Here is a 56,337-nt window from a genome sequence, read left to right as displayed (position 1 = left end):
TGGCAGGCGAACGCGACGCCCTGGGCGTGGTTGCCGGCGCTGGCACAGACGACGCCGGCGAGACGGTCGGCCTCGGGCAGCTGCGCGATGAGGTTGTAGGCGCCGCGGATCTTGTACGAACGGACCGGCTGCAGGTCCTCGCGCTTGACCCAGACCTCGCCGCCGAGCGCGTCGGACAGGCGGGGGTTGAGCTGCAGCGGGGTCGGGCCGATGACGGCGCGGAGCCGGGCCGCCGCGTCGTCGACGTCCCGGGCGCTCACAGAGGGGGTCACGGTCGACCAGGGTGTCATGACCCCCGGCCGGGGCCGCCGCTCACCCCAGGCGCAGGGTGACCCGCTCGGACTCCGCGCGGCGGTCGAGGACCGCCGGGTCCCCGGCGGCGTTCACGGTCTGGACCAGCGAGGCCCCCGCCGCGAGGACGGCGAGCAGCCCGTCGCGCAGGCCGTCCGCGCTGTCCCAGCCGGTGCTCGACAACACCCGGGCGCCCGCGGTGATGCCGAGTGCGTCCGCACGCTTCCGGGCCGCGGCCAGGACCTGCTCGCCGCTCGCGCCGTCCCAGGCCGGGGCCGCGCCGTCCACCGGGTCCCACGGGACGAACTCGTCGCCGTGCACGCGCACCTCGGTCGCGAAGTCGACGGTGCCGCCGGGGAGGTCGCCCAGGCCGCGGCCGAAGAAGTCCAGCGAGAACGCGACGACCGTGCCCGCCCCGGCCGCGAGCGCCACGTCGAGCCGCGCCGCGTCGGCGAGCACGACGTCCGCGCCCGCCGGGTCGCCGACGAGCTCCGCGCCGCAGGACCACACGGCCAGCAGCGCGGCGACGGTCTGCCAGTGCGCGGGCAGCAGCGCCGCGACCCGGGTGCCCGGCTCGACGTCGACCTCGTCGCGCAGCAGGTTCGCCGCCTTCGCGGTCCAGTTCGCGGTGGTCGTGCCGGACAGCTCGGTCCGCTCGCCGGTCGCGTCGTCGTAGTGGGTGACCAGCGGTCGCGGGGCGGCGGCGCCGAGCGCCGGGCCGAGCAGCGCGTCGGTGAGGAACAGGCCGGAGCCGAAGACGGTGTCCATCACGCCGGAACGCTACGTCAGTCGATGCAGGGGACCCCGCCCGCGGTGATCGGCGGGGTCGAGGGAGCCGGGGCCGCGGCGGGCGCGGCCGCCGCGGAGGTCGACCGGCCGCCGTTCGCGCGGTCGGTGCCGAGCAGCACCTGGACCCGGCCCTGGGCGACGGCGTCGGACTGCTCGACGCCGATGCCGCCCAGCGCCTCGGCGACCCGGCGGGCGGCGGCGTCGCCGTCGGCCTGGCTGTAGCGGACCACCGAGGTGGTGCGGTCCGGGGCGTTGCCGACCTCGCCGGGGGTGAACCCGTTGCGGCCCAGGGTGTCGGCGACCTGTGCGGCCAGCCCGGTCACCCCGGACCCGTTCGCCACGTCGGCCACGACCGGCGCCGCCGCCTCCGTGGAGGTCGCGGCCGCCTCCTCGGGCTCGGGGTCGGTGTGGTGGGCGACGAAGTCGCGGACCTCGGCGGGGTCGACGAGCAGCACGTCCTTGCCCCGGGTGGTCTCCGGGCCGCCGGTGGGGATGGTCAGGAAGTCCATCCTCCCGGCCGCGATCGACGACGCCTCGCGGGCGAAGCCGAGCAGGTCCCAGCCGCTGTCGATGACGACCGACTGCTGGATCACCTCGATGAGCGCGCCGAGCTTGGTCGGGTCGGTGAGCGTGCCCGAGGACAGGACCTTGTTGGCGACCGCGGCGAGGAACACCTGCTGACGGTTGATACGCGACAGGTCCCCGCCGGCGAGCCCGTGCCGCTGCCGGACGAATGCGAGCGCGTCGGCACCGGAGATCGTCTGCGGGCCCGCGGGGAAGTCGGCGCCGGAGAACTCGTCCCTGGCCGGGGCCTTGAGACAGACGTCGACGCCGCCGACGGCGTTGGTGAGGTTGTAGAAGCCGAGCAGGTTGACCTCGGCGAAGTGGTCGATGGCCAGCCCGGTGAGGTCCTGCACGGTGTCGATCAGGGCCTGCCGGCCGGCCTGCGACGAGTCCTGGTCGATCTGCCGGGGGTCGCGCACACCCTCGGCGACCAACCGGGACGCGGTCTGCGCCTTCGTCTGCGGGTAGGCGGCGTTGATCTTGTTGCGGCCGATCCCGGGGATCGACACCTCGGAGTCGCGCGGGATGGAGAACGCGGTCGCGCTGCCGCCGTCGGCGGGCAGGTGCACGACGATGATCGTGTCGGAGTTGAGGACGCCGGACTCGGCGCCGCTGCGCAGCTGGGCCAGGACGTCGGCCGGCAGCGGGTTGCCCTGCGCGTCGGTACGGCTGTCCACGCCGACCAGCAGGATGTTCTGCTCGCCGCCCGCGGAGCCGCCGAACAGCAGGTTCGTCGTGGTGATGCCGCCGGTGACGTCGCGGTAGAGGGTCCACACGGCGCCGGTGAGCAGCACCGTCAGCGCCGACAGCACGGCGACGGCGAGCCGCAGCCGGGCCAGCAGCCCGCGGCCCCGGGGCGGTCGTCCGCCGGTGCGCCCGCCCCGCGCCGGGTACGGCGGGTGCTCGTCGGGGCCGGTCGCGGTCCCCGCCCGGCTCCAGCCGGCGGAGCCCGCGGGGCGGCCGCGTGCGGCGCCGGTGTCCGGGCGGACCCGGGGCGAGCGCCACCGGTCGTCGGGGGCGGCGGGGCGGCCGGACCGTCGCGCGGCGGCGCGCTCGGCGGCCGACGGGCGGGAGCGGTCCCGGTAGCCCTCGCCCATGCTCGCTCCCCTCGGGGTCCGTCTCGTCCGCGCCGCCGCGTCTCACCCGGACGGGGGAGTCCGGTGAACCGGAGCGCGGCCCGTGCGTCTCTGGGACCGGACACCCCGGTCGGGGACCAGGGTGCAGCATCCGGGCCCGCGCCGTGGGTCGTACGGGCCTGCGTGTCGGGTTGCTCGCCCGGTCGTCGTAGGGGGTCCGGACTTGAGGGTGACGCACGGGTACGACGCGTCGTTGCTGCTCGGGGGCGGTCCGAACGTTGGAGTGAGGGTATCGCAATCATGGTCGCGGTGACGGAGTGTGATCTTCACGGGCGCGAACGGGCGGTGCCGGACGGAGCCGCCGGGCACGGGCGTGCCCGTGCTGACTAGGTTGCGGGACATGCGCGGGGTGGACGAAAAGGACGGGGAGGCCACGTGACCGACGACGCACGGTCCTACGGCGACGGGGTCGCCGTCGTCACGGTGACCTACTCGCCGGGCGCGCTGCTGGACACCTTCCTCGACTCGCTGCGGGGCGCGACGGCCCGCACGGACGTGCCGGTCGTCCTGGCCGACAACGGATCCGTCGACGGCGTCCCCGAGCGCGCGGCCCGCGAGCGCGACCACGTGACGTTCCTGCCGATCGGGGAGAACGTCGGCTACGGCGCCGCCGCCAACCGTGGCGTGGCCTCGCTGCCCGACGCATACGGCTGGGTCGTCGTCGCCAACCCGGACCTGGAGTGGGGCGCCGGGTCGCTGGACACCCTGCTCGACGCCGGCCGTCGCCACCCCCGGGCCGGGTCGCTCGGCCCGCTGATCCGCGAACCGTCCGGCGAGGTCTACCCCTCGGCGCGCGAGGTGCCGTCGCTGACGGCCGGGGCGGCGCACGCCGTGCTGGCCCCGGTCTGGCCGGGCAATCCCTGGACGGCGGCCTACCGGCGCAGCCGGGAGGACCTGACGGAACGCGCGGCCGGCTGGCTGTCCGGGTCGTGCCTGCTCCTGCGGCGCACCGCGTTCGACTCCGTCGACGGTTTCGACCCGCGCTACTTCATGTACTTCGAGGACGTCGACCTGGGGATGCGGCTGGGTCTCGCCGGATGGCGAAACGTGTACGTCCCCGGTGCCGATGTCGTACACGTGGGCGGAGCGTCCACGGGCAAACCGGAGGTGTCGGCACGGATGCTCGCCGAGCACCACCGCAGCGCCTACCGCTACCTGGCCGACCGCCACCGCGGTCCGGTGCACGCTCCGCTGCGTGCGGCCCTGCGCGCCGGCCTGGCCGTGCGCTCGGGTCTGCTGCGGCGGACCGGCTGAGCGCGAACGAGAAGAAAGAACCTGAGGGGGAACCTGCATTGCAGGACGTCGAGGCGGTCGTGCTGGTCGGGGGCAAGGGCACCCGGCTGCGGCCACTGACCCTGTCGGCGCCCAAGCCGATGCTGCCGACGGCGGGGGTGCCGTTCCTGGCGCACCTGCTGTCGCGGATCCGCGAGGCGGGCATACGGCGGGCGGTGCTGGGCACGAGCTACCTGGCCGAGACCTTCGAGGAGCACTTCGGCGACGGCTCGTCGCTGGGGCTGGACCTCACCTACGTCACCGAGACCGAGCCGCTGGGCACCGGCGGGGGCATCCGCAACGTGGCCGGCAAGCTCTCCGCCGAGCACGTCATGATCTTCAACGGCGACGTGCTGGCGGGCACCGACCTGACCGCCGTCGCCGACACCCACCGCAGCACCGGTGCCGACGTCACGCTGCACCTGGTGCGGGTGCAGAACCCGCGGGCCTTCGGCTGCGTCCCCACCGACCCGACCGGCCGGGTGCTGGAGTTCCTCGAGAAGACCGAGGACCCGCCGACCGACCAGATCAACGCCGGTTGCTACGTCTTCCGCCGCGAGGTCATCGACACCATCCCCGAGGGCAGGCCGGTGTCGGTGGAGCGCGAGACGTTCCCCGACCTGCTCGCCTCCGGGGCGCACGTGCAGGGCCACGTCGACGTCGCCTACTGGCGCGACATGGGCACCCCCGGCGACCTGGTGCACGGCTCGGCGGACCTGGTCCGCGGGGTCGCGCCCTCGGCGGCGCTGCCCGGGCCGACCGGCGAGTCGATGGTGCTGGAGGGGGCCGAGGTGGCCTCCGACGCGTTCGTGTTCGGCGGGACGACCGTCGGCCGCGGCGCCCGGATCGGCTCCGGCGCCCGGGTCGAGGGCTCCATGCTGTTCGACGGCGCGGTGGTGCAGGCGGGCGCGGTCGTCGAGAACTCGGTGATCGGGGCCGGGGCGGTCGTCGAGGAGGGCGCGAGCGTCCGCGACACCGTGGTCGGCGACCGGGCCGTGGTCGGCGCGCACTGCGAGCTGCGGCACAACATGCGGGTGTGGCCGGACGTCACGCTGCCGCCCCACGGGGTCCGGTTCTCGCCCGACGTGTGACCATCGGGGGCGTGGACACGGCCGCCGTGGTGGTGGACCGGGAATGGCGGCCGCCGTTCCCGCTCGACCTGTACGGCGTCCTCGCCCCGCTGCGCCGCGGCCGCGGCGACCCCACCTGGCGCACCGCCGTCGACGGCGCCGTGATCTGGCGGGTCTCGACGACGCCGGCCGGCCCCGCCACCGTCGCGATCCGCCGCCGCGCCGACGGCGGCCCGCACGGCACCGTGCGCGCGACCGGCTGGGGGCCGGGCGCGGCCTGGGAGGTCGACCGGCTGCCGTCGCTGCTGGGGGCCGACGACGACCCGTCGGCGTTCGTGGCGCACCACCCGCTCGTCGCCGACGCGCACCGGCGCCGTCCCGGGCTGCGGCTGGGCTCCACCGGCCGGGTGTGGGACGCGCTGCTGCCCGCGGTGCTGGAGCAGAAGGTCACCGGCACCGAGGCGCACCGCTCGTTCCGGGAGCTCGCCCGGCGGTTCGGCTCGCCCGCACCGGGCCCGGCCGGGGTGGTGCCCGCCGGGATGCGGGTGCCGCCGACGCCCGGGCAGATCCGCGCGGTGCCGGAGTGGGAGTGGCACCGGGCCGGCGTCGACCACGCGCGGCGGACGGCGATCCTGCACGCCGCCGTCGTCGCCCACCGGCTGGAGCGGGCCGCCGAGCTGGGCGGGGAGCAGGGCCGGGTGCTGCTGCGCCGGGTCCGTGGCATCGGGGTGTGGACGGCCGCGGAGATCGCCCAGCGTGCCTGGGGCGACCCGGACGCGGTCAGCTTCGGCGACTTCCACGTGCCCAACACCGTCGGCTGGGCGCTGCTCGGGCACGACCTCGACGACGCGGGGATGCTCGAGGTGCTCGCCCCCTACGTGCCGCAGCGCCAGCGCGCGGTCCGCTACATCGAGGCGTCCGGGTTCCGCCGTCCCCGGTTCGGGCCCCGGTTCTCCCCGCGCGACTACCGCTCGTTCTGACCGACGTAGGGTCGCCGTGTGAAGGTCACCGTTCTGGTCGGCGGCGTCGGCGGAGCCCGCTTCCTGCAAGGCGTGAAGCACGCGCTCGGACTGCCCCCCGTGGGGTCGGGCGAGTCCGCGCACGAGGTCACCGCCGTGGTCAACGTCGGCGACGACATCTGGCTGCACGGGCTGCGGGTCTGTCCGGACCTCGACACCGTCATGTACACCCTCGGCGGCGGCATCGACGTCGAGAAGGGCTGGGGCCGCTCGGACGAGACGTGGTCGGTCAAGGCCGAGCTGGAGGCCTACGGCGCCGAGGCGGGCTGGTTCGGGCTGGGCGACCGCGACGTCGCCACCCACCTCGTCCGCACCCGGATGCTGCGTGCCGGCTACCCGCTGTCCCAGGTCACCGAGGCGCTCTGCCACCGCTGGCAGCCCGGGGTGCGGCTGCTGCCCGCCTCCGACGACCGCGTCGAGACCCACGTCGTGATCGACAACCCGGACCCGGCCGCGGTCGAGGAGACCCCGCAGGTCGCGATCCACTTCCAGGAGTGGTGGATCCGGTACCGGGCCGCCCCGAAGGCGTACCGCTTCGCCTCGGTCGGCGCCGACCAGGCCGCGATCCTGCCCGACGCCCGGGCCGCGATCGCCGGGGCCGACGTCGTGCTCGTCGCCCCGTCCAACCCGGTGGTGTCGATCGGCACGATCGTCTCGGTCCCCGGGATGGCCCAGGCCCTCGCGGCGACGCCCGCGAAGGTCGTGGGGCTGTCCCCGATCGTGGGCGGGGCGCCGGTGCGGGGCATGGCCGACGCGTGCCTGACCGCGATCGGTGTCGAGACCAGCGCCGAGGGCGTGGGCCGGCACTACGGCGGCCGCGGCGAGGGCGGCCTGCTCGACGGCTACCTGGTGCACACCGGCGACACCGCGACCGTGCCCGGCGCGACCGTGCGCGAGGTGCCGCTGCTGATGACCGACCACGACGCGACCGCCGCCATGGCCCGCGCCGCGTTCGAGCTGGCGGGCGTCGGTGTCTGAGGGTTTCCCCGACCACGCGGCGCAGCGGCTGGAGATCATCGGGGTCCCGGGACTGCCGGAGTTCCGCCCCGGCGACGACCTCACCGCCGCGCTGGCCGAGCGGATGACCTGGCTGCGCGACGGCGACGTCGTGGTGGTCACCAGCAAGGTGTTCTCCAAGGTCGAGGGCAGGCTGGTGCCGGCCCCCGCCGACGAGGAGGAGCGCGACGCGCTGCGCCGCAGGCTGGTCGACCAGGAGACCGAGCGGGTGGTGGCCCGCAAGGGCCGCACGCTGATCGTGGCCGGGAAGCTCGGCATCGTGCAGGCCGCCGCGGGCATCGACGGCTCCAACGTCCGCCGCGACGAGCTCGCCCTGCTGCCCGCCGACCCGGACGCCAGCGCGGCCGGGCTGCGCGCCGGGCTGCGGGAGCGGCTCGGGGTCGAGGTCGGCGTCGTCGTCACCGACACCCTGGGGCGCAGCTGGCGGGTCGGCCAGACCGACATCGCGATCGGCTCGGCCGGGCTGCCGGTGCTGCACGGCTACTCCGGCGCCGTCGACGGCCAGGGCAACGACCTGGTCGTCACCGAGATCGCCGTCGCCGACGAGATCGCCGCGGCCGCGGACCTGGTGAAGGGCAAGCTCGGCGGGCTGCCGGTCGCGGTGCTGCGCGGCGCGGCCCTGCCCGACGACGGCTCGACCGCCCGTGACCTGATCCGGCCGATCTCCGAGGACCTGTTCTGGCTGGGCACCGAGGAGGCGATCGCGCGCGGGCGCGGCGAGGCGGTCCTGCTGCGTCGCAGCACCCGGGACTTCGCCGACGAGCCGGTCGACGCCGACGCCGTGCGCCGCGCCGTGGGCGTCGCGCTGACCGCGCCCGCGCCGCACCACAGCACCCCGTTCCGGTTCGTGTGGCTGCGTGACGCGGCGCGGCGCACCGCGGTGCTCGACGCGCTGCGCGAGCGCTGGCGCGCCGACCTGGTCGCCGACGGGCGCCCGGCCGACGAGGTGGAGCGTCGCCTCGCCCGCGGGGATCTGCTGCGCCGCGCCCCGGAGCTGGTCCTGGCGTTCCGGTCCACCGCGGGGATGCACGGCTACCCGGACACGGCCCGGGCCGCCGCCGAGCGGGACATGTTCACCGTCGCCGGCGGGGCGGCGGTGCAGTCCCTGCTGGTCGCGCTGGCCGCGGAGGGGCTGGCGTCCTGCTGGGTCGGCTCGACGATCTTCGCCGCGGACGTCGCCCGCCGGGTCCTGGACCTGCCCGACGACTGGGCGGCGCTCGGTGCGGTCGCCGTCGGCGTGCCGGTCGAGCCGATCGCCCCGCGCGCGCCCCGGCCGGCCGGCGACGGCCTGCTGGAGCTGTGAGCCGTGGTGGCCACGGCGACGGCCGCCCGCGAGCTGGGCGCCTGGACACCGCGCGACCCCGGCCAGCGGGCCCTGCAGCACGCGCTGCTGGCCTTCCTCGACGCGCGCCCCGACGACGCCTGCGACCGCTCCTGCGTGCCCGGGCACCTCACCGCGTCGGCGCTGCTGCTCGACGCGGGCGGGGACCACACGCTGCTGACCCTGCACCCGCGGGTGGGCCGCTGGATCCAGCTGGGCGGGCACTGCGAGCCGGGCGACGACTCGCTGCGCGCCGCGGCGCTGCGCGAGGCCACCGAGGAGTCCGGGATCGACGGCCTGGAGATCGACGAGCACCCGCTGCACGTCGACGTCCACCCCGTCACCTGCTCGCTGGGGGTCCCGACCCGTCACCTGGACGTGCGTTACCTGGTGCGCGCCCCCGCGGGCGCGACGCCGCGGATCAGCGACGAGTCGCTGGACCTGCGGTGGTGGCCGGTGGACGCGCTGCCCGCCGACGACGACACCGTCGCGACGATGGTCGCCGCCGCCCGCTGAGCCGGGCTCAGAGGTTGCGCCAGAAGAACATCGCGGAGTAGCCGAGCCGGAACAGCTCCTGGTCCCCGCCGGCGGCGCCGAACAGCAGCTGGGTGGCGGCGAAGAACAGCGCGCTCACCCCGGGCACGAACAGCAGCAGGGCGAGCAGCACGAACGGTGCCCAGGGCCGGACCCGCTCGCCGAGGCGCCGCGCCGGCGCGGACAGGTACGGCTCCAGCGCCCCCCAGCCGTCGAGGCCGGGCACGGGCAGCATGTTCAGCACGAACGCGATGATCTGGAAGTACGCGAGCGCGGACAGCCCGGCCGCCACCGGCAGCGGCATCCCCGGGAACGCGGCCACCGTGATGATCAACACGATGCCGAGGGCCAGGTTCGCCGCGGGGCCCGCAAGCGAGACCGCGCTGCGCCGGGCCCGCGACCGCAGCGCCCACTGGTTGATCCACACCGCTCCGCCGGGCAGCGGCAGCCCGCCGATCAGCAGGATGATCAGCGGCAGCACCAGGGACAGGCCGGGGTCGGCGTAGCGCCGCACGTCGAGGGTCAGGTAGCCCTTCGCCGCGACCGAGGTGTCCCCGCCGCGATAGGCGGTGACGGCGTGCCCGTACTCGTGCAGGCACAGCGACACCACCCAGCCGCCGAGCACCAGGACGAAGATGCCGGAGGTCGCCAGGACCCCCGATCGGGTGGGGACGGCGGCGGCGGCGAGGACACCACCGAGAAGGGTGACGCCGAGGATCAGCAGGAACCAGGGGCTGATGCGGCGTGTCAGGGACGGCACGTACCCATACTCCATGTCGGAGGAAACGCCCGCGCGCGACCCTTCACTCAATCGGCAGAGCCGGCTTGCACAGAGCGAGTGTCAGCGCTGTACTTACAGCGGTGTCATTCGCCGGTGCGTTGCGGGGAGGTGGGCGAGTGGACGACGTCGAGGGGTTCATGCGGATGCTGCGGCCGGTGGGGGCCGAGCCGATGGGCACGGTCGAACGGCCCGATCACGAGATGGCCGACTACGACCAGGTCGCCCAGATCCTGGACCTGAAGGGCCTGCTGGACGACGGTTCCTCCGAGGAGGTGCCGGACTGGCAGGAGCGTGCGCTCTGCGCGCAGACCGACCCGGAGGCGTTCTTCCCCGAGAAGGGCGGCTCCACCCGTGAGGCCAAGCGCATCTGCTCCGGCTGCGAGGTCCGGGCCGAGTGCCTGGAGTACGCGCTGGCCCAGGACGAGCGTTTCGGCATCTGGGGCGGGCTGAGCGAGCGGGAGCGCCGTCGCCTCCGCCGCGCCGCCGTCTGAGACTCCGCGGGGGAACAGGAACACGAGGGCCGGTCGCCGTTCACGGTGACCGGCCCGTCGTCGTCCCCGGGCCGTGTCGTGCCGCGGGGGCCTCAGCCGCCGTCGACGGCGTCGGGCTCGATGTTGAGGTACTCCGCGACCTGCTCGACGAGCACCTCGTGCACGAGGTCGGCGAGGTCCTCGCCGTTGCGCGCCCTGGCCTCGAGCGGGCGGCGGTAGAGCACGATCCGCGCCCGGGTCGGCATCCCGGCGGAGTCGACCCCGGCCGGCACGAGGTGGGCCAGCGGGACGCCGACGTCGGCCAGCACCCCGGTGCCCCACACGATCTCGTCGGGCGAGGTGCGGTCGACCGAGGGCACGTCGTCGACGGCGAGGTCGAGGTCGACCAGCTCCGGGCCCCAGCGCGCCTCGATCGGTTCGAGCGCCTCCAGCACCTTCGCGTCGAAGCGTTCGGCGCGGGTGCGGAAGGCCGGCGTCGACACCGGGTACATCAGGCCGCGCAGGCCGCGTCCTCGCCGGTCCCGCCGGCGCGGGCTGCGCGGCGACCGGCGGTCGTTCTGGGGACGAGCGGTGGGCACCAGGGCATTCTAGGACCCCCGCGCCCCACCCGGGGGTGACCCGCGACCGCGGCGGGCGGACCGTCCGCCGAGCGGGGTGCGCGTCGCAGTACGGCGGCGGGCCCGTGACGGGCTATCGTCGGCGACGTGTTGAGTGTGCGGAGATGTTCACGGACGGGCTGCACCGAGCTCGCCGTCGCCACGCTCACCTACGTCTACGCCGACTCGACCGCCGTCGTCGGCCCGCTGGCCACGCAGGCCGAGCCGCACTCCTACGACCTCTGCACCGGGCACGCGCACAACCTCACCGCCCCCCGCGGGTGGGAGGTCGTCCGGTTCGAGGGCGAGTTCGCCCAGCCCCAGCACAGCGGCGAGGACCTCACCGCGCTCGCCGACGCCGTGCGCGAGGCGGGCCGGGTGGACCGGCCGGTCGAGGTGGTCGCACGGCCCGGTGGTACGGGGCGGCGCGGCCACCTGCGGGTGCTCCCGAAGCCCGAGGACGGCTGAGCCGCCCCACGGGGTGAGGAGACCTGCGCGGACGGGTGACACGGCTGCGCTAGGGTCGTGCGTCGTGCCCGACCTCTCGGCGATCGTGAAGGCCTACGACATCCGCGGTGTCGTCGGCGACCAACTGGACGAGTCCACCGCGCGCGCACTGGGTGCGGCGACGGCGCGGCTCGTGGCGGGCGACGACCCGGCGCCGTCGGCGGTGGTCGTCGGGCGGGACATGCGGGACAGCTCGCCCGCGCTCGCGGCGGCGTTCGCCGACGGGGTGACCGGGCAGGGGCTCGACGTCGTCGACATCGGGCTCGCGAGCACCGACATGCTCTACTACGCCTCCGGCACGCTGGACCTGCCCGGCGCGATGTTCACCGCGAGCCACAACCCGGCCGCCTACAACGGCATCAAGCTGTGCCGCGCCGGCGCCGTCCCGGTCGGCCAGGACTCCGGCCTCGCGACGATCCGCGACGAGGCGGGCCGCTTCCTCGACTCCGGGGTCCCTGAGGTCCCGTCGCCGGGTGCCGTGCGCACCGAGGACATGCTCACCGGCTACGCGCGCTACCTGCGCGGCCTGGTCGACCTGACCTCGCTGGACGCCTCCCCGGAGCTGACCGTCGTCGTCGACGCCGGGAACGGGATGGGCGGGCACACCGTCCCGACCGTGTTCGACGGCCTGAACGTGCGCGTCGTGCCGCTGTACTTCGAGCTCGACGGGAACTTCCCGAACCACGAGGCGAACCCGCTGGACCCGGCGAACCTGGTCGACCTGCAGAAGCGGGTCGTCGCCGAGGGCGCGGACCTCGGCCTGGCCTTCGACGGCGACGCCGACCGCTGCTTCGCCGTCGACGAGCGGGGCGAGGCGGTGAGCCCCAGCGCCATCACCGGGCTGGTCGCGGCCCGTGAGCTCGCCCGGGCGCACGCGGCGGGGGAGTCCGACGTCGCCGTCATCCACAACCTGATCACCTCGCGGGCGGTCCCCGAGCTGGTCGCCGAGCACGGCGGCCGTGCGGTCCGCACCCGGGTGGGCCACTCGTTCATCAAGCAGACGATGGCCGAGACCGGCGCGGTGTTCGGCGGCGAGCACTCCGCGCACTACTACTTCCGCGACTTCTGGAAGGCCGACTCCGGCATGCTCGCGGCGCTGCACCTGCTGGCCGCGCTCGGCGAGCACCGGGCGGCCGCCGCCGGCGCGACGGTGTCCGGGCTGATGGCGGGCTACGACCGCTACGCCGCCTCCGGGGAGATCAACTCGACGGTCGACGACCAGGCCGCGCGGGTCGCCGAGATCGAGGGCGTCTTCGGCCCGCGCGACGGCGTCGAGCTCGACCGGCTCGACGGCCTGACCGTCTCGTTGCCGGACGGATCGTGGTTCAACCTGCGGGCCTCGAACACCGAGCCGCTGCTGCGGCTCAACGTCGAGGCGGCCGACGACGCGGCCGTCCGTGCCCTGGTGGACGAGGTGCTGGCGGTCGTGCGCGCCTGATCGCGCGGCCCCGCACACCTGCGGTGATGGCGTCCGTACCCGGTCGGCTGCCGCGGAGTGTCGGTACCGGGTGGCAGCATCGAGAGCGCGACATGACGACGAGGAGAACCGTGGCCCTACAGCTCGACCCCCAGCTGCTGGAGATCCTGGCCTGCCCGTGCGACGCGCACGCGGTACTGACCCCGGGTGAGGACCGGCTGACCTGCACGACGTGCGGTCGCGCGTTCCCGGTGACCGACGGGATCCCGGTGCTGCTCCTCGACGAGGCGCTGCCCGGGACCGGGCCGGCGGGGGACGGACGGGACGACGGGTGAACGGGGTGCTCGACGACACGCTGCTGGCCGATCCCGAGGGGCTGGCGGCGCGGGACACCACGGGCGTCCTGCGGGCCGCCGCGACCGCGGGCGCCCAGGTCCGCTCCGCGCTCTACACCGCGGGCCAGGCCGGGCTGGACCGGCTGCGCGGGCACCGTCCGCGCGCGCTGGTGCTGCTGCACCGGCCCGGTGTCTCCGGGGTGGTGGCCGACCTCGTCACGGCCCTGCTCACCGACCGCTGTCCGGTGCCGGTCGTGGCCGCCGAGCGGATGCCGGGCTGGATCGGGCCGCTGGACGTCGTCGTCGCGCACTCCGCGGACCCCACCGACCCGGAGCTGGCCGAGTCGGTCGCCGTCGCGGTGCACCGCGGCGCCGAGGTCGTGTTGTCCGCGCCGGACTCCGGGCCGGTCGCCCAGGCCGGCGCCGGGCGCGCCCGGCTGGTCGAGCCGCGCATCCCGCTGCCCGAGGGGCTCGGGTTCGCCCAGGCGCTGACGGTGGCGCTGGTCGCCGTCGCCGAGCTGGACCTGCTGCCCGGGATGCGCAGCGAGGAGGTCCCGGCCCGGCTCGAGGCGCTGGCCGACGCGCTGGACGCCGAGGCCGAGCGCTGCCAGCCCGCACACGAGCCGTTCGTGAACCCGGCGAAGGCGCTCGCGCTGCGGCTGGCCGAGCGGACGCCGCTGCTGTGGGGCGTGGACCCGGCCGCCGCCGCGGTGGCCCGGCACGGCGCGCTGGCGCTGGCCACCCACGCCGGTGTCGTCGCGCACGCCGACGGGCTCGCGCAGGCGGGCACCCTGGCCGGTCTGCGCGTCGCCGTCGACCTGTCCGAGCGGGGCGGGGGCGACATCTTCCACGACCCGTTCGACGATCCGGCCCCCGGTGGCGACGCGCCGCCGCCGCGGCTGGTGCTGCTCGGCACGGGGGAGGAGGACCCGCAGTCGGTGAGCCGCCGGGTGCTCGGCCGGGAGTGGCCGAACGCCGATCTGGCGCACCCGGTCGACGAGATCCCGCGCGGCACCCGCGACGCGGCGCTGCTGCGGGCCGGTGTGCTCGCCCTGCGCGCCGACATCGCCGCCGTGTACCTCGGCCTGGCGACCGGCGCCACCCTGATCACCTGACCCCGCGCACCTGACACCGGGAGACCCGTGGAACTGCTGGAGAACCCGATCCGCACCTACGCGTGGGGTTCGCGGACGGTCATCGCCGAGCTGCTCGGCGAGCCCGTCCCGTCACCGCACCCGCAGGCGGAGCTGTGGCTGGGCGCGCACCCGGCCGCCCCGTCGACGGTCGCCGGGGGCACCCGCCCGCTGCACGAGCTCATCGCCGCGGACCCGGTCGCCGCGCTGGGCCCGGGCCGCGACCGCTGGGAGGGACGGCTGCCGTTCCTGTTGAAGGTGCTGGCCGCCGAGGAGCCGCTGAGCCTGCAGGCCCACCCGAGCCTGGAGCAGGCCCGCGAGGGCTGGGAGCGGGAGAACGCCGCGGGGATCGCGGTGGACGCGCCGGACCGCAACTACCGCGACGCCCACCACAAGCCGGAGCTGATCTGCGCGCTGACCGAGTTCGTCGCGCTGGTCGGGTTCCGCGAGCCGGCCCGCACGGTGGAGCTGCTGCGCGCCCTGGACGTCCCCGAGCTCGCCGCCTACACCGAGCTGCTCGCCGGCCAGCCGTGCCCGGACGGGCTGCGCGCGCTGTTCACCACGTGGATCACGTTGCCCCAGTCGGTGCTCGACGGGCTCGTCCCGGCCCTGCAGGACGGCGCGGTCCGGCTGCTGGAGCGCGGCACCGCCCAGGAGTGGACCGGCGAGGCGAAGACCGCGCTCGACCTGTCCGAGCGCTACCCCGACGACGCGGGCGTCCTCGCCGCGCTGCTGCTCAACCGGATCACCCTGGCCCCCGGCGAGGCGCTGTACCTGCCGGCCGGGAACCTGCACGCCTACCTGTCCGGGGCGGGCATCGAGGTGATGGCCAACTCCGACAACGTGCTGCGCGGCGGGCTGACGCCCAAGCACGTCGACGTGCCGGAGCTGCTGCGCGTCCTCGACTTCACCGCCCCGCCGCCGCCGGTCCGCGCCCCGGTCCCCGACCCCGGCGCCGACGGCTGGCACCGCTACGACGTGCCGGTCGAGGAGTTCCTGCTCCGCCGCGCGGTCACCGACGGCCGGGACAAGCTCGACGTCCCCGGCACCGGCGCCCGCATCCTGCTGTGTGTCGACGGTGACGCCGCGGTCGACGCCGGCGGTGTCACCGTCGAGCTGCCCCGCGGTCGCGCGGTGTTCCTCTCCGCGGCCGACAGCGGCGCCGTGCTGACCACCGGCGAGGACGGGGCCACCGTCTTCCTGTCCGGCGACGCGCTGTAGCCCACCGCGCTCCGGCCCGTCGCGCGGCACGCCGCCGGGTGGTGGCCCGGCGTGCCGCGGGCCACCGCGTTCCGGCTCACCCGGTGCGGCGGGCCGCGGCGGGGCCGGTCCCCCCGGCGTCGCCGTGCGCCCCGGCCGCGCCGACCTCGGCCATCGCCTCGGCGAACACCGCGACCGGGTCGGCGGCCGCCTCCGCGGAGAAGAAGCGCTCCAGCCCCTGCGCCGCGCCGGCGGCGTTGTGCTCCGCCCGCGGGAACATCGTCGCCTCGTAGCGGGCGACCGCGCCGGCGAGGTCGTGCGGGGTCGCCGCGACCTCGCGGGCCAGGTCGGCGGCGTCGAGCATGGCCGAGTTGGCTCCCTGCCCGGAGAACGGCGACATGAGGTGCGCCGCGTCGCCGATGAGCGTGACCCCCGGGACCGGGTCCCAGCGGTGCCCGACGGGCAGCATCTCCAGCGGCCGCTCGACGATCCGGTCGTCGGACCGGACGATCAGCTCGCGCAGCTCGGGGGCGAAGCCCGCGAACGCGGTGAGCAGCACGGCGCGGGCCGCGGCCGGGTCGTCGAGCACCCCGGCGGTGGTGGTGAGGCCGTGCTCGGCGGCCCATCCGGGCGGACGGCGGAACCCGGCGTAGACGCGGGCCGAGCCGTCGCCGAGCCGCTGGCAGAACAGGGCCCGCCCGGCGGTGCGGGTGGTCATCCCCCCACGTCCGACGAGCGCCTCCAGGCCCGGGAACGACGCGGGCGTGACCCGCAGCTCGACGAAGGTCACCCCGGTGTAGGACGGCGTCGCCGCCGACAGCAGCGGTCGCACCCGCGAGCGTGCCCCGTCCGCCCCGACGACGAGGTCGGCCGTGACGTGCTCCCGCGTGCCGGTGCCGTCGGGCGGCCCGGCGAGCACGGCGTCGAGCCCGCCGTCGTCACGGTGCTCGACACGGTCCAGCCGCGTGCCCCAGCGCACGGTGCCGGGGGCCAGGGACCCGAGCAGCAGCGCACGCAGGTCACCGCGGTCGATCTCGGGGTTGAACAGCTCGCCGGGGGCGGCCCGCTCGTCGAGCAGGACCGAGCCGTCCGGGGCGAGCATCCGCATGTCCTGGCCCTCGGGCCGGGACACGCGCAGGAACTCCTCCAGCAGCCCGGCGGAGGCCAGCGCGACCTGGCCGCTGTCGCGCTGCATGTCCAGGGTGCCGCCCTGGTCGCGGGTGGTGATGTCGGCCTCGCGTTCGAGCACGGTGACGGCGATGCCGTGGCGCTGCAGGACGCGGGCGAGGGTCAGGCCGCCGGGTCCGGCTCCGGTGACGAGGACGTGCGGTGGGGTGGTCATGGTGGCCTCCGAGGTGGGGGAGTGCGAGTGGGTCGGCCACGACTGTAGGTGAAGTCGATTGAAAAGTGTAGTGACTTCACTTTCTGAGTGACTGCGCTAACCTGTCGCCGTGACCACGCCCGGACGCCGCGAACGCAAGAAGGCCGCCACCCGCCAGGGCATCGCGGACGCCGCACTGCGCCTGTTCCTCGACCGGGGCTTCGACGAGGTGACCGTCGCCGAGATCGCCGAGGCCGCGGACGTCTCGGTCACCACGCTGTTCAAGCACTTCGGCAGCAAGGAGGCGTTGCTGTTCGACGAGGACGCCGAGCAGGAGTCCGAGCTGGTGGCCGCGGTGCGCGACCGCGCGCCGGGCACCGATGTCGTCGACGGGCTGTACGCCTGGCTGCTCGCGCGGGTCGACGGCCCGCCCGCCGCGCGACGGCCGTCGGCGGCCGAGCTGGAGCGGTTCCGCGAGCTGACCGACGCGGCGCCGAGCCTGCGCGACCACGCGCGCCGGATGTGGGCCCGGCACGAGGCGGCGCTGGCCGCGGCACTCGCGGCGGACGCCGGGCGCGCCGAGCCGGCGCCGGCGGACCGGGTGCTCGCGCACGTCGTCGTCGGGATCCCGCCGCTGCTGCGCGAGCAGGCGGGCCGGGCCCGCGAGCACCTCGACGCGGCGTTCGCCCTGCTCCGCCACGGCTACGACGGGGCTCAGTAGGTGTCGGGCGCCCGGTGGTGCTCGAAGATCAGCGATGTCCGGGTGCCCGCGACCTCCGCCCAGGCGTTGAGCGTCCCGACCAGGTCACGCAGTGCCACGGTGTCGGCGGTCGCGACCCGGATCATGTAGTCGTCGTCGCCGGCGAGGAAGTACACGTCGCGCACCTCGGGGCGGCGGGACACCCGGGTCACGAACTCGGCGAGCCGGTCGCGGGCGTCGGACTGCAGGCGGACCGAGATCATGGCCTGCAGGGGGTGGCCGGTCGCCGCCGGGTCGACGTCGGCGTGGTAGCCGCGGATCACCCCGCGCTCGCGCAGCGCCCGGATGCGGCCGAGGCACGTCGACGGCGCGATCCCCGCGCCCGCGGCGAGTGAGTTGTTCGGTGTGCGGGCATCCCGCTCCAGCTGGCGCAGCAGGGCCCGGTCGACCCCGTCGAGCCGAACAGGGTTCGACGGTGACGGCCTGATCCGCCGCGGTTCCGAAGAATCATCGCTCATGAGAACCCTCCGAGAATCTTGTTCAGTTCTGTTGGCAGCCTATCGATGTTTCTTCACCATTGACGCAGTTGGCGGGCCGAGTGGAGGAGAGGGACATGCGCGTCGCAGTGCCGAAGGAGACCAAGGACAACGAGTTCCGGGTGGCGCTCACGCCCGCCGGGGTGCACGAGCTCGTCGGGCGGGGGCACGAGGTCGTCGTCGAGCACGACGCCGGTGCCGGGTCCGCGATCTCCGACGCCGACTTCAAGGAGGCCGGGGCGCAGATCGCGTCCGACGCCGCCGAGGTGTGGGGCTCGGCCGAGCTGCTGCTCAAGGTGAAGGAGCCGATCTCCTCGGAGTACGGCCACCTGCGCCCGGACCTGACGCTGTTCACCTACCTGCACCTGGCCGCGTCCCGCGCGTGCACCGACGCGCTGCTGTCGGCGGGGACGACCTCCATCGCCTACGAGACCGTCACCGACTCCCGAGGCCGGCTGCCGCTGCTCGCCCCGATGAGCGAGGTCGCGGGCCGGCTCGCCCCGCAGGCCGGCGGCTACCACCTCATGCGCTCGGCGGGCGGGCGCGGCATGCTCCTGGGCGGCGTCCCGGGCGCGCCGGGCGCCGACGTCGTCGTGCTCGGTGCCGGGGTCGCGGGGGCGAACGCCATCGCCATCGCCGCCGGCATGCGCGCGAAGCTGACCGTGCTCGACGTCGACGTGGACAAGCTCCGCGTGATCGACGAGCAGTACGCCGGTGCCGTGCGCACCCAGTACTCCACCGCGCTGTCCGTGCGCGAGGCGGTGACCGGTGCCGACCTGGTGATCGGGGCGGTCCTGCTGCCCGGGGCCAAGGCGCCCACCCTGGTGTCGAACGAGCTCGTCTCCCAGATGCGGCCCGGCGCCGTCCTCGTCGACATCGCGATCGACCAGGGCGGATGCTTCGAGGACTCGCGGCCCACCACCCACGCCGACCCGACCTACCGGGTGCACGACACCGTCTTCTACTGCGTCGCGAACATGCCCGGTGCGGTGCCGCACACCTCGACCCGCGCCCTCACCAACGCGACGCTGCCCCACGTGCTGCGCCTGGCCGACCAGGGCTGGCGGGCCGCGACCGAGGCCGACCCGCACCTCGCCGCGGGCCTGTCGACCCATCACGGCGTGCTGCTCTCCGAGGAGGTCGCGCAGGCCCACGGGCTGGAGCGCGGGACCGTCTGAGGCCGGACGTGTCGTTGCGCAACCGCATCGTGACCTCAAATCCGTGTTGCATGGCGTGACGCAGACCGCATCGCGGACGTAGTTTCACCGCTCATGACGGTCACGAGCCGTGGTGGCGGCATGTTCCGCACCAAGACGGTCGAGCAATCCATCCGGGACACCGACGAACCGGACACCCGGCTGAAGAAGGACCTGGGGACGATCGACCTGATCGTCTTCGGGGTCGCGGTGGTCATCGGCGCCGGCATCTTCACCCTCGCCGCCAGCACGGCCGGCAACATCGCGGGTCCCGCGGTGTCGCTGTCGTTCGTGCTGGCCGCGGTGGCGTGCGGTCTGGCGGCCCTCTGCTACGCGGAGTTCGCCTCCACGGTGCCGGTCGCCGGCAGCGCCTACACCTTCTCCTACGCCACCCTGGGCGAGTTCATCGCCTGGATCATCGGCTGGGACCTGGTCCTGGAGTTCGCGGTCGGCTCGGCCTACGTGTCGAAGGGCTGGTCGGAGTACCTCGCCCAGACCCTCGGCCTGATCGGCATCGAGGTCTCGACCTCGTTCGAGCTGGGGAGCTTCTTCTCCTTCGACTGGGGTGCGCTGCTGCTCGTCGTCGTCCTGGCGTTCCTGCTCTACCGCGGCACGAAGCTGTCCAGCCGGGTCAGCCTGGTGATCACCACGATCAAGGTCGCGATCGTGCTGTTCGTGATCATCCTGGGCGCCTTCTTCATCAACGCGGCGAACTACACCCCGTTCGTCCCGGAGCCCACGCCCGGCACCGTCGAGACCGGCACCGGCATCCAGCAGTCACTGCTGTCGTTCTTCGGGGGCGCCTCGTCGAGCGTGTTCGGGGTCTACGGCGTGTTCGCCGCCGCCGCGATCGTGTTCTTCGCCTTCATCGGCTTCGACGCCGTCGCGACCACCGCGGAGGAGACCAAGAACCCGTCGAAGGCGCTGCCGCGCGGCATCCTCGGCTCGCTCGCCATCGTGACCGTGCTCTACGTCGCGGTCGCGCTGGTGATCACCGGCATGGTGCCCTACACCGACCTGGCCACGAAGCCCGACGGCACCCGCGCCACCCTGGCGACGGCGTTCGCCTCGCTCGGCATCAACTGGGCGGCGACGATCATCGCCGTCGGCGCGCTGCTCGGCCTCACCACGGTCGTCATGGTGCTGATGCTCGGCCAGATCCGCGTCATCTTCGCGATGTCGCGCGACGGGCTGCTGCCGACCGCGCTGGCGAAGACCAACCGCTTCGGCACCCCGGGCCGCGCCACCTGGCTGATCGGCGTCGTCATCGCCCTGGTCGCGACGTTCTTCCCGGCCCAGGACCTCGAGCAGATGGTCAACATCGGCACGCTCTTCGCGTTCGTGCTGGTCTCGATCGGCGTGGTGGTCCTGCGCCGGACCCGGCCGGAGCTGCCCCGCGGCTTCCGCACCCCGCTGGTGCCGCTCGTGCCGATCCTGGCCGTGCTCGCCTGCGTCTGGCTGATGCTGAACCTGTCGGTCGAGACCTGGCTGCGGTTCGTCATCTGGATGGTCATCGGCGTGATCGTGTACTTCGCGTACTCGCGGAAGAACTCGATCCTCGGCCGCCGCGAGCGCGGCGACCTGCCCGCCCAGGCGACGTCCTCCGACTGACCGACCCCGCGACGGCGGCGTACCCGATCCCCGGGTGCGCCGCCGTCGCGCGTCGGGCGGGCAGAACGTCTCCCGGCCTCATGCGGTCGGCAGCGTGTAGTCCGCGAACCGCTCGCGCAGGGTCCTCTTGGAGAACTTGCCGACGCTGGTCTTCGGCACCTCGTCGACCAGCTCCAGGGCGTCGGGGAGCCACCACTTCGCGACCCGGTCGGCGAGGAACTCCCGCAGCTCGTCGAGGGTGAGGGACTGCCCGTCCTCGACGACGACGCAGGCCAGCGGCCGCTCCACCCACCGCGGGTGCGCGACGCCGATCACCGCGGCCTCGGCCACCTTCGGGTGCGCCATGATCTCGTTCTCCAGCTCGACGGTGCCGATCCACTCGCCGCCGGACTTGATCAGGTCCTTGGTGCGGTCGACCAGCCGGAACGAGCCGTACGGGTCGACGGTGGCGACGTCGCCGGTGCGCAGCCTGCCGTCGTCGGTGAACTGGGCGCCGCCGCCCTCACCGCGGTAGTACTCCTTCGCGATCCACGGCCCGGACGCCTGCACCTCACCGGTGGCGTGGTCGTCCCAGGGCATCTCCTCGCCGGTCTCGGGGTCGGCGATCCGCATCTCCACCAGCGGCATCGGCCTGCCCTGGCGGACGCGGGCGGCGGCGAGCTCGTCGTCGGAGGCGCCGTCGAGGTGCGAGCCGAGCACGCCCATCGTGCCGATCGGGGAGGTCTCGGTCATGCCCCAGATGTGCAGCAGCGGCACCCCGAGCCGGACGCGGTACTCCTCGCACAGCGCCTTCGGGACCGCCGAGCCACCGCAGAAGATCGTGCGCAGCGACGACAGGTCGTGGCCGCCGAGCAGCGGCAGGACGTTCATCCAGATCGTCGGGACCCCGCCGGTCACGGTGACCCGGTGCCGCTCGACGAGGTCGACGATCGCGCCGGGGGACAGGTCCGGGCCGGGGAACACCAGGTCGGTGCCGGCGAGCAGACAGCCGTAGGGCAGGCCCCAGGCGTTCGCATGGAACATCGGCACCACCGGCATGACGACGTCGCGCTCGGCCAGCGCGGGACCGTCGGCGATCAGCGTGACGAGCGAGTGCAGCATCGTCGAGCGGTGGCTGTAGACCACGCCCTTCGGGTTCCCGGTGGTCCCGGACGTGTAGCACATCGCGGCGGCGGTGTGCTCGTCGTCGACGACGAACCGGCCCGCGTACGGCTCGGCCGCGGCCAGGAGCTCCTCGTAGGACCGGATCCGCGGGTCGTCGGGGACCGCGACGTCGGCGCCGTCGTCGAGCACCACCACGTGCGCGACGCCGGGCAGCCGGTCGACGTGCGGCCAGAACAGCGGCAGCAGGGACCGGTCGACGAAGACGACCTCGTCACCGGCGTGCTCGGCGACGTAGACGAGCTGGTCGGGGTGCAGCCGGATGTTGAGCGTGTGCAGCACCCGGCCGGTGCACGGGGCGGCGAGGTAGAGCTCCAGGTGCCGGGAGGTGTTCCAGCAGAACGTGCCGACCCGGCCGTCCGCGGAGACGCCCAGGGTGTCCAGGACGGTCGCGAGCCGCCGCACCCGTTCGGCCCACTGGGCCACCGTGACGACGTCCTCGGTGCCGTCCGGCCGAGCGGTCACCATCCGTTTGCGCGCGAACAGCTGCTCCGCGCGGTGGAAGACGTGCGGCAGGGTCAGCGGGCGGTCCTGCATCAGTCCGAGCACGCCGATCAACCTACCGGCGGGGGTGACCGCGATCACCCACCTCTCGGGCAGGTGCGGGTCGCAACGGATCTGCCGCGGACACTCCCTGTGACCGCCCGACCTCAGTACGCTCGCCGTCCATGACCGACGCGTCGCCGGACGACCCGCACTCGCCCGCGGTCTGCCTCGACGTCGGCTCCTGCTGGACCAAGGCCGTGCTGGTGCTGCCCGACGGGACCCCGGCGGGATTCGCCGAGCACCCCACCACGCCCGACGTGCTCACCGGGGTCGACGCGGCCGTCGCCGCCGCGGCGGCCGCCGCGGGCCGGGGCAGGCGTGCGGCGCCGCGGGTGCTGGCCTGCTCCTCGGCGGGCGGGGCGCTGCGCCTGGCCGTGGTCGGGGCCGAGACGTTGATCGCCACCGAGGCCGGGCACCGGGTCTGCCGCTCCGCGGGGGCCCGGGTGGTCGGGGTGCACCCCGGACCGCTGGAGACCGACGCGGTGCTGGAGCTGTCGAGCCGCCGCCCCGGGGCGGTGCTGCTGCTCGGCGGTGCCGACGGTGCCGACCCGGCGGTGCTGCTGCACAACGCGGGCAGGCTGGCCCGCACCCGCGGGCACTGGCCGGTGCTGCTCTCGGTCGACGACGACGACGCCCGCGCCGACGCGCTCGGCCTGCTGCTGGCCGGTGGGCGGGCCGTCACGACCTGCCCCAACGTCACGCCGCAGCCGGGCCGGATCGTCGCCGGGCCCGCGCGGGACGCCGTCGCCGCGCTCTACGCCCGGCACGTCCTCGGTGCGGGCACCGGCCGGTTCGGCGCGCTGGTCCACTCCGCCACGCACGCCGCGGTCGGCGCCGGGGCCGGGGTACTGGCCCGGCTGACCGGGACCGGGGTGCTCGTCGTCGACGTCGGGTCGGCGACCACCGACGTGCACCGCGGCGGCCCCGGGCCCGGGCCGGGGGCCGCGACCGTGGAGGGTGACCTCGGGGTGCGCGACGGCGCCGTCGGCGTCCTGACGGAGGCCCAGACCGAGGGCGTCGTCGACCCGGTGGAGGCCGACCTGCTCGGCCCGGCCGTCGCCGCGCTGCAGGAGTCGCGGGCCACCGTGCCCGCCGACCGGGGCGCGGCCGCCGAGGACCGCAGGCTGGCCGCGATCGCGGCGGTGGTCGCGCTGCGCAGGCACCTGCGCCACACCGGCGTCCTGGCCGACCCCGCGCACCCCGGGACCGGCCCGGACACCCCCGTCGACGCGGGTGAGATCGGTCTCGTCGTGCTCACCGGGGGCGTGTTCCGCCAGCGCGACGCGGCCGGGCTGGCCGCGGCGGCCCGCACGGTGCGCCACGACGCCGTCCTGGCCCCGCTGCTGGCCCGGGCGGAGGTGCGGGTCGACAGCGAGTCCGTGCTGGCCCCGGCCGGGCTGCTGGCCGCGCACGGCCGCGAGGTCGCGGCGGGCGGGCTGCTCGCCGAGCACCTGACGGGCTGATCACCCCTGAGTTGACACCCCCGCGGTGGCTCGGAACCATGGAGGTCGCGACATCGCCGGGCGCCGAGAGGCGCTGCAGCGGCCGTCACCGGCCGCCACGCTCGGGCCCGGCCGGCACGGACGAGAAAGGGCGCCTGTCTCCGACGAGGAGGGAGGACGCCGTGACCCGTGTACGCCGCTCCTCCTCCCGGCCGGACCGCACCCGTCGTGCCGACGAGTACGACTCTTACGCCTGAGGAGGCGCACCCACCCCATGACCGATCACCCGAAGCTGCAGCACGCCGGCGGCCTGGACTTCGCGATCGCCGACATCTCCGAGGCGGAGTACGGCCGCAAGGACATCCGGCTCGCCGAGAACGAGATGCCGGGCCTGATCGACCTGCGCCGTGAGTACGGGGAGTCCAAGCCGCTGACCGGCGCGCGGATCGCCGGCTCGCTGCACATGACCACCCAGACCGCGGTCCTCATCGAGACCCTCGTCGCGCTCGGCGCCGACGTCCGCTGGGTGTCCTGCAACATCTTCTCCACCCAGGACTACGCGGCCGCCGCGACCGTCGTCGGCCCGCACGGCACCGCGGAGAACCCGCAGGGCGTCCCGGTCTTCGCCTGGAAGGGCGAGTCGCTGGAGGACTACTGGTGGTGCACCGAGCAGCTGTTCAAGTTCCGTGACGCCGACGGCAACGTCGTCGGCCCGAACATGATCCTCGACGACGGCGGCGACGCCACCCTGCTCGTGCACAAGGGCGTCGAGTTCGAGAAGACCGGCGTCGTGCCGAGCTTCGACGACGACGACCTCTCCGTCTCCGACGAGGAGCGGGTCGTGTTCGACACCCTGCGCCGCAGCCTCGCCGAGGACCCGCAGCGCTGGACGACGATCAACTCCGACATCCGCGGCGTCACCGAGGAGACCACCACCGGCGTCAACCGGCTGTACCAGCTGGCCGAGCGCGGCGAGCTGCTCTTCCCGGCGATCAACGTCAACGACTCGGTCACCAAGTCGAAGTTCGACAACAAGTACGGCATCCGCCACTCGCTGGTCGACGGCCTCAACCGGGCCACCGACGTGCTGCTCGGCGGCAAGGTGGCCGTCGTGGCCGCCTACGGCGACACCGGCAAGGGCTCGGTCGAGGCCCTCGCGGGCCAGGGCGCGCGCGTCATCGTCGCCGAGGTCGACCCGATCTGCGCGCTGCAGGCGCTGCTGGAGGGCCACCAGGTCGCGACCCTGGACTCGGTCATCGAGCAGGCCGACATCATCGTCACGGCGACCGGCAACAAGGACATCCTGACGGTCGACCTGCTCAAGCGGGCCAAGCACCAGGCGATCGTCGCCAACGTCGGTCACTTCGACAACGAGATCGACATGGCGGGCCTGGCCCGCGTCGAGGGCATCAAGAAGATCAACATCAAGCCCCAGGTCGACGAGTGGATCTTCCCGGACGGGCACTCGGTCATCGTGCTGTCCGAGGGCCGCCTGATGAACCTGGGCAACGCGACCGGCCACCCGTCGTTCGTGATGTCCAACAGCTTCTCGAACCAGGTGATCGCCCAGATCGAGCTGTTCACCAAGCACGAGGAGTACAACAAGGACGTCTACCGGCTGCCGAAGCACCTGGACGAGAAGGTCGCGCGGATCCACGTGCAGGCCCTCGGTGGCGAGCTGACCAAGCTCACCAAGGACCAGGCCGAGTACATCGGCGTGGACGTCGAGGGTCCGTACAAGCCGGAGCACTACCGCTACTGAGCGAGAAGCTCGCGGATCGCGCATCGGTACCGCGTTCTCCGTTCCGACGGCGCGGTGGTCCCCTCCCGGGGCGCCGCGCCGTCGGCGTACCAGGGGGTCACCGTCGGGATGACGATCGAGATCGGGTCGGGTGACGGCTGGGTGCACTGCGCCCGGGGTCACCGGCACTGGGGCCTGTTCGGCGCGGCCGGGCTGCTCGTGCGCCACCGCGACGACGCCGACCCGGCGGGCGTCGACCGGGTGCTGTTGCAGCACCGGGCGTCCTGGAGCCACCACGGCGGCACCTGGGGGATCCCCGGCGGTGCCCGGGACCGGGGGGAGTCCGCGGTGCGGGCCGCGCTGCGCGAGGCGGCCGAGGAGAGCACCCTCGCCGTCGCCGGGCTGGCGCCGGTGGAGGAGTTCGTCGACGACCACGGCGGCTGGAGCTACACCACGGTCGTCGTGCGGACGCCGGACGCGCCCCCGGTCCGGGTGCGCGGCGCGGAGAGCACCGAGCTGCGCTGGGTGCGCACCGACCGGCTCGGTGAGCTGGACCTGCACCCGGGCTTCGCGACGACCTGGCCCACCGTCTCGGAGCTGGGTGCCTGACCTAGGCTCGACCGCCGTGGGGGAACTGGTGGTCGTCGAGGGACTGGACGGTGCGGGCAAGCACACGTTCACCACGGGGCTCGTCGCCGAGCTGCGCGCACACGGCGCCTCGGTCACCACGACGGCCTTCCCCCGCTACGACGACGACGTGCACGCCGAGCTGGCCCGCGACGCGCTCTACGGCCGGATGGGCGACCTCGCCTCCTCGGTGCACGCGATGGCGGTGCTGTTCGCGCTCGACCGCCGGGCCGCCGCGGCCGGGCTGCGTGCGGCGCTCGCCGCACACGACGTCGTGCTCGTGGACCGCTACGTCGCCTCCAACGCCGCCTACAGCGCCGCCCGGCTCGGCCAGGACGCCGGCGGCGAGGTCGTCGGCTGGGTCCGGGCGCTGGAGGTCGGCCGGTTCGGCATCCCGGTGCCCGGCCACCAGCTGCTGCTGGCACCGCCCCGGGAGGTCGCCGCGGAGCGGGCGAGGTCGCGCGCGGCCACCGAGCCCGGCCGCGCCCGCGACGCCTACGAGAGCGACGACGGCCTGCAGGCCCGCACCGACGCCGTCTACCGGGAGCTGGCGGCGCGGTCCTGGCTGAGCCGCTGGACGGTGCTCGACGACCCCGCCGCGGCACCGTCGGCCCTCGTGCCCGCCCTGCTGCACCGGTGCTGATCACGGGGCTGGGATAGTGACGTCCATGAAGTCGCGCGTACTGGTGGTCGACGACGACCCGGCCCTGGCCGAGATGCTCACCATCGTGCTGCGGGGCGAGGGCTTCGAGACAGCGGTCGTGTCCGACGGGACGCGGGCACTGCCCGCCGTCCGGGACACCCAGCCGGACGTGGTGCTGCTCGACCTGATGCTGCCCGGCATGAACGGCATCGACGTGTGCCGGGCGATCCGGGCGGAGTCCGGCGTCCCGATCGTCATGCTGACGGCCAAGAGCGACACCGTCGACGTCGTGCTCGGGCTGGAGTCCGGCGCCGACGACTACGTCGTGAAGCCGTTCAAGCCCAAGGAGCTCGTCGCGCGGATCCGGGCCCGGGTCCGCCGCAACGACGCCGAGCCCGCCGAGCAGCTGTCCATCGGCGAGATCGACATCGACGTGCCCGCGCACCAGGTCACCCGGGAGGGCCGGCCGATCGCGCTGACCCCGCTCGAGTTCGACCTGCTCGTCGCGCTGGCCCGCAAGCCGCGCCAGGTGTTCACCCGCGAGGTCCTGCTCGAGCAGGTGTGGGGCTACCGGCACGCCGCGGACACCCGTCTGGTGAACGTGCACGTGCAGCGTCTCCGATCGAAGGTCGAGCGCGACCCGGAGCGCCCCGAGGTGGTCCTGACCGTCCGCGGGGTGGGGTACAAGGCCGGTCCTCCGTGACCGGCGCGCCGCGGGTGGTGCACCGGCCGTGGTGACGCGGCGCCGCGGACTCCGCACCCGGCTCGCCCGGCTGCCCGGCGCCCGGCGGGTCGCCCGCGCGCTGGGCCCGCTGCGGGTGCAGGCGCACGAGCTGGGCATGCTCATCGCCGCGGCCTGGCGGCGGTCGCTGCAGCTGCGGGTGGTCACCTCGACGCTGGCGCTGTCGTCGGCGGTCGTGCTGGTGCTCGGCCTGGTGCTGCAGAGCGAGATCGCCGAACGGCTGCTGCAGAGCAAGCTCGACGCCGCGATCTCCCAGTCGGACGCGAACCGGCAGGTCCTGGAGGGGCAGCTGGCGAGCGTCGACCCGGACCGCGAGGGCGTGCAGGAGACACTGGACACCGCCCTGGAACGGCTGACCGACACCACCGGCCCCGGCCGGGCCGGGACGGCCGGGGAGTTCAGCGCCGCGCTGACCACCGGGTCGGCGAACGGGCCCGAGGTGTCCGCCGGCGACGTCGGCCAGATCACCGCGCGCCAGCAGGACATCACCGCCCGCGGGTCGCTGGACAGCCTGAACCGCCAGTACACGACCGTCGACGGCGTCCCGAACCTCGTCATCGGGCAGAAGATCGCCACCGCGGGCCGGGAGCTGCAGTTCTACCTGCTGTTCCCGCTCAACGGTGAGCAGCTGACCCTCGGGCTGGTGCAGAGCACGCTGATCGTCGGCGGGCTGGTGCTGCTGGTGCTGCTGGCCGCGATCGCCAGTCTCGTCACCCGGCAGGTGGTCCGCCCGATCCGGCACGCCGCCGACGTGGCCGAACGCTTCGCCGGGGGACACCTCGACGAGCGGATGGCCGTGCGCGGCGAGGACGAGGTCGCCCGGCTCGCCGAGTCCTACAACGAGATGGCGGGCAGCCTCGCCGCGCAGATCGCCCAGCTCGAGGAGTTCGGGGCGCTGCAGCGGCGGTTCACCTCCGACGTCAGCCACGAGCTGCGTACGCCGCTGACCACCGTGCGGATGGCCGCCGACGTCCTCTACGCCTCCCGCGACGAGCTGCTCCCGGCGCTGCGCCGCAGCTCCGAGCTGCTGGTCACCGAGCTCGACCGCTTCGAGGAGCTGCTCGCCGACCTGCTGGAGATCTCCCGCCTCGACGCCGGCGTGGCCGAGCTGGGTGCCGAACGGGTCGACCTGTCCGCGGTGGTGCGGCGGGCGACCGACGCGGTGCGCGGCATCGCCGCCGACGCCGGCACCGACCTCGTCCTGGACCTGCCGGCGGGCGAGCTGATCGAGGCCGACCCGCGCCGGGTGGAGCGCATCGTGCGCAACCTCGTCGCGAACGCGATCGACCACGGCGAGGGCCGCCCGGTGGAGGTGACGGTGGCCGGCGACGACGCCGCGGTCGCCGTCGTCGTGCGCGACCACGGCGTCGGGCTGCGGCCGGGCGAGGCGGACCTGGTGTTCAACCGGTTCTGGCGGGCCGAGGAGTCGCGGGCCCGGCGCAGCGGCGGCACCGGGCTCGGGCTGTCGATCAGCATCGAGGACGCCCGGCTGCACGGCGGCTGGCTGCAGGCCTGGGGCGAGCCGGGCAACGGCTCGGCGTTCCGGCTGACCCTTCCGCGCGAGGTGGGCGGGCACATCAGCGCCTCGCCGCTGCCGCTCGGCCCGCCCGCCGCCGCGGCCGGGGACCGGCGCAACGGCAGCTCGGTGCCGACCCCGCCGCAGGGGATCGGCCGCGACCTGCGCGAGGAGGACCTGTGGCGGCTGCGCCCCGAGGAGCACGCGCCGATGCAGCCCGCCGAGCGCGCCATCATCGACCCGGGCGGCGACCGGTGACCGCCCGCCGTGCACTGGCGGCGCTGGTCGTGACGGTCGCCGCCGCCGTCGTCGCCGGGTGCGCGACGGTGCCCCAGCAGTCCGACGTGCAGGTGCTGCGCCAGGGCGAGCAGGCCGCCGAGCAGAACCTGAGCGGCCCGATCGAGGACGACGAGCCGCTCGGCCTGGTCCGCGGGTTCGTCTACCGTTCCGGCTCGCCCGACGACCGGCACGCGCAGGCCCGCCGCTACCTGTCGGCGTCGGCGTCGGGCTGGGACGACGCGGCGTCGCTGACCGTCCTGGACGAGCGGTTCGACACCGTCGTGTCCCCGGACAACGGCACCCCGGGCCCGGACCGGATGACGGTGCGGGTGCGGGGCACCCGGCTGGGCACGGTCGGGCCGAACGGGGCGTTCGAGTCCTCCCCGCAGCGGGTCGAGGTCGACGTCGGCGTCGTCCGGGAGGGCGAGCGCTGGCGGATCGACCGGCCACCGCCCGGGGTGATGGTCCGGCTGTCGGACTTCCGCTCGCACTACCGCGAGCTGCAGGCCTGGTTCGTCGACCCGGTCCGCCGGATGCTGCTGCCCGACGGGCACTACATCCGCGGTGGGCGTCCCGGTGAGCTCGCGATGGACGCCGTCGACGTGCTGTTGCGCGGGCCGTCCACCGGCCTGGCCGGGGCGGCGGTGACGATGTTCCCGGCGACCGCGCGAATCCGCTCGGCCACGACCGACCCCGCGGCGGGCACCGCGTCGATCGAGCTGACCGGGGTGTCGGGGCTGTCCCCGCAGGACCGGGAGCTGCTCGCCGCGCAGGTCGCGCAGACCCTCGGCGGGGTGGGCGTGCCGCGGGTGGAGCTGCTGGCCGACGGCGGACCGCTGGTCCCCGCCACGCCGACGGTGTCGGCCGCGGACCAGGCGGACCTCGTCGCCGGCCCCGGCCGGGCCCCCGCGTTCCCCTACGTCGTCGACGGCGGCCGGGTCCGTCAGCTCAGCGCGACCGGCGTGGCGGCACCGGTCGCCGGGCAGGCCGGGAACGGCTCGTTCGACATCACCGAGGCCGCCGCGTCCGCGCGCAGCGGGCGGATCGCCGTCGTGTCCCGGGAGTCGACGGGCACCCAGCGGCTGCTCACCGGCCCGCTGGGCGGGGAGCTCACCGCCACCCCGGTGTCCGGCGCCGACGTCCGCTCGCTGAGCTGGAACGGGGCGGGCGACGAGATCTGGGCGGTCGTGAACGGCAGGCTGCGCCGGGTCCTCGTCCCGCCGTCCGGGCCGCCGGTCGAGGGCGCGGTGGACGCGGGCCGGCTGACGCCGCTCGGCCGGATCGGGGACATCGCGCTGGCGCGTGAGGGCGGCCGGATCGCCGTCGTCGCCGACGGTGCGCTGCTCGTCGGCCCGATCGTCCCGCTCGACGACGGCGAGGTCGCCGTCGGGCCGCTGCGGCGCCTGCGCCCAGGGGACCTCGACGACGTGGTGTCGATCGACTGGCACTCCGCGGACCGGATCGTGGTCGCGTCCGACTCGGACCGCCCCATGTCCGAGGTGAGCGCCGACGGTCTGCGGCTGGACCAGATCCCCGGCACGAACCTGACCGCGCCGCTGGGGGCGCTGGCCGCCGCCGAGGGGCGCCCGCTGTACGTGACCGACCGGACCGGCCTGTGGAGCTACTCCGGCGGCGAGTTCGACGCCTGGCAGCAGGCGGGCGGGACCGGAGCGGCCGCACAGCCGTTCTACCCCGGCTGAGCGCGTCCCGGTGGCCGGATCCCCGTCCTGTGGACAACTCCGGCGGTTGTGGACAACTCGGCCCGGGCGGGCTCCGGCGGGGCCGCGGCGACGCTGCCGGGGGCGAGTATCGGAGCCGTGACCCCGACCCGAGCCCCGTCCCCGGCCGCCGCCCTGCTGGACCTCCTCCTGCCCCGGACCTGCGGTGGCTGCGGTGCCGGGCCGCCCGGCAGCGGGGGCTGGTGCCCGGCCTGCGCGCAGGACACCGCGGGCCCGGTGCCGGTCCGCGTGCCCGGCGCCGGCCGGGTCTCGGCGGCCGGGCGCTACCGCGGGCCGCTGCGCCGGGCCGTGCTGACCTACAAGGAGCGCGGCCGGCGGGACCTGGCGCCGGACCTGGCCGGGCTGCTGGTGGGCCCGGTGTCGGCGGTGCTCGCGCCGCGGGCCGACGGGACGCCGGACCCGGCCGCGGTGCGCCTGGTGCCGGCCCCGTCCCGGCCGTCGGCGGCCCGGGTGCGCGGCGGCGACCACGTGCTGCGGCTGTGCCGGGCGCTGGCGCCGCTGCTGACCGCTGCCGGGCTGCCCGCCCGCACCGACGCGGTCCTGGCCCTGCACCGCCGCGCCCGGGACTCGGTGGGGCTCGACGGCGCGGGCCGGGCGGCGAACCTGGCCTCGGCGCTGCACCCGGCCCGGGGCCGCGAGCCGGTGCCCGCGGCCCCGGGGGAGGCGGTGCTGCTGGTCGACGACGTCGTGACCTCCGGGGCGACCCTGCGGGCCTGCGGGGCGGTGCTCGCCGCATCCGGACTGCCCGCCGTGGGCGCCGTGGTGCTCGCCGACGCCTCGGCCCGCCGGCGCCGACCGCGCGAGCGACTGTGACAGCGGTCACATAGCTCGGCGGTCCGCCGATTTCTCGTTCGGTCGTCCACAGTGGTCGCCGCAAGCGCGATCCGGAGGTGAGCGTGCCGCTCCGCGGGCGACGGGTCACCCGGGTGCCGCAGGGTCGTCGCACACCGCGTCCGATAGCACCAGGGTGTCCACCCGACGGGTCGGCGAACGACCTGTCCCGGAGGCGGATTTCCCGATAACGTCCGCTGAACTCCGACCGCTACCACATCAGGAGGAACGACCGCGAGCCCACCCCCCGGGGGCCGTCGTCGGGTCCCGGGTTCAGCACGACTGAAGCGAGGGATGTTCGAGTGGAGATCGTCGTCACCGGCCGGAACGTCGAGGTGCCGGAGCACTTCCGTGGCCTGGTCCAGGACAAGCTCAGCCGCCTGGAACGCCACGACCACAAGATCGTCGGGATGGAGGTGGAGCTCTTCCACGAGCCGAACCGCCGTCAGCAGAAGTCCTGCCAGCGCGTCGAGATCACCGGGCGCGGCGGCTGCGGAGCCGTCGCCCGCGCCGAGGCCTCCGCCGCCGACTTCTACGCCGCGCTCGACATGGCCGTCGGCAAGCTCGCCGAGCGGCTGCGCCGCTCCCACGACCGCCGCAAGCCCAGCCGCCGCGACCGCGTGGCCGCCTCCCGCGCCGCCGCCGACGCGTCGGCCGTCGCGCTGATGGAAGCGGCCCCTCCCGTCACCGACACCATCCCCGCACCGCGCAGCCACGACGAGTCGCTGACCGACGACGAGCTGGTCCGCCTCGAGCAGCAGTGGGAGGCCGAGTACCGGCCCGGGCGCATCGTCCGCGAGAAGTCCCACCCGGCCACACCCATGAGCGTCGACGAGGCGCTGTCACGGATGGAGCTCGTCGGCCACGACTTCTACATGTTCGCCTGCAGCGAGACCGGCCGTGCCTCGGTCGTCTACCGCCGCCGCGGCTACGACTACGGCGTGATCCGGCTCGACGGCTGACCATCCGCGCCCGACGGTGCCCGTACCGCGGCGGGGAACGCCTCCCCGCCGCGGCGCGGGCCCCCGTCGCCGGTGCCCGTACCATGGACGACGGGGTCGGCCCGCCGTGCGGCGCCGGTGCCGTGCCGGTGCCGCCCGCGGCACCGGGTCGCGGCGCGGAGACCGTGGTGGGAGGCCCCGTGTCCTGACCGCGACGTGAATGAGGTCGGCAGTGCCCTTCCTGAGTCGACTCCTCCGGGCCGGCGAGACCAAGCTGGTGAAGCGGCTCGCGAAGATCGCCGCGCACATCGACGGACTGGAGCCCGATTTCGAGGGCCTCACCGACACGCAGCTGCGCGCCAAGACCGACGAGTTCCGCCGTCGCCACGCCGACGGCGAGTCACTCGACGACCTGCTGCCCGAGGCCTTCGCCACGGTGCGCGAGGCCGCCCAGCGCACGCTGGGCCAGCGCCCGTTCACCGTGCAGCTGATGGGTGCCGGGGCCCTGCACATGGGCAACGTGTCGGAGATGGGCACCGGTGAGGGCAAGACCCTGACCTCGACGCTGGCCGTCTACCTCAACGCGCTGCCCGGCGACGGCGTGCACGTGGTCACCACGAACGACTACCTCGCCAAGCGCGACTCCGAGACCATGGGCCGCATCCACCGCTGGCTCGGTCTCACCGTCGGCGTGATCCTGTCGGAGATGACCCCGGCGCAGCGCCGCGAGCAGTACGCCTGCGACGTCACCTACGGCACGAACAACGAGTTCGGCTTCGACTACCTGCGCGACAACATGGCGTGGAACACCGCCGACATGGTCCAGCGCGGGCACAACTTCGCCATCGTCGACGAGGCGGACTCGATCCTCATCGACGAGGCCCGCACGCCGCTGATCATCTCCGGCCCGGCCGAGCAGAGCGCCCGCTGGTACCAGGAGTTCGCGCGGCTCGCGCCGATGCTGTCCAAGGACATCCACTACGAGGTCGACGAGCGCAAGCGCACCGTCGGCATCACCGAGGAGGGTGTCGCGCTGATCGAGGACCAGCTCGGCATCGACAACCTCTACGAGTCCGCGAACACCCCGCTGGTCGGCTACCTGAACAACGCGGTCAAGGCCAAGGAGCTGTTCAAGAAGGACAAGGACTACATCGTCAACGACGGTGAGGTCCTGATCGTCGACGAGTTCACCGGCCGTGTGCTCGCCGGTCGTCGCTACAACGAGGGCATGCACCAGGCGATCGAGGCCAAGGAGGGAGTCGAGATCAAGCCGGAGAACCAGACTCTGGCGACGATCACGCTGCAGAACTTCTTCCGGCTCTACGACAAGCTCGCCGGCATGACCGGTACGGCCCAGACCGAGGCCGCCGAGCTCCACGAGATCTACAAGATGTCGGTCGTCTCGATCCCGCCGAACCGGCCGCGGGTACGCGCCGACCAGGCCGACCTGATCTACAAGACCGAGCCCGCGAAGTTCGAGGCGGTCGCCGACGATATCGCCGAGAAGCACGAGAAGGGCCAGCCGGTCCTGATCGGTACGACGAGCGTCGAGAAGTCCGAGTACCTGGCGAAGCTGCTGCTGCGCCGCGGCGTGCCGCACGAGGTGCTCAACGCGAAGAACCACGCGCGTGAGGCGCAGATCATCGCCCAGGCCGGGCACGCGGGCGCCGTCACCGTCGCCACGAACATGGCCGGTCGCGGTACCGACATCATGCTCGGTGGCAACCCCGAGTTCCTCGCCGACCTGGAGCTGCGCAGCCAGGGCCTGGACCCGGTCGAGACCCGTGAGCAGTACGAGGCCGCGTGGGACGCGGTGCTCGACCGCATGCGCAAGCAGGTCAAGGCCGAGGCCGACGAGGTCCGCGCCGCGGGCGGGCTCTACGTGCTCGGCACCGAGCGCCACGAGTCCCGCCGCATCGACAACCAGCTGCGCGGCCGGTCCGGCCGTCAGGGCGACCCGGGCGAGTCCCGCTTCTACCTGTCCCTCGGCGACGAGCTGATGCGCCGCTTCAACGGCCAGGTCGTCGAGTCGATCATGAACCGGTTCAACCTGCCGGACGACGTGCCGATCGAGGCGGGGATGGTCACCCGCGCGATCCGCAGTGCGCAGACCCAGGTCGAGCAGCAGAACTTCGAGATCCGCAAGAACGTCCTCAAGTACGACGAGGTGCTCAACCAGCAGCGCAAGGTCATCTACGACGAGCGCCGCCGGGTCCTCGACGGCGAGGACGTGCAGCGCCAGACCCGCAACATGCTCGAGGACGTGATCCACGCCTACGTCGTCGGCGCCACCGCCGAGGGCTACTCCGAGGACTGGGACCTCGAGAAGCTGTGGACGGCGGTCAAGGGTCTGTACCCGATCCAGCTCGACTGGCGCACCGTCGCCGACGACATCGACGACCTGTCGGCCGAGGAGCTCGAGCGGATCATCCTCGCCGACGCCGAGACCGCCTACGCCCGGCGCGAGGCCGAGATCGACGCGCTCATCGGCCCGCAGGGCGGCATGCGCGAGCTCGAGCGCCAGGTCCTGATGCAGGTCATCGACCGCAAGTGGCGCGAGCACCTCTACGAGATGGACTACCTCAAGGAGGGCATCGGGCTCCGGGCCATGGCCCAGCGCGACCCGGTGATCGAGTACCAGCGCGAGGGCTTCGACATGTTCGCCGCGATGCTCGAGGGCATCAAGGAGGAGACGATCGGGCACCTGTTCAACGTCGTCGTCCAGGTGCAGCAGCCGGCCGCCCCCGTCCAGGAGGCCGAGCCGGAGACGACCGAGATCCCGGTCGTGCGCCGGGTGCCGGCCGAGGACCCCGCCGAGTCCACCGTGGTCCTGCCGAACCTGTTCCGCACCAGCCCGCCGCAGAACCTGCAGTACAGCGGCCCGGGCGAGGACGGCGGGGTCGCGCGTCGCGGCGAGGGCGGCGCGGCCGCCCCGGGCACCGGTCGTACCGGTCGCCACCAGGTCCCGGCCCGTGGCCACGGGGCGTCCCCGAACGGCGACGACGGCGTCAACCGCGCCGAGCGGCGCCGCGCGGAGAAGGCCCGCCGGCGGCGCTGAGCTCCGGGCGCCGTCCGGCCGGGCTCGGCCGCGTCGCGCCTCACACGAGCCGGACGGCGGTGGCGAGCCACCGGCCGTCCGGCGCCCGGTCCAGCCGCAGCGCCAGGGCACGCACCCGCCCGGCGACGCTGACGGTCGCGCAGACCTCGGCGACGTCCGGCCGGGGCAGACCGAGGTGCACCCGCGGCGCCCGGCGTGCGGTCGAGCCGCCCGGGCTCCCGCAGCCGGGGGCACCGACCCGTCCCCCGGGGCCCGGCCGGCCACGGGACGGGCGCGCCGGGTGCACGATCCGGGCCGCGGTCAGGTAGCGGCGCACCGCCGGGGTGGTGACGGCGGTGACCCCGTCCGGCGGGCGGCGCCCGGCGAGCACCTCGGTCAGCAGCCGGACGATCTCGTGGGCCGGGGCCCGGACCCGCTCGGCGTCGGCCGGGGAGGTGTCCTCGGGCACCGTCGGCGCCGGGACGGGGCGGACCGCCCCGCGCGGTGCGGGCGCCGGTCCGGAGGACATCCGGAACCCACCCGGCAGGACGACGACGACCCCCGGTGCGAGCGGTTCCGGCACGTCGGCGGGGGTGCGGACCAGGAGTGCGCCGGGGCCGGGCGGCGGAGCCTGCCCGTCGACGGCTCCGGCCTGCGCGGACGTGACCGGGAACCCGGACGCGTCGACGGCACCGGTGTCGGCGCCCGGTGCCGGGGCGACGGCGGGCGCCGCCGTCCCCACCCGCAAGGACGCGTGCCGCGCGTGGCCGGCGGGACGGGCCCGGTTCCCGGGAGGCGGTGGCGCGGGCGCGGCCGGTGTGCCGGGAGTGGTGTCGGTCCGCGGGCCGGAGGCGCCCCCCGCCGGGGCGGTGCCGGTCGTCGTCGTGGTCACGGCGCCAGACTGCGACGGTCCCGGTGGCCGCGACGGGGCCCGGCGCGGATCCGGCACCGGATCGTCCGGTGCCGCACGATCCGGTGCCGCACGGTCCAGGGGCGCACGTGCGGCCGGCGTGGTCCGGCGCCCCGACGGAGCCACGGAGGCGAGCGGTGCCTGCGCCGTGGTCGGGAGCCGCCCTCCGGTGGGGCCGGTGTTCACGAACGCGACCGGCCCCGCCCGACCGCCCCCGCCGGGCCCCGCCGCGTCCTACCCTCCCGCGATGCCCGCACCCCACCCACCGGGACGCATCGACCTCACCCCGCCCCGTCTCGTCGCCGCTCCCGACCCGGTGGACGGCCCCGCGGAGTCGCTGGCCGACCTCGTCGTCCGGGCCGGGGCGGCGGTGCTCGCCGAACGCCGGCGGCGGACCGGGGGCCACGGCCTCGGTGTCACCGGGTTCGCCGTCCTCGACGTGCTGGAGCGGTGCGGCGGACTGGCCCAGCGCGAGCTCGCCGCCCGGGTCCGGGTCGCCCCGACCAGCCTGACCCCGGTCGTCGACGCGCTGGAGGCGGCGGGGCTGGTGGCCCGCCGCGGGGACCCGGCGGACCGGCGGGTACGGCTCGTCGCGCTCACCGACGCCGGGCGGGACCGGTGGCGCGACGCCCGCCCCGATGGGCGCGGACCGTGGCTGCGGGAGCCGGCGGACGGGCTCGACGACGCCGTCCGCGCCTACCTGCTCGCGGTGATCGCCGACCTGGAGCAGGATCGGCCCGACGTGACGTGATCGGCGGGGGAGTGCGATGGGACGGACCGCGGTCGAGGTGGTCGACCTGGTGAAGCGGTACCCGAAGGCGAAGGGCAACGCCGTCGACGGCCTGTCGTTCTCGGTGGCCGAGGGTGAGGTGTTCGGGCTGCTCGGGCCCAACGGCGCCGGGAAGACCACGACCGTCGGCGTGCTGACGACCCGCGTGGTGCCGACCTCGGGCACGGCCCGGGTCGCCGGGCTCGACGTGCGTGCCGACGCCGTCGCCGTCTGCGCGAAGCTGGCCGTCGTCCCGCAGCGCCAGAACCTGGACCGTTCCCTCGGTGTCCGCGACAACCTGGTCTTCCACGCCGCCTACCACGGCGTCGGGCGGGCGGAGCGCAACCGCCGCGCCGACGAGCTGCTGGAACGGATGGGGCTGACGGACAAGGCGAAGGCCGTCGCCGACGACCTGTCCGGCGGCCAGGCCCAGCGCGTCATGATCGCCCGCGGGCTCATGCACTCCCCGGAGGTGCTGTTCCTCGACGAACCCTCGACCGGCCTGGACCCGCAGGCCCGGCTGTTCGTCCACGACCAGATCAGCGGGCTGCGCGACGAGGGCGTGACCGTCGTGCTCACCACCCACGACATGGACGAGGCGCACAAGCTGTCGGACCGGATCGGGATCGTCGACCACGGGCGGCTGCTCGCGCTGGACACCCCGGACGCGCTGGTCCGGTCGCTGCCGGGCAGCGCGACCGTCGAGATCGTCGCCGACCACGGGCCCGGTGCGGCGGAGACGCTGCGCGTGGCGCTGGCCGGGTTGGGCGGTGTCGCGCGTGCCGAGACCCCGCCGGGCCGCGGCCCGGGGGAGAACGGCACCGTGTCGGCGTTCCGGCTGTCGGTCACCGCGGAGCCGGCGGCGCTGCTGGCGCCGGCCGTCGACCTGCTCGGGCGGCACGGCGCCACGGTGCGCGACGTCAGTCTGGGGCAGGCGACGCTGGAGGACGTGTTCATCGACCTGACGGGCAGGGACCTGCGATGACCGGGCGTGCCTTCCTGGCGGTGCTGCGCCGCGACCTGTTCGTCACCGGCCGGGAGCTGCCGTCGTTCCTCGCCCAGACGCTGGTGCAGCCGTTCTTCTTCCTGCTGGTCTTCGTCGTGGTCCTCGGCCGCGGCGGCTTCGTGTCACCCGAGTACGGGCAGATCATGCTGCCCGGCCTGATCGCGCTGAACGCGATGTTCGGCGCCCTGCAGGCGGTGACGCTGCCGCTGGTGTTCGAGCTGTCCTGGACGCGGGAGATCGACGACCGGCTGCTCGCGCCGATGCCCGTGTGGGCCGTCGCCGTCGAGAAGATCGCCTTCGCGGGGCTGCGCGGCCTGCTCGCCAGTCTGCTGATGGTCCCCATCGGATTCGCGATGATCGACATCCGGTGGCCGGCCGAGGGGTTGGCCCCCGCGCTGCTGATGGTGGTGCTCGGGAGCCTGCTCGGTGCGGCGATGGGGCTCACCATCGGCACCGCGGTGCCGCCGCGGCGGATCAACATCCTGTTCGCGGTGATCTTCACACCGCTGCTGTTCACCGGCTCGGTGCAGTACCCGTGGCTCACCCTGGCCGACCTGCGCTGGTTCCAGGTGCTGTCGGCGGTGAATCCGCTGACCTACGTCAGCGAGGGGATCCGCGCGTCGCTGGTGCCGCAGGTCCCGCACATCCCGCTGTGGGTGTGCGTGCTCGTCCCGGTGGCGGCGATCGTGCTGTTCACCCTGCTGGGGATCCGCGGCTTCCTGCGCCGGGCCCTCGACTGAGCCGCGGCGCGCCCCGGGAGGCGGCGACACTCGGTACCGTCGGCCGGGTGGCGGACACCCGGACCCTGCGTGGCCTGATCGTCGACTACGGCGGGGTGCTCGACGACCCCGCCGACGGGGCCCTGCTGCTCGCCTACGCCCGTCGCGCCGCGGCGGCGGGGATCCGCACCGCACTGTTCTCCGGCGCGCACGCGGTGCCCGACGAGGTCGCCGCGGCGTTCGGCACGGTGCTCCTCGGTGCGGTCCGCGGGGCCCGCAAGCCGAGCCCGGACTCCTTCGCCGCCGCCGCGGCGGAGCTGGGCCTGCCCGCGGGGGACTGCGTCGTCGTCGACGACATGGGGGCGTGCGTGCGCGGCGCCGCCGCGGCCGGGGCGGTCGGGGTGCGCCACACCGGCGCCGAGACCACCCTCGGTGAGCTGGAGGTCCTGCTCGGGGTGCCCGCCCGCGACTGAGCCCCGGGCGACCCGCGGCGCAGCCGGGGCACACCCCGGACATGCGGAGGCGCCGCCCGCAGCGTGCGGACGGCGCCTCGTGGGCAGCCCGGCGGTGGCCGGACCGGTCGTGCCCTGCTTACTGCTGCGGGGGCGGCGGCGGGGCCTGGCCCGGCGCGGGCGGCGGCGGGGCCTGGCCGTCCGGACCCGGCTGACCGGGGGGCGGCGGCGCGGCGGTGTCACCGGTGCCGGTCCGCTCGCGGGCGAACTTGGTCGCGGTGTCGATCTGACCGTCGTGACCGTACTTCTGCTTGGCCGCGTCGCCGACCTTGTTCAGGGCCTGGTCGACCTTGTCGTCGTGCTTGCCGAGCAGTTCCTTGGCCTTGTCCAGGAAACTCATGCGCCCCATGCTGGCCCCGTCAGCGCCGGGGCGCAGTGCCGGGCCGTCGCTCGTTCGGGTGATGGTGGCAGCCGGTCGCCGAGCGGAGCCGGGCGTGCTCCGGGCGGAGGTCGTCCACCCGGGTGACGCCGAGCAGCTGCATCGTCCGCTCCACCTCGGCGCGCAGGATCTCCACCGCGCGGGACACCCCGGCCTCGCCACCGGCCATCAGCCCGTACAGGTAGGCGCGGCCCACCAGCGCCGCGCGGGCGCCGAGCGCGACGGCGGCGACGACGTCGCCGCCGTGGGTGATCCCGGTGTCCACCAGGACCTCCGCGTCGTCGCCGAGCTCCTGCACCACCGGCTCGATCAGCTCGGCGGGCACCGGGGCCCGGTCCAGCTGCCGTCCGCCGTGGTTGGACAGCAGCACGCCGTCGGCGCCCGCGTCGGCGACGCGGCGGGCGTCGGTGACCGACTGGACGCCCTTGACCACCAGCTTCCCGGGCCAGGCCCCGCGCAGCCAGGTGACGTCGTCGAGGGTCAGCGCCGGGTCGAACACCCGGTTGATCACCTCGTAGGGGCTGCCGCCGCCCGCGGCGAGCGACTCGAACGTCAGCGGCTCGGTGGTGAGCAGGTCGAACCACCAGCGGGGGTGGCGGGCGCCGTCGGCGAAGGTCCGCAGCGACAGCGCGGGCGGGATGGACAGGCCGTTGCGGGCGTCGCGGCGCCGGTTGCCGCCGACGGGGGTGTCCACGGTGAGCAGCAGCGTGTCGTAGCCGGCCTCCCGCGCCCGGGAGACGAGCTCGTGGGCGACCGAGCGGTCGCGCCACAGGTAGAGCTGGAACCAGTGCCGCCCGCCGCGCCCGGCCTCGGCGACGCCCTCGATCGTCGTCGAGCCCATCGTCGAGAGCGCGTAGGGGATCCCGGCCCGCGCGGCGACGGCGGCGACCGCGCGCTCGCCCTCGGTGTGCATCATCCGCGTGAAGCCGGTCGGGGCCAGCGCGAACGGCAGCGACGAGCGACCGCCCAGGATGTCCCGGCCGGTGTCCACCCGCGAGACGTCGGTGAGCACGGTCGGCGAGAACTCCACCGAGGCCCACACCTCGCGGGCCCGGCGCAGGCTCACCTCGTCCTCGGCGGCCCCGTCGGTGTAGTCGAACACGGCCCGCGGCGCGCGGCGCCGCGCCAGCTCGCGCAGGTCACCGATGCTCGACGCGCGGGCGAGCCGGGCCGCCGTGCGGTCCAGGGTGAACGGAGCCGGCCGCAGCAGCGGCGCCAGCTCGGACGGGCGGGGAATGCGACGGCGCACCATCGCCCCGACACTAGGTGACCGGTCAGCGTCGGCGCAGCAGCTCGTAGGCGGCGACGGCGCCGGCGGAGGCGACGTTGAGCGACTCCACCCCGCCGTACATCGGCAGCGAGAGGATCCCGTCGAGCCGGGAACGGACGTCCTCGGTCAGGCCGTCGGTCTCGTTGCCCAGCACCAGCGCGACCCGGGGCGGGAGCGACGCCTCCAGCAGCGAGTCGCCGCCGGCGTCGAGCCCGAACACCCCGAACCCGGCGGCGTGCATGAGGTCGACGCCCTCGGTGGCGGTGGCGCAGCGCAGCACCGGCGCGGCGAACGCCACCCCGGCCGACGCCTTGATCACCAGCGGGTCGATGGCGGGCACCCCGCGGCGGGGCAGCAGCACGCCGTCCAGACCGGCGGCCGTCGCGCTGCGCAGGATCATCCCGACGTTCGACGGGTTGGTGACGGCGTCGAGCACCAGCACCGACGCCGGCCGCCGGGTGCCCAGATCGGACAGGAAGTGCTCCAGCGGCGACATCCGCGGGGCGACGACGTCGGCCAGCACGCCCTGGTCGTGGCGGCCGTTGCCGGCCAGCACCTTCACCCGCTGCGCGGTCGCGCGCTGCACCGGCACCCCGCGGCCGCGGGCGGCCGCGGTGATCTCGCGCTCGCCGCCACCGCGCACCGTGTCTGCCAGCACGACCTTGTCGACCTCGAGGTCGGGGTCGGCCAGCGCCTCCAGGACGGGCTTGCGGCCGTAGACCGTGATGAACCGGTCCTTCGGGGAGACCGCACCTGCATCGCTCACGGGGAGAAGCGTCGCACGTAGGATCGCGGCCATGCCGTCCCGGCTCTCCGCACTCGACGCGTCCTTCCTGTACCTGGAGGAGGCGACCACACCGATGCACGTCGGCGGGGTCGCCGTGTTCGACCGCCCCGACGACGGCTTCGACTACGACCGGCTGGTCGAGCTCATCGAGCAGCGCATCGCGCTGGTGCCGCGCTACCGGCAGAAGGTCCGCCACGTCCCGGGCAACCTCGCACGCCCGGTGTGGGTCGACGACCCCGAGTTCGACATCGCCTACCACGTGCGCCGGTCCGCGCTGCCCCGTCCGGGCAGCGAGGAGCAGCTGACCGAGCTGGTCGGGCGCCTGATGTCCCGCCCGCTGGACCACACCCGCCCGCTGTGGGAGATGTACCTCATCGAGGGCCTCGCCCCCGCAGCGGACGGCCGCGGCGGCGACGGCGGACGCGTCGCGATCCTCACCAAGACCCACCAGGCGATGGTCGACGGGATCTCCGCCATCGACATCGGACAGGTCATCCTGGACGTGTCCGCCGAGCCGCGGGACACCCCGGACGAGCTGTGGATGCCGCGCCCGGAGCCGACCGACGGCCAGCTCGTGCTCGACGCGATCTCCGAGGCCGTCACCCGCCCCACCGAGATCGTGGACAACGTCCGGGTCGCCGCGGGCGACGCGCTGGCCACCGTCGGCAAGCTCGCCGGGGCCGCGGGCAAGGTCCTGAACATGGCCCGCACCGCGGGCCGCCGCGCGCCCGGGCTCCCGTTGAACGCCGAGATCTCCACCCAGCGCCGGTTCGCGATGGCCCGCACCGACCTGGAGGACTACCGCAAGGTCCGCGCCGCCTACGGCTGCGACGTCAACGACGTGGTGCTCGCCGTCATCGCCGGTGCCCTGCGCACCTGGCTGATGTCGCGCGGCGAGCCGGTCGCCGGGTCGTCGTCGGTGCGGGCGCTGGTGCCGCTGTCGGTGCGCGGGGAGGGCGACGTGCCCAGCTCGGCGACCGGCGGGTCGCTCGGGAACCGGGTGGCGTCGTTCCTGGTGGACCTGCCCGTCGGCGAGCCGAGCCCGCTGGTGCGGCTGCACCAGGTCACCCACCAGATGCGCGAGCACACCGACACCGGCGACGCCGTCGGCGCCGACACGCTGGTGCGGATCGGCGGGTTCGCCCCGCCGACGCTGCACGCCGTCGGCGCCCGCGCCGCGAACGGCATGGCCCGGCACTTCTTCAACCTGGTCGTGACCAACGTGCCCGGCCCGCAGTTCCCGCTCTACGCGGCCGGGGCGCGGATGCTCGAGATGTTCCCGGTGGTGCCGCTGGCGAAGGGTCAGGCCGTCTCCATCGGCCTGACCAGCTACGACGGTGGCGTGTACTACGGGCTGAACGGGGACAGGGACGCCATGGGCGACCTGGAGGTGCTCGCCGGGATGGTGGACGAGTCACTCGAGGAGCTCCTCGAGACACTGCGACAGACACCGATGACACCCGTCAGAGGAGACGACCGTTGAGGATCTACCTCCCCGCGACCTGGCCGATGCTGGCCCGCACGGTGAAGACCGGGAACTTCGAGCCGCTGGGCGGCACCGCGTTCGCACTCACCCCGAAGCTGCGCGAGTCCTACACCGCGGGCGACGACGAGGAGCTCGAGTACGCCGCGATGAACGAGGCGGCGCGGGCGTCGCTGCGGCTGCTCTCGGTCGAGTTCGGGCTGGGCGAGGACGACACCCCCGCCCGCCGGGTCGTGGTGTCCGCCGACACCGACGACGTCACCCTGCGCCCCGACCTCGACGACGGAGCGGTCCGGGTGACCGGCCCGGTCCCGGTGTCGAAGATCGCCGCCGTGCACGTGGACCTGCCGGAGGCCGAGCACGCCGTCCGGGAGGCGGCCGGCGCGGTCGACAAGGCCGACCTGGGCGACATGGACGCCGAGTTCCTCGTCGGCGAGGCCGAGGACCACGAGCTGGCCTGGTACGACGGCACCGAGCTGCCGTTCCTCGTCGAGCTGGGCTGAGCCCCGGCGGGCGGTCAGCCCGTCCCGGCCGGCGGCCCCGGTGCGGGATCGGCGAACACCGGGTCCCGCCCCTCCAGCCGCGCGGTCACCGCCTCGCGCTGGTTCGGGCTCGCGATCAGTGCACCGATCTCGGCCTGTTCGGCGGCGAGCTGCTCGGCGGGTGGGCGGGGCGCCGCGAGCAGCCGCTTCGCCGCACGCACGGCGTGCGGGTTGCGCGCGGCGATCTCGTGCGCGGTCGCCAGCGCGGCCGCCCGCGGGTCCTCGGCGGTGCGGGTCGCGAGCCCCAGCGCGACGGCCTCGGCGCCGGACACCGTGCGCCCGGTGAAGGTCAGGTCGCGGGCGACGTCGCGCCCGACCAGCTGCGGCAGCAGCAGCGTGCCGCCCATGTCGGGCACCAGGCCCCACACGATCTCCAGCACCGACAGCGTCGCGGTGGGCGCGACGATCCGCAGGTCCGCCCCCAGCGCGATCTGCAGCCCGCCGCCCAGCGCGTGCCCCTGCACGGCGGCGATCACCGGCACGTCCAGCTCGGCCCAGACATGGGCGGCGCGCTGCCCGGTCGCGTGCGCCGGGGAGCCCTCGCGCGGCGGGGGCAGCTCGGCGGTGGCCGAGAGCCGTTCCCCGGAGCGCATCGCGCGGAACATGTCGCGGTCCAGCCCGGCGCAGAAGTCCGGCCCGTCCGCCGAGAGGACCACCGCGCGGACGTCCGTGCGGTCGCGCAGCGCCTCCGCGGCGTGCACGATCGCGGTGAACTGGACGACGTCGAGGGCGTTGCGGCGCTCCGGGCGGGTGAGCCGCACCTCGGCGACGCCGTCGTCCACGGTGGTCCGGACACGCTCGCTCATGCACCGGACCGTAACCCGGATCGGAGGCCGGTATGGCGTTCGTCGCGCCGCAGCTGCACGAGGTGACCCGTGGGCTCGCGTTCCCGGAGGGCCCGGTGGCGCTGTCCGACGGGTCGGTGCTCGTGGTCGAGATCGCGGCCGGGCGGCTGACCCGGGTGCTGCCCGACGGCGGCCACGTCACCGTCGCCGAGACCGGGGGTGGCCCGAACGGCGCCGCGATCGGCCCGGACGGCGCCGTCTACGTCTGCGACAACGGCGGCTTCACCTGGCACACCCGCCCCGACGGCACCGTGTACCCGGGCAACCAGCCCGAGGACTACCGCGGCGGCGCGATCCTGCGCGTCGACCCCGACACCGGCCGCTCCACGGTGCTCCACGACGGCCTGCGCGGCCCCAACGACATCGTCTTCGCCGCCGACGGCACCTTCTGGTTCACCGACCTCGGCAAGCGCCGCCCCCGCGAGGTCGACCTGGGCGGGCTGTACCACGCCCGTCCCGACGGCTCGGCGCTCACCGAGGTCGTGCACCCGCTCATGACCCCGAACGGCGTGGGCCTGTCCCCGGACGGGTCACGGCTCTACGTCGCCGAGACCGCGACCGGCCGTGTCTGGTGCTGGGCGGTGACCGGACCCGGCACGCTCGCCGCGCCGCCGGAGCTGCCCGGCCCGCCCGGCCCCGGCGACGCCCGGCTGCTGCACGGCTTCGCCGGGTTCCGCAACCTCGACTCGCTCGCCGTCGACGGCGACGGGAACGTCTGCGTCGCCACCCTGGTCTCCGGCGAGGTCAGCGTGCTGTCCCCGGCCGGGGAGCTGCTCGGCACCGTCGCGCCGCCCGAGCACGACCCGCACGTCACGAACATCTGCTTCGCCGGCGCCGGGTCGCGCGAGGCCTGGGTCACCTCGTCGGGGTGGGGGCGGCTCTACCGCTGCACCTGGCCGGTCGACGGCCTGGACCTGGCGTTCCGCCGCTGAGGGCCCGGGTCAGCCGCGGACCGGCGGCTCGATGGTGATCGGGGCGCCCCAGCCGTCGTAGCGGACGAGGACGTCGAGCGCCGCGCCGTCGGGGAGCTGCTGGCGGACCCGGCTGCGCAGCGGCCTGCGCTCGGCGTCGACCCAGATCTCCGCGCTCAGCCGGGTCAGCCCGGCCCGCTGCTGGGCCTGCAGCGCCGTGCGGCGCGCCGGGTCGGTCTCGGTCGCCGCGGCCCGGACCAGGTCGACGACCAGTGTGTAGTGCACGGTCGGGGTGCCGTCGACGGCGTCGTCGGCGGCCTCGGCGACGAGCACCGCGTCCGGGTAGCGCGCGACCGCCCCCAGCGGGTCCAGTCCGGCGGCGACGTTCGCGGCCAGCGTCGCGTGGGACATCTGCTCCGGGGGCAGCGCGACCCGGCCGGCCTCGCCCCAGCCGCGGTCGCCGGGGCGCAGCCAGGTCCGGCCGTCGATCCGGATGAGCTCCGTGCTCCGGGCGACCGCGCCGGACGGGCCGGAGCGCAGCAGCAGCCGCACCGCGGGGGCGTCCCCGTCCTGGTCGACCCGCAGGGCGCCGTCGCCGGTCACCGGGACGGTCGTGCCGTCGTGGGTCAGGGTGCCCGCCACCGACAGCGTCGAGCCGCCGTCGAGCCGGGTCCGGGCCCGGACGTCGGTGATCAGCGGCGCCGGGTCGTAGTACTTCGGCAGCGCGGCGGGCGCGGCGGCGGGCGGTGCGGGGGTGTCACCGAGGGAACCGGGCCAGGCGCAGCCGGTCAGCCCGGGCACCAGCACCGCCCCGCACAGCAGCAGCGTCATCGCGCGCCGTCCCGGCACTACCCGCTCCCCGGCCGTCGTCGTGATGGTCAGAACCTGTCGCTCGCCAGCGCCACCAGCACGCGGCGCAACGCCTCGAGTCTGCCTCCTCCGAGTGCGCCGGAGGCGACCAGGTCGTCCAGTGCGCACTCCGGGTCGGCGGGCGGCCCGAGGTGCCCGCAGCCGCGCGGGCAGTCCTCGATCGCGGTCGCCAGGTCGCCGAACGCGGCGACGACGTCGTCCGCACCGACGTGCGCCAGCCCGAACGAGCGCACCCCGGGGGTGTCGACCACCCAGCCGTCGGCGTGCGGGAACGCGAGCGCGGCGGTGGTCGTGTGCCGTCCCTTCCCGACACCCGACACGACCCCGGTGGCCTGCTCGGCGGCCGGGACGATCGCGTTGACCAGGGTGGACTTGCCGACCCCGGAGTGCCCGACCAGTGCACACAGCCGCCCGGACAGCTCCTCGCGCAGCGCGTCCAGCCCGGACGGAGGCCCGGACTCCGAGCGCCCGGTCACCAGCACCGGCACGCCGAGCTCGCGGTACTGCGCCGCGAACGGCTCCGGGTCGGCGAGGTCGGACTTGGTCAGGCACAGCACCGGCTGCAGCCCACCGGCGAAGGCCGCGACCAGGCAGCGGTCGACGAACCCGCTGCGCGGCACCGGGTCGGCGACGGCGGTGACCACGATCAGCCGCTGTGCGTTCGCGACGACGATCCGCTCGTAGGGGTCGGTGTCGTCGGCGGTGCGGCGCAGCACGGTGTCACGCTCGGCGACCCGCACGATCCGGGCGAGGGTGTCCGGCTCTCCGGACAGGTCCCCGACGAGGTCCACCCGGTCCCCGACGACGACCGGCGTCCGGCCCAGCTCGCGGGCCCGCATGGCGACGACCTGGGGCAGGCCCGGGTCGGCGTCGACCGCGCAGGTCCACCGTCCCCGGTCGACGGCGGTGACCATCGCGCGGGTCGCGTCGGCGTGTGCGGGCCTGCGCTTGCTGCGCGGCCTGCTCCCGCGCCGTCCGGGGCGGACACGGACGTCGGACTCGTCGAGCCTGCTGATGTCGCGGGGCATGTCAGTTCCCGACCAGCGCCGCCCACCGGCCGGGGAAGTCCGGGATGGTCTTGTCGGTGCTCGCCACGTCGTCGATCTCGACGCCCGGCACCACCAGCCCGATGATCGCGCCCGCGGTCGCCATCCGGTGGTCGGCGTAGGCGCCCCACGGCCGGTCGGACCGCCCGGTGAGCGGCTTCGGCTCGATGACCAGGCCGTCCTCGGTCTCGGTGACGGCACCGCCGAGCGCGGTGATCTCGGTGGCGAGGGCGGCGAGCCGGTCGGTCTCGTGGCCCCGCAGGTGCCCGATCCCGCGCAGCCGCGAGGTGCCCGACGCCAGCGCGGCCACCGCGGCGACGGTGGGGGCGAGCTCGCCCGCGTCGTGCAGGTCGACGTCGACGCCGGTGAGCCGGTCCGGTCCGGTCACGGTGAGGCCGTCGGCGGTGTGCGTGACCGTGGCGCCGAACTGCTCCAGGACCGGCAGGACGTCGACGCCGGGCTGGGTGGTCTCGGCCGGCCAGCCGCGCACGGTGACCCGCCCGCCGGTCACGACGGCCGCGGCGAGGAACACCGAGGCGTTCGACAGGTCCGGCTCGACCGACCAGTCCCGCGCCGCGACCGGGCCGGGCTCGACCCGCCAGGTGTCGGGCTCGGCGTCGTCGACGGCCACCCCGGCGGCGCGCAGCATCTCCACGGTCATCGCGATGTGCGGCAGCGACGGCAGCGGCGCGCCCTCGTGGACCACGGTCACGCCGCGCTCGAACAACGACCCGGACAGCAGCAGCCCGGACACGAACTGCGACGACGCCGACGCGTCGATCGTGACCTCGCCGCCCCGGACCGGGCCCCCGTCGAGCACGAACGGCAGCGCGTCGGCGGCGCCGTCGTAGGACACGGTGGCACCGAGTGCGCGCAGCGCGTCCAGCACGGTGCCCATCGGGCGCTCCCGGGCGCGCGGGTCGCCGTCGAAGCGGACCGCACCGGACGCCGTCGCCGCGGCCGGGGGGACGAACCGCATGACCGTGCCGGCGAGCCCGCAGTCGACCTCGGCGGGCGCCTCGGGGGTCCCGCCGCGCAGCCCGGGGTGCGCGCCGATCTCCACCGTGTCCCCGAGCGTGGTGACCGGGACGCCGAGCGCGGCGAGCGCCCCGGTCATCAGCGCGGTGTCGCGGGTGGGCGGGGCGCCGTCGACCCGGACACCGCCGCCGGACAGGCCGGCGAGCAGCAGCGCACGGTTGGTCACCGACTTCGACCCGGGGACGGTGACGGTGCCGGTCACCGGCGACCCGGGCGTGGGGGCGGTCCAGTTGCTCACGCCTCCATCCTTCCCCACGTGGGAGGATGGGGCGCATGTGCGGCCGTTACGCCTCCACCAAGGCCCCCGCGGACCTGGCCGACGAGTTCCACGCCGTCGACGCGACGCAGGAGACCTCGCAGCGTCCGGACTACAACGTGGCGCCGACCAAGGACATCACCGTGGTGGTCGAGCGCCACCCCCGCGACGAGGGCGGCGAGCCCGACCGGGACACCACCGAGCGGTCGCTGCGCACCGTGCGCTGGGGGCTGGTGCCGTTCTGGGCGAAGGACCCGTCGGCGGGTGCGCGGATGGTGAACGCCCGGTCGGAGACGATCACCGAGAAGCCCGCGTTCCGCCGCGCGGCCGCGTCGCGGCGCTGCCTGTTCCCGATGGACGGCTGGTACGAGTGGCAGCGCCACGACGCCGTCCCGAAGTCCCAGGGAGGGACCGGCAAGCCGACCAAGCAGCCGTACTTCACCCACTACGCCGACGGCGCCACGATGGCGATGGCGGGCATCTGGGAGTTCTGGCGCCCGAAGGGCGACGAGCTGACCGAGAAGTACCCCGACGGGCTCGTCACCGCCTGCGTGCTCACCACCGAGGCGGTCGGCCCGCTGGCCCAGGTGCACGACCGGATGCCGCTGCTGCTGCGCCCCGACGACTGGTCGGACTGGCTCGACCCGGACCGCGGCACCGGCGACGAGGGGGTGACCCGGCTGCTGGTGCCGCCGTCGCCGGAGCTGGTCTCCACCCTGGACATCCGGCCGGTCTCGCCGCAGGTCAACAACGTCCGCAACAACGCGCCCGAGCTGCTCGACCGGCTCCCCGACGACCAGGTGACCGAGCCGATCCAGCTCGACCTGCTCTCGTGACCGCGGCGCGCGAGGTCGACACCCCGCGCGGCCCGGCCCGGGTCACCCTGCACCGGGCGGGGTCCCCGCGCGGGCTGCTGCTGCTCGGGCACGGCGCGGGCGGCGGCGTCGACGCCCCCGACCTGGTCACCGCGACCGCGGCGGCCACCGCCGCCGGGTTCGACGTCGGCCTGGTCGAGCAGCCCTACCGGGTGGCGGGCCGGCGGGCCCCCGCCCCGGCCGGGCACCTCGACGAGGCGTGGCTCGCCGTCGTCGCGGCGGTGCGGCCCGGCCACGACGGCCCGCTGGTCGTCGGCGGCCGCAGCTCCGGCGCGCGCGTCGCCTGCCGCACGGCGACGACGGCCGGTGCCGCCGCGGTGCTGTGCCTGGCCTTCCCGTTGCACCCACCGGGCCGCCCGGAGCGGACGCGGGCCCCGGAGCTCGAGGCGGCCGGGGTGCCGGTGCTCGTGGTGCAGGGCCGCAGCGACCGCTTCGGTGTCCCCGGGGACGGTCCGGACCGCCGGGTCGTCCTGCTCGACGGCGACCACGGCCTGAAGCGGCAGCACGACCTGCTCGGGTCCGCCGTGGGGGAGTGGCTGGCGACACTCGCCCGGTGAGTCGGTGAGGGTCGCCGCCCGGAGTCGTTCCGGCTCTGCGGCCCCCTACGACCTCGGCGACCCGCCGGGCGCGGTGAGCCGGGCGGCGATCTCCGCGGCCGGGACCGGGCAGCCCAGGTGCCAGCCCTGCCCGACGTCGCAGCCCAGCTGGTGCAGCCGTCGGGCCTGGCCCTCGGTCTCCACCGACTCCGCGACGACGGAGAGCCCGAGGGTGTGCGCCAGCTCGATCATCGCCGAGAGGATGACCGGGCTGTCGACGTCGCGCGGGGCGCCGTCGTCGTCGTCCGGGCAGGCGCCGCCCCGGCCGGTGACGAACGAGCCGGCCAGCTTGAGCACGTCCACCGGCAGCCGGTGCAGGTAGACCAGGTTGGAGTAGCCGGTGCCGAAGTCGTCGATGGCGATCCGCACCCCGAGCCGCGAGAGCTCCTCCAATGCCTGCACCGGCCGCCCGGCGGCGGACATGAGGTCGCTCTCGGTCAGCTCCAGCTGCAGCGACGACGCGGGCCACCCGGTCCGCTCCAGCACGTCGGCGATGCGGGCGACGGCGTCGGGCCTGCGCAGCTGCTGGCCCGCCACGTTCACGCTGAGCACGAGCCCGGCGTCGGCACCCCCGTCCACCCAGTACCGCGCGTCGGTGCAGGCCCGCTCCAGCATGTGCAGCCCGAGCGGCACGATGAGTCCGGTCTGCTCGGCCAGCGGGATGAACACGTCCGGGCCGAGCCGCTCGCCGTCGGCGGTGCGCCAGCGGGCCAGCGCCTCCACCCCGACGACCGAGCCGTCGTGCAGCGACACCAGCGGCTGGTACTCCAGGTGGAACTCACCGCGCTCCAGAGCGCCCGGCATCCGCCCGGCCAGCTCGAACAGATGCACGTCGTTGGCGTGACGGGCCGGGTCGAACACCGCGATCCGGTCCCGGCCGTCGCGCTTGGCCCAGTACATCGTGGTGTCCGCGGCCTGCATCAGCTCGGCCGTCCCCTCGGCACCGACGGCGCCCACCGCGAACGGCCGGTCGACGATCCCGATGCTGGCCGAGACCACGACCTCCCGGCCACGCACGTGCACCGGCCGTCGGACGACCGCCAGGGCCTGCTCGGCGACCGCGGTCAGCTGCTCGACGCCGGCGCAGCGCTCCACCAGCACGACGAACTCGTCGCCGCCCATCCGGGCGACGGTGTGCCCGGCCGGGCGGAGCTCGGCGTCGAGGCGGTGTGCGACGGTGCGCAGGAGCTGGTCGCCCGCGTCGTGGCCGAGGGTGTCGTTGACGGCCTTGAAGCCGTCGAGGTCGAGGTAGCAGACCCCCACCGGGGCGGGGGAGCCGTACGGGCCGGCGAGCGCGGACTCGAGCCGGGTGAAGAACAGCGAGCGGTTCGGCAGCCCGGTGAGCGGGTCGTGCTCGGCCTGGTGGCGCAGCCGTGACTGCAGGCGGCGCCGCTCGGTGACGTCGGAGACCATCGCGACGAGGTAGCGGGGCTCGCCGTCGGGGGAGCGGACCAGCGAGACGGTCAGCTCGGTCCACACCTGGTCACCGTCGGCCCGGAAGTAGGACTTCTCCATCCGGGCGTGGCCGATCCGCCCGGCGAGCATGGCCTCGATCTGCGGCCACATCTCCGGGGTGTCCTCGGGGTGGATGAACTCGAACACCGAGCGGCCCACGAGATCGCCCGGCCGGTAGCCGAGCATGGCGGTCAGCGTGCGGTTGGCCTCCAGGATGCGGCCCTCGGTGTCGGCGACGCTGATGCCGAGCACGGAGCTCTCGAAGACGACCCGGTAGCGCGCCTCGGACTGCCATCGGGCGTCCTCGGCGGCGGCGCGCGCCGCGAACGCGGCGGAGCTGATCCGTTCCTGCTCCAACCGGGTGCGGTCGCGCAGCGTCCGGGCGTACCCCGTCGACAGCGCCCCGACCGCCGCGGTCCAGCGGCGGAACCGTTCCGGGTCCGGGCTGGGCCCGGCGAAGTGCCGGGCCAGGACGTCGATCGAGCAGCGCAGCGCGGCCGGGTCGGTGAGGTGCGCGGCGACCAGCTCGGCGCCGACCTCCTCGGCGATCGCCTCCTCCGCCCGTCCCTCGACGACGGCGGTGAACCACCAGGCCGCGCCGGACAGCACCGCGTACAGGTCGGCGCGGGCGGCGGAGACGAAGTTGCGGGCCTCGATGGCGCGCACCCAGGCGTCGGTCAGCGCCGACGGCCCCGGTCCCTGCCCACCGGGCAGGACGGGGACGGGCTTCGCCACGACGGCTCTCCCTCCGACGGTCAGATCCCGGGCTGCCCGGCGTGACGGGCGACGGCGGCGAGCCCGGGGTAACGCTGCGCCTCGGGGCCCACCGGGGACTCCGGACGCCAGAGCGGGATCCGCACGACGCCGGGCTCGACCAGCTCCAGATCACCCAACAGCGCCGCGACCTCCTCGGTGTCGCGCATCCGCATCCGGTTCGGGGACCTGTCCCTGTTGTAGAGGTTCTGGGCCCGGCTCGCACCGGAGAGGCCCCCCTCGTCACTCGCGTGGCTGACGACCACGTGGCTGCCGGGTGCTGCCGCGCCGGCGTAGGCGGCGATGATCCCGGCCGGGTCCGCCTCGTCCGGGACGAAGTGCAGCACCGAGACGAGCAGCACCGCCACCGGCCGGGACAGGTCGAGGTGGGCCCGGGTCACCGGGTCGTCGAGGACGCGGAGCGGGTCGGTCAGGTCGGCGGCGAGGACGGCCGTCGACGGGTCGCCGTCGAGCAGCGCACGGCTGTGCGCGACGGCGATGGGGTCGTGGTCGACGTAGAGGACCCGCGCGTCGTCGCAGGCGGTCGCCGCGACCTCGTGCACGTTGCCGACGGTCGGGATGCCGGACCCGAGGTCGAGGAACTGGCGGATCCCGTGGGCGCACAGGTGGTGCACGGCCCGGCGCAGGAACGCCCGGTTGGCCTGCGCGACGGCCGCCATCTCGGGCAGCGCGTCGAGCACCTTCTCGGCGAAGGCGCGGTCGGCCTCGAAGTTGTGCGACCCGCCCAGGTAGTAGTCGTAGACCCGGGCGACGCTCGGGCTGGTCATGTCCACCTCGTCGGGCGCCCATGCCGGTCGGTCCACGCGTGCTCCCCGTAGCTCGTCTCGATCGGTGGCGACGGCGTCCTGCTGCCGTCGGTGATCGACCCTACTGGCGCGGTGCCCGGATCGGACCCCGTCCGGGTGACCCTCTGCGGTCAGCCGGTTGCGATCGGTGCGACGACGGCGCCGGTGAGCGCCACCAGGTCCGCCGGGGCGAGCTCGATCTCCAGGCCGCGCCTGCCCCCGGAGCAGAACACCGTCGGGTGCTCCTGCGCCGAGGCGTCCAGGACGGTCGGCAGCCGCTTGCGCTGGCCCAGGGGCGAGATGCCGCCCGCGACGTAGCCGGTGGCCCGCTCGGCGTCGGCGACGTCGGCCATGACGGCCTTCTTCCCGCCCGCGGCGGCGGCCAGCGCCTTGAGGTCCAGCTGGGCCGACACCGGCACGATCCCGACCGTCATGGCCCCGTCGACGAGCGCGACGAGGGTCTTGAACACCCGGCGCGGGTCCTGCCCCATGACGGCGGCGGCCTCCTCGCCGTAGCCGGCGCCGTCGTGGTGGGTGTAGGTGTGCAGCTCGTGCGCCACCCCCCGCCTGCTCAGCAGTGCCGTCGCCGGGGTGCCCCTGCCCGCCATCGTCGGTGTCCTCCGTCCCGCCCCGGGGCCGACCCGGGGGTGACGGCGAACCTACGGGAATGCTGTCCGGCGCCGCACCGTTGTTCCGGGCGTGACGACATCAGTGATGGAGAGGCCCGGGGCCGCGCCGCCGGACGGCCGTGAGCGGCCGGGGCGCGTACCCTCCGACGCGTCCGCCGTGCCGGTGACCCGCACCGGTGCGCGACTCGTGTCACTGGAGAGGGAACCTTTGTCAGTACAGCCGGATCAGCCGGACCAGCCGGAGACGGGCGCGGCAGGGACCGATCCCGCGGAGCTCGCCGCCCTGGTGGGTGTGGCCGACGCCGACGGCAACCGTGCGCCCGAGGACGAGAGCGTCTCCGACCGCACGGCCCGCTTCGAGCGCGACGCGATGCCGCTGCTCGACCAGCTCTACGGCGCGGCGCTGCGCATGACCCGGAACCCGGCCGACGCCGAGGACCTGGTGCAGGAGACCTTCCTCAAGGCGTACTCGGCGTTCGGGTCGTTCCGCCGCGGCACCAACCTCAAGGCGTGGCTGTACCGGATCCTGACCAACACCTACATCAACGGGTACCGCAAGCGGCAGCGTCAGCCCCTGCAGTCGCCGACCGACGAGATCACCGACTACCAGCTGGCCCAGGCCGGTGAGCACAGCTCGACCGGTCTGCGCTCGGCCGAGGTGGAGGCCCTCGACGCGCTGCCCGACAGCGACGTCAAGGAGGCCCTGCAGGGCCTGCCGGAGGACTTCCGCATGGCGGTCTACCTCGCCGACGTCGAGGGGTTCGCCTACAAGGAGATCGCCGAGATCATGGGCACCCCGATCGGCACCGTCATGTCGCGGCTGCACCGCGGCCGGCGTCAGCTGCGCGACATGCTGACCGACGTGGCCCGCGAGCGCGGATTCGTCCGCGACGGGGCCGCCGGCGCGACCGGGGACCGGGAGGTGACGGCATCGTGAGCGCCGCCGAGGACTCGGGCGCACCGCTCGAGCGCAACCCCATGATCCAGGACCCGCCCGCGAACACCGGGTGCACCGAGGTGCTGGCCGAGGTGTGGCTGTTCCTCGACCACGAGTGCGACCAGGAGCGGCGCCGCCTGCTCCAGCAGCACCTCGACGAGTGCGCGCCCTGCCTGGCCGAGTACGGCATCGACGAGAAGCTGAAGGCGCTGCTGGCGCGCAAGTGCGGCGGCGAGGCGGCCCCGGCCGGGCTCAAGGACCGGCTGCGGTCGCAGATCCGCTCCGCGGTGCTCGAGCAGGCCCAGGTGACCGTGGAGAGCGGCCCGGACGGCACGAGCGTCTCGGTGTCGCACCAGCGCACCGAGTACCGCCGCTCCGGCGGCTGACCGGCACCGCCGCTCCGGCGACACACGCGAGAGGGCGGGCACCCCACCGGGGTGCCCGCCCTCTCGCGTCGGTGCCGCCGAACTCAGCAGTTCGGCTTCTTGCCGTGGTTGGCGCCCTTCTTGGCGCGGTCACGGCGCTTGCGTGCACGCTTGGACATCTCGACCCTCCTTCCCGTCCGGGTCACGGTTCCGCGGCGTTGCCGCGGGAGCTTCGTACGCGCGATTCTCGCATGTGGTGGGATGGGCGATCGTGACCACGCTGAGCGAGCTGCTCGCCGAGCACACGACGATGGACGGCGAGACCGCCGATCACCTCCAGCGCGTGGTCGGCGAGTGGCAGTTGTTGGCCGACATGTCCTTCGCCGACTTCCTGCTGTGGGTGCCGCTGGACGACCTCCACACGGGGACCGGCGGTGCCTCCCGGGCGGCGACCGCGCAGTTCCTGTGCGTCGCCCAGGCCCGGCCGACCACCGCG

General features: G+C 74.8%; 57 protein-coding genes (2 of these 57 cut by a window edge). 37 read left to right on the top strand and 20 right to left on the bottom strand.

The window, feature by feature from the left end:
* The 3 genes in view from ilvA to ND486_RS11175 are tightly spaced (at most 22 nt apart) and all read right to left on the bottom strand, a layout consistent with a single transcriptional unit that may run on beyond the window.
* Positions 1-290, bottom strand: the 5' portion of a protein-coding gene (ilvA, locus tag ND486_RS11185; protein ID WP_179761874.1) for a threonine ammonia-lyase IlvA. 976 nt of this gene lie to the left of the window's left edge; only the first 290 of its 1,266 coding nucleotides appear in the window; its start codon is at positions 288-290; its stop codon lies beyond the left edge, outside the window.
* Between the two features lie 22 nt (positions 291-312).
* On the bottom strand, positions 313-1,059 hold the full coding sequence (locus ND486_RS11180; protein ID WP_251784438.1) for a TIGR03089 family protein: 747 nt from the start codon (positions 1,057-1,059) through the stop codon (positions 313-315).
* Positions 1,060-1,076: 17 nt separating this feature from the next.
* On the bottom strand, positions 1,077-2,741 hold the full coding sequence (locus ND486_RS11175; protein WP_285898505.1) for an LCP family protein: 1,665 nt from the start codon (positions 2,739-2,741) through the stop codon (positions 1,077-1,079).
* Positions 2,742-3,155: 414 nt separating this feature from the next.
* Here ND486_RS11175 and ND486_RS11165 point away from each other — a divergent pair, with 414 nt between their 5' ends.
* The 6 genes from ND486_RS11165 to ND486_RS11140 are packed head-to-tail and all read left to right on the top strand — an operon-like array spanning position 3,156 to position 8,995.
* Positions 3,156-4,034, top strand: a complete 879-nt coding sequence (locus ND486_RS11165; protein WP_251784304.1) for a glycosyltransferase family 2 protein — start codon at positions 3,156-3,158, stop codon at positions 4,032-4,034.
* A 38-nt stretch (positions 4,035-4,072) separates the two neighbouring features.
* Entirely contained in the window at positions 4,073-5,143 is a 1,071-nt protein-coding gene (locus ND486_RS11160) for a sugar phosphate nucleotidyltransferase (RefSeq protein ID WP_251784303.1), read from the top strand.
* Positions 5,144-5,154: 11 nt separating this feature from the next.
* Positions 5,155-6,102, top strand: coding sequence for a DNA-3-methyladenine glycosylase (locus ND486_RS11155; RefSeq protein WP_238590141.1), 948 nt, complete (start codon positions 5,155-5,157; stop codon positions 6,100-6,102).
* A gap of 18 nt (positions 6,103-6,120) precedes the next feature.
* Positions 6,121-7,119, top strand: coding sequence for a 2-phospho-L-lactate transferase (gene cofD, locus ND486_RS11150; RefSeq protein ID WP_179761877.1), 999 nt, complete (start codon positions 6,121-6,123; stop codon positions 7,117-7,119).
* Positions 7,112-8,461 carry a coenzyme F420-0:L-glutamate ligase gene (locus ND486_RS11145; protein ID WP_251784302.1) on the top strand — a complete coding sequence of 450 codons (1,350 nt, stop codon included), beginning with the start codon at positions 7,112-7,114 and terminating at the stop codon, positions 8,459-8,461. The genes cofD and ND486_RS11145 overlap by 8 nt, the downstream gene beginning before the upstream one ends.
* Positions 8,462-8,464: 3 nt before the next feature.
* Entirely contained in the window at positions 8,465-8,995 is a 531-nt protein-coding gene (locus tag ND486_RS11140; protein WP_073576348.1) for an NUDIX hydrolase, read from the top strand.
* A gap of 7 nt (positions 8,996-9,002) precedes the next feature.
* Here the strand turns inward: ND486_RS11140 and ND486_RS11135 are convergent, their stop codons facing one another.
* On the bottom strand, positions 9,003-9,773 hold the full coding sequence (locus ND486_RS11135; RefSeq protein WP_251784301.1) for a site-2 protease family protein: 771 nt from the start codon (positions 9,771-9,773) through the stop codon (positions 9,003-9,005).
* Between the two features lie 221 nt (positions 9,774-9,994).
* Between ND486_RS11135 and ND486_RS11130 the strand changes: the two genes are divergently transcribed.
* Entirely contained in the window at positions 9,995-10,285 is a 291-nt protein-coding gene (locus ND486_RS11130) for a WhiB family transcriptional regulator (protein ID WP_083658828.1), read from the top strand.
* A gap of 92 nt (positions 10,286-10,377) precedes the next feature.
* Here the strand turns inward: ND486_RS11130 and ND486_RS11125 are convergent, their stop codons facing one another.
* Positions 10,378-10,863: a metallopeptidase family protein gene (locus ND486_RS11125; protein ID WP_174525520.1), complete on the bottom strand. Its 486-nt coding sequence runs from the start codon at positions 10,861-10,863 to the stop codon at positions 10,378-10,380.
* Between the two features lie 135 nt (positions 10,864-10,998).
* Here ND486_RS11125 and ND486_RS11120 point away from each other — a divergent pair, with 135 nt between their 5' ends.
* From ND486_RS11120 to manA, 5 genes are all read left to right on the top strand, one after another.
* The gene (locus ND486_RS11120) at positions 10,999-11,349 is read left to right on the top strand and encodes a DUF3499 domain-containing protein (protein ID WP_020627719.1); all 351 of its coding nucleotides are present in this window, start codon (positions 10,999-11,001) and stop codon (positions 11,347-11,349) included.
* Between the two features lie 64 nt (positions 11,350-11,413).
* Positions 11,414-12,826, top strand: coding sequence for a phosphomannomutase/phosphoglucomutase (locus ND486_RS11115; RefSeq protein ID WP_251784300.1), 1,413 nt, complete (start codon positions 11,414-11,416; stop codon positions 12,824-12,826).
* Positions 12,827-12,936: 110 nt separating this feature from the next.
* Complete coding sequence (locus ND486_RS11110; protein ID WP_073576344.1) at positions 12,937-13,140, top strand: Trm112 family protein; 204 nt, start codon at positions 12,937-12,939, stop codon at positions 13,138-13,140.
* Positions 13,137-14,255 (top strand): SIS domain-containing protein, encoded by a 1,119-nt coding sequence (locus ND486_RS11105; RefSeq protein WP_139282868.1) that lies wholly within the window; start codon positions 13,137-13,139, stop codon positions 14,253-14,255. The genes ND486_RS11110 and ND486_RS11105 overlap by 4 nt, the downstream gene beginning before the upstream one ends.
* Positions 14,256-14,282: 27 nt before the next feature.
* Positions 14,283-15,494: a mannose-6-phosphate isomerase, class I gene (gene manA / locus ND486_RS11100; protein ID WP_062397559.1), complete on the top strand. Its 1,212-nt coding sequence runs from the start codon at positions 14,283-14,285 to the stop codon at positions 15,492-15,494.
* 76 nt (positions 15,495-15,570) lie between these two features.
* Here the strand turns inward: manA and ND486_RS11095 are convergent, their stop codons facing one another.
* Positions 15,571-16,815: an NAD(P)/FAD-dependent oxidoreductase gene (locus ND486_RS11095; protein ID WP_251784299.1), complete on the bottom strand. Its 1,245-nt coding sequence runs from the start codon at positions 16,813-16,815 to the stop codon at positions 15,571-15,573.
* 109 nt (positions 16,816-16,924) lie between these two features.
* On the opposite strand from ND486_RS11095, the gene ND486_RS11090 reads away from it, so the two are divergent.
* Entirely contained in the window at positions 16,925-17,515 is a 591-nt protein-coding gene (locus ND486_RS11090; protein ID WP_062397554.1) for a TetR/AcrR family transcriptional regulator, read from the top strand.
* On the opposite strand, the gene ND486_RS11085 is transcribed toward ND486_RS11090, so the two are convergent.
* Entirely contained in the window at positions 17,509-18,012 is a 504-nt protein-coding gene (locus ND486_RS11085) for an Lrp/AsnC family transcriptional regulator (protein ID WP_251784298.1), read from the bottom strand. The genes ND486_RS11090 and ND486_RS11085 overlap by 7 nt on opposite strands.
* A gap of 95 nt (positions 18,013-18,107) precedes the next feature.
* Between ND486_RS11085 and ald the strand changes: the two genes are divergently transcribed.
* Both ald and ND486_RS11075 read left to right on the top strand, forming a co-directional pair.
* Positions 18,108-19,208: an alanine dehydrogenase gene (gene ald, locus ND486_RS11080; RefSeq protein WP_251784297.1), complete on the top strand. Its 1,101-nt coding sequence runs from the start codon at positions 18,108-18,110 to the stop codon at positions 19,206-19,208.
* Positions 19,209-19,301: 93 nt separating this feature from the next.
* The gene (locus ND486_RS11075; protein WP_251784295.1) at positions 19,302-20,837 is read left to right on the top strand and encodes an amino acid permease; all 1,536 of its coding nucleotides are present in this window, start codon (positions 19,302-19,304) and stop codon (positions 20,835-20,837) included.
* 78 nt (positions 20,838-20,915) lie between these two features.
* On the opposite strand, the gene ND486_RS11070 is transcribed toward ND486_RS11075, so the two are convergent.
* Positions 20,916-22,547, bottom strand: a complete 1,632-nt coding sequence (locus ND486_RS11070) for a long-chain fatty acid--CoA ligase (RefSeq protein WP_251784293.1) — start codon at positions 22,545-22,547, stop codon at positions 20,916-20,918.
* Positions 22,548-22,666: 119 nt separating this feature from the next.
* Between ND486_RS11070 and ND486_RS11065 the strand changes: the two genes are divergently transcribed.
* The 10 genes from ND486_RS11065 (at position 22,667) to secA (ending at position 36,103) form a co-directional block, all read left to right on the top strand.
* The gene (locus ND486_RS11065) at positions 22,667-24,007 is read left to right on the top strand and encodes a glutamate mutase L (protein ID WP_251784291.1); all 1,341 of its coding nucleotides are present in this window, start codon (positions 22,667-22,669) and stop codon (positions 24,005-24,007) included.
* Positions 24,008-24,260: 253 nt separating this feature from the next.
* The gene (gene ahcY, locus ND486_RS11060) at positions 24,261-25,748 is read left to right on the top strand and encodes an adenosylhomocysteinase (protein WP_208821674.1); all 1,488 of its coding nucleotides are present in this window, start codon (positions 24,261-24,263) and stop codon (positions 25,746-25,748) included.
* Between the two features lie 108 nt (positions 25,749-25,856).
* Positions 25,857-26,336: an NUDIX hydrolase gene (locus ND486_RS11055; protein ID WP_073576339.1), complete on the top strand. Its 480-nt coding sequence runs from the start codon at positions 25,857-25,859 to the stop codon at positions 26,334-26,336.
* Between the two features lie 16 nt (positions 26,337-26,352).
* Complete coding sequence (locus tag ND486_RS11050; RefSeq protein ID WP_251784290.1) at positions 26,353-26,997, top strand: dTMP kinase; 645 nt, start codon at positions 26,353-26,355, stop codon at positions 26,995-26,997.
* A 25-nt stretch (positions 26,998-27,022) separates the two neighbouring features.
* Positions 27,023-27,700, top strand: a complete 678-nt coding sequence (mtrA, locus tag ND486_RS11045; RefSeq protein ID WP_020622190.1) for an MtrAB system response regulator MtrA — start codon at positions 27,023-27,025, stop codon at positions 27,698-27,700.
* A gap of 28 nt (positions 27,701-27,728) precedes the next feature.
* Complete coding sequence (gene mtrB, locus ND486_RS11040; protein WP_374231398.1) at positions 27,729-29,513, top strand: MtrAB system histidine kinase MtrB; 1,785 nt, start codon at positions 27,729-27,731, stop codon at positions 29,511-29,513.
* Entirely contained in the window at positions 29,510-31,234 is a 1,725-nt protein-coding gene (locus tag ND486_RS11035; protein WP_251784288.1) for an LpqB family beta-propeller domain-containing protein, read from the top strand. The genes mtrB and ND486_RS11035 overlap by 4 nt, the downstream gene beginning before the upstream one ends.
* A gap of 117 nt (positions 31,235-31,351) precedes the next feature.
* Positions 31,352-32,086 (top strand): phosphoribosyltransferase family protein, encoded by a 735-nt coding sequence (locus ND486_RS11030; RefSeq protein ID WP_251784286.1) that lies wholly within the window; start codon positions 31,352-31,354, stop codon positions 32,084-32,086.
* A 320-nt stretch (positions 32,087-32,406) separates the two neighbouring features.
* Positions 32,407-33,066, top strand: a complete 660-nt coding sequence (hpf, locus tag ND486_RS11025) for a ribosome hibernation-promoting factor, HPF/YfiA family (RefSeq protein WP_062397537.1) — start codon at positions 32,407-32,409, stop codon at positions 33,064-33,066.
* Positions 33,067-33,277: 211 nt separating this feature from the next.
* On the top strand, positions 33,278-36,103 hold the full coding sequence (gene secA / locus ND486_RS11020) for a preprotein translocase subunit SecA (RefSeq protein WP_251784284.1): 2,826 nt from the start codon (positions 33,278-33,280) through the stop codon (positions 36,101-36,103).
* A gap of 40 nt (positions 36,104-36,143) precedes the next feature.
* Here the strand turns inward: secA and ND486_RS29690 are convergent, their stop codons facing one another.
* Positions 36,144-36,974 carry an Rv3235 family protein gene (locus tag ND486_RS29690; protein WP_251784275.1) on the bottom strand — a complete coding sequence of 277 codons (831 nt, stop codon included), beginning with the start codon at positions 36,972-36,974 and terminating at the stop codon, positions 36,144-36,146.
* Positions 36,975-37,239: 265 nt separating this feature from the next.
* Here ND486_RS29690 and ND486_RS11010 point away from each other — a divergent pair, with 265 nt between their 5' ends.
* From ND486_RS11010 to ND486_RS10995, 4 genes are read left to right on the top strand one after another with little or no spacing between them, the layout of a single operon-like run.
* On the top strand, positions 37,240-37,743 hold the full coding sequence (locus tag ND486_RS11010; protein WP_251784274.1) for a MarR family winged helix-turn-helix transcriptional regulator: 504 nt from the start codon (positions 37,240-37,242) through the stop codon (positions 37,741-37,743).
* A 16-nt stretch (positions 37,744-37,759) separates the two neighbouring features.
* The gene (locus ND486_RS11005; protein ID WP_251784272.1) at positions 37,760-38,746 is read left to right on the top strand and encodes an ABC transporter ATP-binding protein; all 987 of its coding nucleotides are present in this window, start codon (positions 37,760-37,762) and stop codon (positions 38,744-38,746) included.
* A complete protein-coding gene (locus tag ND486_RS11000; RefSeq protein ID WP_178376074.1) occupies positions 38,743-39,507 on the top strand; it encodes an ABC transporter permease in 765 nt (254 codons plus the stop codon). The genes ND486_RS11005 and ND486_RS11000 overlap by 4 nt, the downstream gene beginning before the upstream one ends.
* Positions 39,508-39,554: 47 nt before the next feature.
* Entirely contained in the window at positions 39,555-39,959 is a 405-nt protein-coding gene (locus tag ND486_RS10995; RefSeq protein ID WP_062397524.1) for an HAD-IA family hydrolase, read from the top strand.
* A gap of 118 nt (positions 39,960-40,077) precedes the next feature.
* On the opposite strand, the gene ND486_RS10990 is transcribed toward ND486_RS10995, so the two are convergent.
* From ND486_RS10990 to ND486_RS10980, 3 genes are read right to left on the bottom strand one after another with little or no spacing between them, the layout of a single operon-like run.
* Positions 40,078-40,338 carry an antitoxin gene (locus ND486_RS10990; RefSeq protein ID WP_073576330.1) on the bottom strand — a complete coding sequence of 87 codons (261 nt, stop codon included), beginning with the start codon at positions 40,336-40,338 and terminating at the stop codon, positions 40,078-40,080.
* A gap of 19 nt (positions 40,339-40,357) precedes the next feature.
* Positions 40,358-41,629, bottom strand: a complete 1,272-nt coding sequence (locus ND486_RS10985; protein WP_251784270.1) for an alpha-hydroxy acid oxidase — start codon at positions 41,627-41,629, stop codon at positions 40,358-40,360.
* Between the two features lie 22 nt (positions 41,630-41,651).
* Positions 41,652-42,446 (bottom strand): RNA methyltransferase, encoded by a 795-nt coding sequence (locus tag ND486_RS10980; protein WP_062397518.1) that lies wholly within the window; start codon positions 42,444-42,446, stop codon positions 41,652-41,654.
* Here ND486_RS10980 and ND486_RS10975 point away from each other — a divergent pair.
* Both ND486_RS10975 and ND486_RS10970 read left to right on the top strand, forming a co-directional pair.
* A complete protein-coding gene (locus ND486_RS10975; protein ID WP_208824093.1) occupies positions 42,445-43,917 on the top strand; it encodes a wax ester/triacylglycerol synthase family O-acyltransferase in 1,473 nt (490 codons plus the stop codon). The genes ND486_RS10980 and ND486_RS10975 overlap by 2 nt on opposite strands.
* On the top strand, positions 43,914-44,420 hold the full coding sequence (locus tag ND486_RS10970; RefSeq protein WP_073576326.1) for a hypothetical protein: 507 nt from the start codon (positions 43,914-43,916) through the stop codon (positions 44,418-44,420). Before ND486_RS10975 ends, ND486_RS10970 begins: the two co-directional genes overlap by 4 nt.
* Positions 44,421-44,434: 14 nt before the next feature.
* On the opposite strand, the gene ND486_RS10965 is transcribed toward ND486_RS10970, so the two are convergent.
* Positions 44,435-45,265, bottom strand: coding sequence for a crotonase/enoyl-CoA hydratase family protein (locus tag ND486_RS10965; protein WP_251784268.1), 831 nt, complete (start codon positions 45,263-45,265; stop codon positions 44,435-44,437).
* 32 nt (positions 45,266-45,297) lie between these two features.
* Here ND486_RS10965 and ND486_RS10960 point away from each other — a divergent pair, with 32 nt between their 5' ends.
* Positions 45,298-46,236 (top strand): SMP-30/gluconolactonase/LRE family protein, encoded by a 939-nt coding sequence (locus ND486_RS10960; RefSeq protein WP_251784266.1) that lies wholly within the window; start codon positions 45,298-45,300, stop codon positions 46,234-46,236.
* Positions 46,237-46,245: 9 nt separating this feature from the next.
* Here ND486_RS10960 and ND486_RS10955 read toward each other — a convergent pair whose 3' ends face one another.
* From ND486_RS10955 to aroA, 3 genes are read right to left on the bottom strand one after another with little or no spacing between them, the layout of a single operon-like run.
* Complete coding sequence (locus ND486_RS10955; protein ID WP_251784264.1) at positions 46,246-47,046, bottom strand: hypothetical protein; 801 nt, start codon at positions 47,044-47,046, stop codon at positions 46,246-46,248.
* Between the two features lie 47 nt (positions 47,047-47,093).
* On the bottom strand, positions 47,094-48,113 hold the full coding sequence (rsgA, locus tag ND486_RS10950) for a ribosome small subunit-dependent GTPase A (RefSeq protein WP_208824101.1): 1,020 nt from the start codon (positions 48,111-48,113) through the stop codon (positions 47,094-47,096).
* Position 48,114: 1 nt separating this feature from the next.
* Positions 48,115-49,407, bottom strand: a complete 1,293-nt coding sequence (gene aroA, locus ND486_RS10945) for a 3-phosphoshikimate 1-carboxyvinyltransferase (RefSeq protein ID WP_251784263.1) — start codon at positions 49,405-49,407, stop codon at positions 48,115-48,117.
* Between the two features lie 35 nt (positions 49,408-49,442).
* Here aroA and ND486_RS10940 point away from each other — a divergent pair, with 35 nt between their 5' ends.
* On the top strand, positions 49,443-50,261 hold the full coding sequence (locus ND486_RS10940; protein WP_251784261.1) for an SOS response-associated peptidase: 819 nt from the start codon (positions 49,443-49,445) through the stop codon (positions 50,259-50,261).
* On the top strand, positions 50,258-50,857 hold the full coding sequence (locus ND486_RS10935) for an alpha/beta family hydrolase (RefSeq protein WP_251784259.1): 600 nt from the start codon (positions 50,258-50,260) through the stop codon (positions 50,855-50,857). The genes ND486_RS10940 and ND486_RS10935 overlap by 4 nt, the downstream gene beginning before the upstream one ends.
* Positions 50,858-50,902: 45 nt before the next feature.
* Here ND486_RS10935 and ND486_RS10930 read toward each other — a convergent pair whose 3' ends face one another.
* The 3 genes from ND486_RS10930 to ybaK form a co-directional block, all read right to left on the bottom strand.
* On the bottom strand, positions 50,903-53,086 hold the full coding sequence (locus ND486_RS10930; RefSeq protein WP_251784258.1) for a GGDEF domain-containing phosphodiesterase: 2,184 nt from the start codon (positions 53,084-53,086) through the stop codon (positions 50,903-50,905).
* Between the two features lie 20 nt (positions 53,087-53,106).
* Positions 53,107-53,928 carry an SAM-dependent methyltransferase gene (locus tag ND486_RS10925; protein WP_346104314.1) on the bottom strand — a complete coding sequence of 274 codons (822 nt, stop codon included), beginning with the start codon at positions 53,926-53,928 and terminating at the stop codon, positions 53,107-53,109.
* Between the two features lie 113 nt (positions 53,929-54,041).
* On the bottom strand, positions 54,042-54,518 hold the full coding sequence (ybaK, locus tag ND486_RS10920; RefSeq protein ID WP_062397495.1) for a Cys-tRNA(Pro) deacylase: 477 nt from the start codon (positions 54,516-54,518) through the stop codon (positions 54,042-54,044).
* A 313-nt stretch (positions 54,519-54,831) separates the two neighbouring features.
* Between ybaK and ND486_RS10915 the strand changes: the two genes are divergently transcribed.
* Together ND486_RS10915 and rsrA are read left to right on the top strand one after the other, a co-directional pair.
* Positions 54,832-55,476 carry a sigma-70 family RNA polymerase sigma factor gene (locus ND486_RS10915; protein ID WP_062403710.1) on the top strand — a complete coding sequence of 215 codons (645 nt, stop codon included), beginning with the start codon at positions 54,832-54,834 and terminating at the stop codon, positions 55,474-55,476.
* Between the two features lie 41 nt (positions 55,477-55,517).
* Positions 55,518-55,862: a mycothiol system anti-sigma-R factor gene (gene rsrA, locus ND486_RS10910; protein WP_062403708.1), complete on the top strand. Its 345-nt coding sequence runs from the start codon at positions 55,518-55,520 to the stop codon at positions 55,860-55,862.
* Positions 55,863-55,945: 83 nt separating this feature from the next.
* Here rsrA and ND486_RS30020 read toward each other — a convergent pair whose 3' ends face one another.
* Entirely contained in the window at positions 55,946-56,020 is a 75-nt protein-coding gene (locus ND486_RS30020) for a 50S ribosomal protein bL37 (protein WP_369804880.1), read from the bottom strand.
* 92 nt (positions 56,021-56,112) lie between these two features.
* Here ND486_RS30020 and ND486_RS10905 point away from each other — a divergent pair, with 92 nt between their 5' ends.
* Positions 56,113-56,337: the beginning of a PAS domain-containing sensor histidine kinase gene (locus ND486_RS10905; RefSeq protein ID WP_251784254.1), read on the top strand. 1,290 nt of this gene lie beyond the right edge of the window; the window shows 225 of its 1,515 coding nt (coding positions 1-225); its start codon is at positions 56,113-56,115; the stop codon falls past the right edge of the window.

This window comes from Pseudonocardia sp. DR1-2 (assembly GCF_023717215.1).
In the GTDB taxonomy this organism is placed as follows: Bacteria; Actinomycetota; Actinomycetes; order Mycobacteriales; family Pseudonocardiaceae; genus Pseudonocardia; species Pseudonocardia alni.
This window is presented reverse-complemented; position numbering and strand designations above follow the sequence as displayed.

What these genes read in the sequence shown, in the direction of transcription:
- ND486_RS11180 (WP_251784438.1), bottom strand. Translation starts at nt 1,059, where the DNA reads ATGGACACCGTCTTCGGCTCCGGCCTGTTCCTCACCGACGCGCTGCTC.
- ND486_RS11175 (WP_285898505.1), bottom strand. Translation starts at nt 2,741, where the DNA reads ATGGGCGAGGGCTACCGGGACCGCTCCCGCCCGTCGGCCGCCGAGCGC.
- ND486_RS11130 (WP_083658828.1), top strand. Translation starts at nt 9,995, where the DNA reads ATGGCCGACTACGACCAGGTCGCCCAGATCCTGGACCTGAAGGGCCTG.
- ND486_RS11095 (WP_251784299.1), bottom strand. Translation starts at nt 16,815, where the DNA reads ATGACCACCCCACCGCACGTCCTCGTCACCGGAGCCGGACCCGGCGGC.
- ND486_RS11085 (WP_251784298.1), bottom strand. Translation starts at nt 18,012, where the DNA reads ATGAGCGATGATTCTTCGGAACCGCGGCGGATCAGGCCGTCACCGTCG.
- ald (WP_251784297.1), top strand. Translation starts at nt 18,108, where the DNA reads ATGCGCGTCGCAGTGCCGAAGGAGACCAAGGACAACGAGTTCCGGGTG.
- ND486_RS11075 (WP_251784295.1), top strand. Translation starts at nt 19,302, where the DNA reads ATGACGGTCACGAGCCGTGGTGGCGGCATGTTCCGCACCAAGACGGTC.
- ND486_RS11065 (WP_251784291.1), top strand. Translation starts at nt 22,667, where the DNA reads ATGACCGACGCGTCGCCGGACGACCCGCACTCGCCCGCGGTCTGCCTC.
- ahcY (WP_208821674.1), top strand. Translation starts at nt 24,261, where the DNA reads ATGACCGATCACCCGAAGCTGCAGCACGCCGGCGGCCTGGACTTCGCG.
- ND486_RS11055 (WP_073576339.1), top strand. Translation starts at nt 25,857, where the DNA reads ATGACGATCGAGATCGGGTCGGGTGACGGCTGGGTGCACTGCGCCCGG.
- mtrA (WP_020622190.1), top strand. Translation starts at nt 27,023, where the DNA reads ATGAAGTCGCGCGTACTGGTGGTCGACGACGACCCGGCCCTGGCCGAG.
- ND486_RS11010 (WP_251784274.1), top strand. Translation starts at nt 37,240, where the DNA reads ATGCCCGCACCCCACCCACCGGGACGCATCGACCTCACCCCGCCCCGT.
- ND486_RS11005 (WP_251784272.1), top strand. Translation starts at nt 37,760, where the DNA reads ATGGGACGGACCGCGGTCGAGGTGGTCGACCTGGTGAAGCGGTACCCG.
- ND486_RS11000 (WP_178376074.1), top strand. Translation starts at nt 38,743, where the DNA reads ATGACCGGGCGTGCCTTCCTGGCGGTGCTGCGCCGCGACCTGTTCGTC.
- ND486_RS10990 (WP_073576330.1), bottom strand. Translation starts at nt 40,338, where the DNA reads ATGAGTTTCCTGGACAAGGCCAAGGAACTGCTCGGCAAGCACGACGAC.
- ND486_RS10985 (WP_251784270.1), bottom strand. Translation starts at nt 41,629, where the DNA reads ATGGTGCGCCGTCGCATTCCCCGCCCGTCCGAGCTGGCGCCGCTGCTG.
- ND486_RS10975 (WP_208824093.1), top strand. Translation starts at nt 42,445, where the DNA reads ATGCCGTCCCGGCTCTCCGCACTCGACGCGTCCTTCCTGTACCTGGAG.
- ND486_RS10980 (WP_062397518.1), bottom strand. Translation starts at nt 42,446, where the DNA reads ATGGCCGCGATCCTACGTGCGACGCTTCTCCCCGTGAGCGATGCAGGT.
- ND486_RS10965 (WP_251784268.1), bottom strand. Translation starts at nt 45,265, where the DNA reads ATGAGCGAGCGTGTCCGGACCACCGTGGACGACGGCGTCGCCGAGGTG.
- ND486_RS10960 (WP_251784266.1), top strand. Translation starts at nt 45,298, where the DNA reads ATGGCGTTCGTCGCGCCGCAGCTGCACGAGGTGACCCGTGGGCTCGCG.
- ND486_RS10955 (WP_251784264.1), bottom strand. Translation starts at nt 47,046, where the DNA reads ATGACGCTGCTGCTGTGCGGGGCGGTGCTGGTGCCCGGGCTGACCGGC.
- rsgA (WP_208824101.1), bottom strand. Translation starts at nt 48,113, where the DNA reads ATGCCCCGCGACATCAGCAGGCTCGACGAGTCCGACGTCCGTGTCCGC.
- ND486_RS10940 (WP_251784261.1), top strand. Translation starts at nt 49,443, where the DNA reads ATGTGCGGCCGTTACGCCTCCACCAAGGCCCCCGCGGACCTGGCCGAC.
- ybaK (WP_062397495.1), bottom strand. Translation starts at nt 54,518, where the DNA reads ATGGCGGGCAGGGGCACCCCGGCGACGGCACTGCTGAGCAGGCGGGGG.
- rsrA (WP_062403708.1), top strand. Translation starts at nt 55,518, where the DNA reads ATGATCCAGGACCCGCCCGCGAACACCGGGTGCACCGAGGTGCTGGCC.